Raw genomic sequence first — 48,050 nt, 5'->3', positions numbered from 1 at the left:
GCACCGGCCGCAGGCCCTCAGGCCACCTCATCGTAGGCCTCCACCGGTCCGCCGCCGAGCGCCGCCGTCTCCAGCGCGGCGCGCACCCGCCGGACGTCGGCGGCCATCACGGCCACCGCGCCGACGACCGGGCCGAGGCCGAACGCCGAGCCCCGCAGCAGCGCGCCGCCGTCCTGCTCCAGCCGCCGCCAGCAGCGCGTCTCGGCCTGCCAGAGGTCGGCCGGGTCGTCGATGCCCTCCAGGGCCCAGTGGACGCCCCGGGGCAGCCGATCGGCCATGGCGGGGATGTCGGGCGCCTCCACCGCCGCGCCGCCGAGCAGCCTGCGAGCCCGTACGAGGGCGGCTTCGGGGAGGACCCTGCCGTCGCCGAACCGCTCCCCCGCGACCAGCACGGCCGCCGCCCCCGCCGCCCAGGCGCCGGCGTGCGTACCGAGCCCGGAGACGCGCGAGGCCCACGACAGCCGGAGGAACAGCCTGATGTCGTACGGATCGGCCTCCCCGGGGTCGCCCCAGGGGGTGGCGGCGAGGCGCTCGCGCACCGCCCCCGCGTCCGGGGCGTCCGCCAGCGCCGGCCATGCCGTCGCGAGCGCGCCGAGCGCGTACGGCTCCTCGGCGGGCCGCCCCTCCAGCCGCTGGAGCAGGCCGTCGATCCCGGCGATCTCGAACCATCCGGCCAGGGCCCGCAGGGCGATCACGCCGCGGGGCGGCAGCCAGCCCGCCAGCACGCGCAGATCCCAGAGCAGCGACTCCGCGACCGCGTGCTGCGCCGCGTCCAGCGTCGGCCCGGCGGGAAGCCGCCTCCCGTAGGGGGTCGCCGCCAGGCTCGCGAGCGCCTCGGCGAGGGAGCCCGCCCGCGCGATCGCCCTGACCCGCGCGGGGCCGAGCGCGTTTCGCGCGAGCGCCCGGGCCCGGACCTGGCCCGCGACGTACCCCGCGCTCACGGGGAGGCCCTCGTCTCGTCCAGGAAGCCCGCGACGAACCCCAGGGCGCGGGCCGCCAGTCCGTCCAGCCGAGTGGCGGCGACCTCCCGGATCCGCCCGGCTTCGTCTTCCGCGGCGACGCGCATGGCCCGCACTTCGTCCTCGACGGCCCACAGAGCCTGGGCCGCGGCCGAGGCCCGTTCACCGGGCGCCGCGGTCCGCGCCTGCTCCACCAGGCCGGCCGCCTGCTCTCGCGCCGACCTCGTGAGGGTCAGCGCGAGGTCGTGCGCCACCGCCAGGGTGCGCCGCCGCTCCTGCTCCGCTTCCTCCAGCCGGGAGAAGACGGGCTCCAGCTCGTCCTCCACGGCCCGGGGCTCCGAGGGGACGGCGGCCGCGGCGCCCGGTGCTCCGGCAGGGCGGAAGCGCTGGAGAAGGTCGTGGAGTGCCGGCACCGTGCCTCCCCTGGACTCGCCCGCTCGGTCCCCTCATCCCCGGTGAAGGCGTCGCGAGCCGACACGGCCGGATGCCCCCTTCGCAGGACGAGTCCCCTCCACACCGGCGCACAAACAGCTATTTTCTGATCACAGGGAGTGACTTTCCCGTGGGCGCGCTCAGCCGGGCTTGGAGGCCGCGACGGCGTGCGGCGCGCCGGGGATCCCCCGGGTGCCCCGCAAAGAGGCGCGGTCTGCCATGAACCGGATCACCTCGGCCGGGATGTGCCGACGGCCGGGCATCTGCCCGGCACCGGGAGCGGAGCGCAAGGGAAAAGGGGTTCGGACACAGCCGGAACCCCTTCCCAGAGAATGGCGCACCGGCATCGCCGCCGGCGGGGCAGGCCAGTGCCAGTGTGGCGTGCGTTCTGGCGCGCCGCTGTTTCCGCCATCGACTGGAACGCCCGGTAATGCGCGAGCGCCTTCCGAGGGGTCAGGACCGGCCGGCCCCTCGGAAGGCGCCATCTTCCGCCTCCTCGCCGTCAGCGGAGGAGGGAATGGCGGCGGATCACCGGGAGCCGTTCCCAGAACCGGCCGAGCCCGAGCGTCCTTCCGGCGTCGGCGAGCGCGGCGGCGATCAGCAGGGCGGCGTAGATCCAGTGCATGTCCATGAAGGGATTGGTGTCCGGCCACAGGGACGCCGCCCACAGCATGACGAGCAGGACGGTGCCGCCGATCGCGGCGAGGCGGAGGCAGATCCCGAGGAGCAGCGCGACGCCGAGGCCGCCGAGCCCGAACATGAACAGGGCGTCGACCCACACCTTCCCGGCCATCGCGTGGAAGACCTCCTTGAACGGGCCCTCGGCGTGGCTGAGAAAGCCCTTGGACGGCGAGACGCCGTCCAGCCAGCCCTTCTCCGTGGGTTTGCCGAGGCCGAAGAGCTTGTCGACGAAGGCCCAGAGAAAGGTCCAGCCCAGGAAGAGCCGTCCTGTCGCGAGGGCGTAGCGGGCCGGGTGAACGTTCGCCGCGGGCGGAGAGGGCCGCAGAGATGTCTGTACGGACATGAGGAGTCCTTGGGGCGGGGGGCTATTAAAAATTAAGTTTCCTATTCAATGTCCTGCAATGCAAGAGATCTTTCAGACTTTCATTCTCTAGAACCGCGTACTACTCGGTTCACGCCCGATAACGCATTCGATTCGCTTTAACGAACCATTCCAGTGCAGTTCGATAGGCGGCCGCCACCGCGCTCCGGACGGCCGGCGGGCGACGTCGATCCGACCGGGCCGGGCGTCCGTGGTCCCGTCCGGGTCCTCGTACCAGGTCAGCTGCCGGAAGTCGGTCGTCCTGGCGCCCGCCTCCGCGATCTGGCGCCGCAGGGCGCGGGTGCGGGGGCTCCGGTCGGCGTGCACGGCCAGGACGGGGCGGCCCGGCTGCTCGGCGGCCAGGTGGTCGATCATCGCGGCGACCGGGGTGATGCCGATCCCCGCGCTGATCAGGACGAGGGGGTCGCCGTCGTCCTGCTCCACCACGTCGCCCGCGGCGACGTGGTGGAGCAGGAACGTCGAGACGGCGCCGCCGGGTCGCAGGCGGCGTCCTGGTACAGGCGGGCCTCCTCCGCGATCAGCAGCGCCGCGAAGAGCCAGTACACCTCGGACCAGGCCGCGTGCACCTCCGGCGTCACCGCGTCGCCGAGCACCTTGGCGACCGCGTCCATCAGGTGCCGGCCCACGATCGTGTACTGCTCGGGGCGGATGCCGAGCGAGGCGTGCTTGTGCGCGATCCGCGAGAGAATCTGCTGGAAGGGGATGGACGACTCCTCCGTCACCAGGTGCGCGGCGAACATCGCGGCGTAGAACTCGCCGGTGATCGCGGTGCCGTTGGCGGCGACGCCGGGCAGCGTGGCCCGCACGATGGCGGCGTGGTCGGACGAGAGCAACACTGGGTCAGGTGCACGGGTTGATCATTATTTGAATCGGAATCCGAAGTCTGATTTATCCCTGTGGGCATCGCCTCGGAGCCCGCCCGCATGGCCATGACGTGCGGCGACGCCGGGAGAGCGGCGGGCGGCCTCCACCAGGAGCCGACCTCTCCGGAGTTTTCGGCCAGGTCCAGAGTGCCGATTCGGACACCCCGACCGGGGTAGGGACCCGCGCGGGAGTCACGGCGGGAGATCGTGGACGAGGATGAGCCTTCTCGGGATGGTCGTCGCGGTGGCGGCAGCGTGCCTCATCGGCCTGGGGTTCGTGGCCCAGCAGCACGCGGCCTTCCAGGAGCCGCTCGGACGGATCCTGCATCCGAGGCTGCTGCTGGACCTGCTGCACAGCCGGCTGTGGCTGGCGGGGATCGCCCTGATGATCGCCGGTCAGCTCGTCTTCGCGTTCGCGCTGGACCTCGCCGGCGTCGCCCAGGCCACGCCGGTGCTGACCGTCAACCTCGTCTTCGCCCTCATCGCCGCGCACGTGATCTACCGGGAGCCGTTCGGCGTCCGGGCGCTGCTGGGATCGCTGATGCTCACCGGCGGGGTCGCGCTGTTCCTCGGCGTCGGGCGGCCGCACGGAGGCGCGCCGCCCGGGACGCTGTCCTTCCGGTGGATGAGCGGAGCGGTCGTGCTGGCCCTCGCCGCGCTCGTCGCGGTGGGAGGAGGCCACCGGGACCTGCGCGTCCGCGCGATGCTGCTCGCCTCGGCCGCCGGACTGCTCTTCGGGCTCCAGGACACGCTGACCCGCAGCGTCGTGCTGCTGTTCGGCGCGGGCGTGGCCGACGCCTTCACGACGTGGCAGCCCTACGGCCTGGTGTTCATCGGAGCGCTCGCACTGCTCTTCGCTCAGAGCGCCTTCGACGCGGCGCCGCTGCGCATCTCGCTGCCCGCCAGCACCGCGGCCGAGCCGCTGACCGCGATCGCGCTGGGTGTCGCGATCTTCGGCGAGAGGATCCGGCTGTCCACCCGCGACCTGGCCCTGGAGGCGCTGGGGCTGGCGGGCATGGTGGCGGGCATCGTCGTCCTCGGCCGGTCGCCGTACCTCGGCAAGCCGGGCGAACTGACGTCCAGGGACGGAGGCGGAGGTCAATGATCGCCGTCATCCTCAGCCTGCTGGGCGGCGCGGCCAACGCCCTGGCGTCGGTGCTCCAGCGCCGGGCCGCCAGGTCCGCGCCCGAGGCCGACGCCTTCAAGCCGTCCCTCATCCTCGACCTGCTGCGGCAGCCGCTCTGGCTCGGCGGGGTGGGCGCGCTCATCGCCGCGTTCGTCTTCCAGGCCGCGGCGCTGTCGATGGCGGGCCTCGCGCTGGTCCAGCCGCTGCTGGCCTCGGAGCTGCCGTTCACCATGATCCTCATCGCCTTGGTGCCGCCGCGCGGGCTGCGCCAGGTCCCGTGGACGGGGGTCGCCGTCCTCACCGCGGGCCTGGCGGCGCTGCTCATCGCCGCCTCCCCCAGCGAGGGCCTCGGCACGCCGGGGCCCGGCGAGTGGATCATCGCGACGGCCGCCACGGTGGGATGCGCCGCCGCCCTGGTGGCGGCGGCGTGGTCCATCCGCGGACCGTTCCGCGGCGTGCTCCTGGGCGTGACGACGTCCCTGGGCTTCGCGCTGACGGCCGCGTTCATGAGGACGGCCACGCGCGCGTTCTCCGACGGGGTCGTCGCCGTCCTGACCTCCTGGGAGCTGTACGCGATGGCCGTGGCGGGGGCGGCGAGCCTCTTCCTGCTCCAGAACGCTCTGCAGAGCGGCAGCCTCGTGGCCGTGCAGCCCGCCCTGACGGTCACGGACCCGGCCGCCAGCATCCTGCTGGGCGTCGGCCTCTTCGACGAGAGCATCCGGACCGGTCCGTGGATCGCCGGGGAGGTCCTCGGCATCGCGGCGATCCTGCTCGGCAGCGCCATCATCGCCCGGTCCCCCCTGCTGCACGACGAGCGCGCCGTCACCCCAACGCGGCGCGAATGACGTGATCGGCCCGAGCGGCGTCGAACAGGGCGTCCACCCGGCGTTCCCGGGCCCGGCGCGCCCGCTCGTCCCCGAGCCCGTCCAGCACGTCGAGGAGTTCGGCGGGCGACCGCGCGAGAGCGCTCAGGCCCGCCCGCGCCATCGCCTCGGCGCCGTCACGCCCGTGGCCGGGGATCGGCCGGTAGGAGACGACCGGCAGCCCGCACGCGAACGCCTCCCTGCACGTCTGCCCCGCCGCGTTGTCGACCAGCGCGTACGCGCCCGACATCAGGCCGGGCATGTCGTCCCGCCAGCCGAGGGCGTGCCCGGTCCCGCCCTCGCGGACCCGGGCGAGCAGCCTCCGGTTCCGCCCGCACAGCACGACCGGGAAGTACCGGCCGGACGCCGCGAGCCCGCGGGCCGTCTCGGCCACCCCGCCGATGCCCCAGGCGCCCGCGGAGATCAGCACGATCCGCTCCCCGGGCCGCGCGCCGACCGCGCGCCGCAGCCGTCCGCCGTCGTCCGCCCGCCGGAACCCGGGCCGCACCACGGGGGCGACGCGGGCGACCGGACATCCCGTCCGATCCGCGACCGCGCGGGCCGAGGCCTCGTCCGGGCACAGGTAGCGGTCGTTGCCCGGGTGGACCCACATCCGGTGGGCGGCGAAGTCGGTCACCAGCACGAGCGACGGGACCTCCAGCCGCCCGCGCAGGCGCATCCACCCCGCGGCCTGCGCCGCGACATGGAAGGTCGACACCACCGCATCCGGCGGCAGCTCCGCCGTCCGCCGCTCCAGCCCCCTGGCGATCAGCAGGGTGAGCGGCGAGGCGGGCGGCGGGCGCGGCGCCACGAAGAAGACCTGGTAGATCCACTCATACAGCCACGGCGCCCCGCGGAGCATCGCCCCGTACATCCGCCTGAGCCCGTGCCCGAGGCGCAGCGGCACCAGGTCCAGCACGTCGACGACGCACACCTCCACGCCCCACGGCGCGATCCGGCGCGCCAGTTCCCCGGCGACGGCGTCGTGGCCCGCTCCCATGGCGGCCGAGAGGATGAGGACTCGTTTGCCCATACGATCGATCCCCCTGTGAAACTGGTCCCATGTCGCACCTGACGCGGGCTCTCGCCGGGGTCCTCCTGGCGCACGCCCTGCCCGCCGCGACCTGGCTTCCGCCCGTCCGCCTCCTGACCCCCCGGCTCGCCGGCCGCGGCGGAGCCCGGCATGTCGCGCTCACCCTGGACGACGGGCCCGACGCGCGCTCCACGCCGCTGTTCCTTGACGAGCTGGCCCGTCTCGACTGCCACGCGACCTTCTTCGTCCTCGGCGCGATGCTCCAGCGCGACCCGTCCCTGGGCCGGCGCATCGTCGCCGAAGGCCACGAGATCGCCGTCCACGGATGGCACCACGGCAACGCCCTGAGGTCCCGCCCCGGCCGCGTCTCGGCCGAGGTGCGCCGCACCGTCCGCCTCATCGAGGACGTCTGCGGCGCCACTCCCTCCTGGTATCGCCCCCCGTACGGCGTCCTCACCGCCGAGGCCCTCTTCGCGGCCCACCGCGACGGCCTGAAACCCGTCCTGTGGACGGCTTGGGGCAAGGACTGGACGGCCTCCGCGACGCCCCGTTCCGTGCAGGCCACGCTCTCCCCCGGCCTGGAGGGGGGCGCGACGCTCCTCCTGCACGACAGCGACGCCACCTCGGCGCCGGGCGCGTGGAGAGCGTCCCTCGGCGCCCTGCCCGGCGTGGTGGCGACCTGCCGCGCCGGCGGCCTGACCGTCGGCCCGCTGCGCGACCACGAGGTGTACTCCCCGAGCACGTCACCTGGTCACTCATAACCAGACGCCGCCCGTCCATGCTGGCGCGCGGGTCGGGCCCCGCATCGCAACGGCCGGGGAGTGACTATTCCGTTGTGCGGCGGCGAGGCAGTCCTGCCATCCCGTTTCGGGGGTGACCCACCGCTTTCCTGATATCACTGACTGCGACTACAAGGGAGCGGAAGGTGACGATGGCGGAGTTTGACGGAAGAGCCGGTTCGCGAAACGAGGTGCTCTGCCTGGCGGCCGGGGTCGCCGACGTGGTGGCGGAGGGGTTGCGGGGCCTGACCCGGCGCATGCCCGGTCCGGCGGAGGTGCGGCAGGAGCTCCGCGCACGCGGTGAGCTGGCGCTGCGGCGCAACGGCGCGGCTCCGGAGGCGCACATGGAGATCCTGGCCCGTCAGGCCGCCGCACGGCTCCAGGATGGCTGACCTCCGGACCCGCGTCGACCGGGCGCTGGAGGAGTTCGTCGAGGCGGAGGTCGCCGAGCTGCTGGCCCTGGACGGCGAGCTGGCGCCCGTCGCCGACCAGTTGCGCGTCTCGGTCGGCGGGGGCAAGCGGATCCGCCCGGCGTTCTGCTACTGGGGGTGGCGCGCCGCCGGACAGCCCGACACCGACGCCGCCGTGCGCGCCGCGGCGGCGCTGGAGCTGGTGCACGCCGCGGCGATCGTCCACGACGACGTCATCGACCGCAGCCCGATGCGGCGCGGGCGGCCGAGCGCGCACGAGAGGCTCGGCGACGGCCTCGCCATCATGGTCGGCGACCTTCTGGTGGCGTGGGCCGCGCAGCTGTTCCACTCCTCGGGCCTGCCGCGGGCCTTCCTCGGCCGGGCGGTGCCGCTGTGGACGGCGATGGGCCGCGAGCTGGTGGCGGGCGAGTGCCTGGAGATCCTGCGGACCGGGGCGGCGCCCGACGTGGCCCGCTCGCTGACGATCGTGCGGTTCAAGACCGGCTCCTACACCGTCGAGGGGCCCGTGCGGATCGGCGCGGTGCTGGGCGGGGCGGCCGCGCCGACCCTGGACGCGCTGGCCGCCTACGCCCGGCCGCTCGGCGAGGCGTTCCAGCTGCGGGACGACCTGTGGGGCGTGTTCGGCGACCCGCGCCGGACCGGCAAGTCGCCGCTGGACGACCTGGCCGGCCGCAAGCCCACCGCCCTGCTCGCGCTGACCCTGACCGAGGCGTGCGAGCCCGACCGCTGGCGCCTGCGGGACCTGCTGGACGGACCGCTCACCCCGGCCGGCGCCGCCGAGATCCGGGAGATCATGCTCCGCGCCCGGGCGCCGCACCGCGTCCGGCAGATGATCGACGAACGCGCGCACGCCGCGCGCGCGGCGCTCGCCGGCTTCCGGCCCGACGCCGCCGACGCCCTGGCCCAACTGATCAGCGAGGTGACCGCCGATGACTGAGTACACCGACCGGTACATGGACGCCCTGCGGCTGAAGGGCGACCCGCTCGCCGACGCGACCGTCGAAGCGCTGTTCGGCGGCGGGCAGGTGGGCAGGTACAACACCCTCATGCGCTGGTTCACGACCTCCGGCCAAGCGCTTCCCGACGGCCTGCCCGACGCGGCGCGCGACTACCTCGAGGCGACGGCGACCCCGCCGGACTGGGTCGACTGGGGCGTCATGGAGCAGGCGCGGCAGTTCTTCGTCGACAACGACGTGCACGTCTCCACCGCCCTGTCGTTCGCGGCGATGCCGGCCTGCTACGTCGTCCCGCACGTGGCCAGGCTCCTGTCGGCCACGCACTCGCTGGCCTACCCCTCCCGCCGCATGGCCGAGACCGGGCAGTTCACCGTCTACCTCATGCGGCCCGACGCGTTCCAGGCCGGCGGGCGGTTCCTGCCGGCGGCGCAGAAGGTCCGGCTCCTGCACGCCTCCATCCGCCGCCACCTGAGGGAGGAGAACCGCTGGCCCGAGCCCGTCGCGATCTGCCAGGAGGACATGCTCGGCGGGCTGATGATGTTCAGCATCCAGGTCCTGGACGCCCTGCACCGCATGGGGGTCCACATCACCGCCGAAGGCGCGGACGCCTACTACTACGCCTGGCGCGTCGTCGGCACGATCCTCGGCATCGACCCCGCGACCATCCCCCCGGACCTGGAGGCGGCCCGGGAGTTCTCCGACCGGTACATGGTGCGCCACATGGGCCCCTCCCCCGAGGGGGCGCACCTGACCCGGCAGCTGATCGACATGTACGAGGAGGTCGTCCCCGGGACGCTGCTCGACCCGATCGTGCCCGCGCTCATCCGCTACCTCATCGGCGACACGTCCGCGGACTGGCTCCAGGTCCCCCGCTCGCGGTTCGACTCCTTCATCGGGCTCGCCCCGGCCCTGCTGGGCGCCCTGGAATGGGTCGAGGACCGCGGGCCGTGGGCCGAGCACATCTCCGACCGGCTCGGCCACCTGGTCACCATGCTGGAACTGTCCTCCCTGACGCGCGGGCGCGTCATGCACTACGCCATCCCGCAGGAACTCAAATCCGACTTCGGGGTCCCCTCGAAGAACGCCCGCTGGACACCGCCCGGCCCCGCCCTCTGACCGTGCGCGACCGGCGTCCGGCGTACCGGGGAGGATGTTTCGACGGCGCAGGAGGGGCAGGGGCCAACCATCGCCGTCGACTCTCCAGGGGGGAAGATGAGTGAGCGATCAGAAGCCGCGCCCGGCGACGTCGTCGACCTCCTGCTGAGGCAGCACTCGGAGATCCGGCGGCTGTTCGACCGGGTCGAGGCCTCCGCCGGGCACGAGCGGGCCGAGGCCTTCGACCGGCTGCGCCGGTTGCTGGCCGTGCACGAGACCGCCGAGGAGGAGGTCGTGCACCCCTTCGCCCGCCGTCACATCGATCGGGGCCAGGACGTGGTCGCCGCCCGCCTGGCCGAAGAGAACCAGGCCAAGCAACTCCTGTCGGACGTCGACTACTTCGGCCCCACGAGTTCCGACTTCCTCCAGCGGCTCGGCGACCTGCGCCTGTCCGTCATGGACCACGCCCGGCACGAGGAGGAAGAGGAGTTCCCCCAGATCCGGCGGCACGCCACCGAGAAGGATCTGCGCAGGATGGCCACCGCGGTGAAGGCCGCCGAAGCCGTGGCCCCCACCCGCCCGCACGTCGGGTTCGAGTCCGCCCCCGCCAACCTGGTGGCGGGGCCGTTCGCCGCCGTCGCCGACCGCACCCGGGACGCGATCCGCAAGGCCGTCGGCAGGCGGCAGGGCTGAGGAACGGCGGAAACCGGACGGTCCTCGCCGCGCCGTCGCGGGTCAGGGCTCGAAGCGGTAGCCCATGCCCGGCTCGGTGATCAGATAGCGGGGGCGCGCCGGGTCGGGCTCCAGCTTGCGGCGCAGGTGGGCGAGGTAGACGCGCAGGTAGTTCGTCTCCTTGTCGTAGGCGGGGCCCCACACCTCGTGGAGGAGCTGCCGCTGGCCGACCAGCGCGCCGGGGCTGCGGACCAGGACCTCCAGGATGTTCCACTCGGTGGGCGTCAGGCGGACCTCCCGGCCCGCCCTGGTGACCCGCTTGGCGCCCAGGTCGATGGTGAAGGCCCCGGTCTCCACCACGGCGGCGGCCGGCTCGGCCGGGGCGGCCCGGCGGACCGCCGCGCGGAGGCGGGCCAGGAGCTCGTCCATGCCGAACGGCTTGGTGACGTAGTCGTCGGCCCCGGTGTCCAGGGCCCGGACCTTCTCGTCGGAGGCGTGCCGCGCGGAGAGGACGAGGATGGGGACGTTCAGCCAGCCGCGCAGCGCCTGGATCACTTCGACGCCGTCCATGTCGGGCAGCCCGAGGTCGAGCACCACCACGTCCGGCCGGCGCCGGGCGGCCAAGTTCAGGGCGGTGCGGCCGTCGGGCGCGGTGTCCACCTCGTAGCCGCGCGTCCGCAGGTTGATGCGCAGCGCCCGGACGAGCTGCTGCTCGTCCTCGACGAGGAGTACGCGCGTCACCGTGGCCCCCCGTCCTCGCCGTCGGCCGCGGAGCCGTCCCCGCACGCGCCGGCGGCCGGCAGCGCGAAGACCATGGTGAGGCCGCCTCCCGGGGTGTCCTCGGCCCGCAGGGCGCCGCCCATCGCCTCGGTGAACCCCCTGGCCACGGCCAGGCCCAGCCCCACCCCGGTGCCCCGGGGCGAGTCCCCGAGGCGCTGGAACGGCGCGAAGATCTGCTCTTTGGCCGCCTCCGGCACCCCCGGGCCCCGGTCCGCGACCCTGATCTCGACCCGGTCGGGCCGCACCTCGCCGGCCCGCAGCGTGACGGCGCCCGCGCTGTGCCGGACGGCGTTCTCGACCACGTTGGCCAGCGCCCGCTCCAGCAGCCCGGCGTCGGCGAGGACCGGCGGGAGCGTCTCCGGGACGTCCACCTCGACGCGGCCGGCCGGGACGCCCTGGAGGGCGGGCGCCACCACCTGCTCCAGGGCGATCGGCTGGGTCAGCGGGGAGACGGCGCCCGTCTGCAGGCGGCTCATGTCGAGCAGGTTGCCGATGAGGCCGTCGAGTCTGTCGGCCGACTCCTCGACGGTGGCCAGCAGTTCGGCCTCGTCCTCGGGGTCCCAGTCGACGTCGGTCTGGCGCAGGCTGCTCACCCCGGCCTTGATCGAGGCCAGCGGGGTGCGCAGGTCGTGGGAGACCGCGGCGAGCAGCGCGGTACGGATCTTGTTGCCCTCGGCGAGGCGCCGCGCCTGCCCGGCCTCCTCGGCCAGCCGCCGCCACTCCAGCGCGGCGGCGGCCTGGGACGCGAACGCCGACAGCACCCGCCGGTCCGCGGCGGGCAGGACGCGCCCGCGCAGGGCCAGCACGGTCTCGCCGCTCCGGTCCGCGCCCTCGCCCGCGCCGACCCTGGCCTGCGCGTCGGCCCGTTCGGGGTCGGGGCACGGGTCGGAGCCGGTCGACCCCAGGACGGTCCAGCCGTCCCCCGCCCGCTCCAGCAGCGCGACCGAGGTCACGCCGAAGGTCTCGCGGACCCGCTCCAGCAGGGCGGGCAGCGCCTTCTCGCCGCGCAGCACGCTGGTCGCCAGCATGCTCAGGGTCTCGGCCTCCGCGCCGCTCTGCGCCGCCTGCCGGGCCCGGCGCGCGGCCAGGTCGACCACCGAGGCGACCGCCGCCGCCACCCCGACGAAGATCACCAGCGCGAGCGCGTTGTCGCGGTCGCCGATGGTGAGGGTGTGGAAGGGCGGGGTGAAGAACCAGTTGGCCAGCAGGCTGCCCAGCACCGCGGCGGCCACCGCCGGCCACAGCCCTCCGGCGAGGGCGACTCCGACGGCCAGCACCAGGTAGAGCAGGATGTCGATGACCAGGCCGAACCGCAGGCCCGTCCCGGCCAGCAGGGCGGTCAGCGCCGGGGGGCCGGCGAGGGCGAGCGCCCAGCCCGCCCCTCTGCGCCGGCGGCTCAGCGCCGGGCCGCTCGCGCGGGTGGCGCCGGCGCGCCTCCCGGCGTGCTCGTGGCCGACGATGTGGACGTCGAAGTCACCGGACTCCCTGGCCACGGCGCTCCCGATCCCGTGAGCGAGGATCCGCCGCCGGCCGGAACGGCGCCCGGCCCCCACGACGAGCTGCGTGGCGTCGACGCCGCGGGCGAACTCCAGCAGCGCCGTCGCCACGTCGTCGCCCACCACCTGGTGGAACGTCCCGTTCATGCTCTCCACCAGGGCGCGCTGGCGCGCGACCGCGGCCGCGGAGCCCTCGTCGAGACCGCCGCTGCGCACCACCCGGACGGCGAGGAGGTCCGCGCGCCCCGCCCGGGCGCCCATGCGGGCCGCGCGGCGGAGCAGCGCATCGCCCTCCGGGCCGCCGCCCAGCGCCACCACGATGCGCTCGCGCGCCTCCCAGGGCTCGGTGATGCCGTGCTGGTCGCGGTAGCGGGCCAGCCCCTCGTCGACGCGGCCGGCCACCCACAGCAGCGCCAGCTCGCGGAGGGCGCTGAGGTTGCCCGTCCTGAAGTAGCCGGGCGGCAGGGCGGCCTCGTCCGGCGCGTGGACGTTCCCATGCGCGAGCCGCCGGCGGAGCGCCTCGGCGGTCATGTCGACCAGCTCGATCTGGTCCGCCCGCCGGACGACCGCGTCCGGGACGGTCTCGCCCTGCCGGACCCCGGTGATGCCCTCCACGACGTCGCTGAGCGATTCCAGGTGCTGGACGTTGAGGGTGGAGACCACGTCGATGCCCGCCCTCAGGAGCTCCTCGATGTCCTGCCACCGGTGGGCGTTGCGGCCTCCCGGCGCGTTGGCGCGGGCCAGTTCGTCGACCAGCGCGACCTCGGGACGGCGGGCGAGCAGGGCGTCCACGTCCAGCTCGGTGAGCCGCGCCCCCCGGTGGCGCGTGCGGCGGGGCGGGACGACCTCCAGGTCGCCGATCTGCTCGGCCGTCCGGGAGCGCCCGTGGGTCTCGACGAGCCCGACGACCACGTCCGTGCCGCGCCCGGCGCGCCGCCGGCCCTCGTTCAGCATGGCGTAGGTCTTGCCCACCCCGGGCGCCGCGCCCAGATAGATGCGCCATGCGCCCCGCCTGCCCATGCCGAGCGCCGCCTCCCCCTCGCCTGAATTGTCCCTTTATGAGGCCTGGCGAAATCTAGCAAAGCCCGGTGGGCGGCCCTGCGCGGTCCGTCCCCGCGGACCGGGATTTGACGCTTTCTTAACGGCCGCCGGTCCGCAGGGTGACCACCATGGTCAGCCCGCCGCCGGGAGTCTCCTCGGGAAGGAGGGTGCCCCCCATCGCCTCGGTCATCCCCCGCGCCAGCGCCAGCCCGAGGCCGACGCCGGCACCGTCGCCGCGGTCGTCCAGCCGCTGGAAGGGCGCGAAGACCGCGTCCCTCTCGGACGCGGGGATTCCGGGACCGCGGTCGATCACCCGCAGCTCGACCCGGTCCGCGTGGGCGCTCGCGGTCACCGTGACGGGCTCCCCGGGCGGGTTGTGGCGGACGGCGTTGGCGATCAGGTTCGCCAGCACCCGCTGGAGCAGGACCGGATCGGCCGGCACCTCGGGCAGCCCGCCGGAGATCCGGATGCTCACCCCGGCCGCGCCGGGGTGGTCGAGGGAGGCCACGGCGCGGGGCACGACGTCCTCGACCGCCAGGGGCCGCGCGACGACGCCGAGCACGCCGGCCTGCAGCCGGCTCATGTCGAGGAGGTCGGTCACGAGCCGGTCGAGCCGCGCCAGGGACTCGGCGGCGGTGTCGACCAGTTCGTCCCGGTCCTCCTCGATCCAGGTGACATCGGGGCTGCGCAGGCTGTCCACGGCCGCCTTCGCCGAGGACAGCGGGGTCCGCAGGTCGTGGCCGACGGCGTTGAGCAGGGCGGTGCGGACCCGGTCGGCCTCGGCCAGCGGACGCGCCCGCTCGGCCTCGGCGGTCAGCCGCTGCTGCTGCAGCGCGGCCGCGGCGTGGGCCGCGAAGGCCTCCACCACCCGGCGGTCCTCGGCCCGCAGCGTCCGGCCGCGCAGCACCAGGACCAGGTCGTCGTCGATCGGGATCCCGGTCTCGCCCGCCTTCGGGGCGGTGCAGGGCGGGCCCCCGGCCGTCGACACGATGCGCCAGCGGTCCGGATCGCCCTGCGAGCCGAGCGTCCCGGCGGACTCCGGCTCGCGCTCCAGCAGGGTCACCGCCGTGAGCCCGAAGGTCTGCCGCAGGTCCTCCAGGATGTCGCGCGGCGTGCTCTGGCCGCGCAGCACCCCGCCCGCGAGGGCGGACAGGACCTCGGCCTCGGTCCGGGTCCGGGCCGCCTCGCGGCTGCGCCGGTAGTTCAGGTCGACCACGGCGCTGACGGCGGCGGCCACGACGACGTAGACCACCAGGGCCAGCAGGTTCTCCCGCTCGGAGATCGTGAACCGGTTGAGCGGCGGCGTGAAGTAGAAGTTCAGCAGGAGCGACCCGAACACCGCGGTGAAGAGCGCGGGATACAGGCCGCCGACCAGCGCGACCCCGATGACCAGGACGAGGAACAGCAGGATGTCGCTGGGCAGGGAGAACTCCCCCTGCAGGTGGTGGAGCACCAGGGTGAGCAGCGGAAGAAGCGCGGCGGCCATCGCGAAGCCCGCGGTGCGCCGCCGGCGGGTGAGGCCGCCGCGCGACGGCCGGGCCCGGCGTCCCTTGCTGACCTCCTCGTGCGTGACCAGGTGGACGTCGATCGGGCCGGAGTGGGCGGTCGTCGTCACGCCGACGCCCCGGGAGAAGAGCTGGGCGACCCGGCCCCGCCGGGAGGCGCCCAGCACCAGCTGGGTCGCGTTGACGCCCCGCGCGAAGTCCAGCAGCGCGGACGGGACGTCGTCGCCGACGACCTGGTGGTAGGTGCCGCCGAGGTTCTCCACGAGGGCCCTCTGCCGCACGAGGTGCGCGGGATCGGCGCCGGTGAGGCCGTCGCCGGGCAGGACGTGGACGGCCAGCAGGTCGGCGCCCTTGGTGCGGGCGGCGACGCGGGCGGCGCGGCGGATCAGGGTGTCGCCCTCCGGCCCGCCGGTGAGCGCGACCACGACGCGCTCCCGCGCCTCCCAGATGCCGTCGATCTCGTGCTCGGCGCGGTAGCGGTCGAGCTGGTCGTCGACCTTGCCCGCCAGCCACAACAGCGCCAGCTCCCGGAGCGCGGTCAGGTTGCCGACGCGGAAGTAGTTGCCGAGCGCGGCGTCGACCTTCTCGGGGGCGTACACGTTGCCGTGCGCCATCCTGCGGCGCAGCGCCTCGGGGGTCATGTCGACGAGTTCGACCTGGTCGGCGCGGCGGACGACCTCGTCCGGGACGGTCTCGCGCTGCGGCACGCCGGTGATCTGCTCGACGACGTCGTTCACCGACTCCAGGTGCTGGACGTTGACGGTGGAGACGACGTCGATCCCGGCGTCCAGGATCTCCTCGACGTCCTGCCAGCGCTTGGCGTGCCGGGAGCCGGGCACGTTGGTGTGCGCGAGCTCGTCGACGAGCACGACCCGCGGGCGCCGGGCGATCACGGCCTCCGTGTCGAGCTCGGTGAACGCCGTCCCGCGGTACTCCACCGTCCTGCGGGGCAGCGTCTCCAGCCCGGCGAGCCGCTCCGCGGTCAGGGGCCGGCCGTGGGTCTCCACGTACCCCGCGACGACGTCGGTGCCGCGGGCCCGCCGCCGGTGCGCCTCGGCGAGCATCGCGTACGTCTTGCCCACGCCCGGGGCGGCCCCGAGGTAGACGCGGAGCCGCCCGCGCGTCATGATCAGCCCCTCCCGGCGCCGACGGGGTGGTCGCGGTCCAGTTCGAGGTTGAGGCGGAGGACGTTCACCACCGGCTCCCCCATGAAGCCGAGCGCACGGCCGGTCTGGTTGTGCCGGACGGCCTCCAGGACCCGCGCCTCGGAGATGCCGCGGGCCTTGGCGACCCGCGGCGCCTGGAGCCTCGCGTAGGCGGGCGTGATGTGCGGGTCCAGGCCGCTGCCGCTCGCCGTGACGGCGTCGGGCGGCACCTGCGGCCTCGCGTGCGCGCTCCCCCTGACCGGGACGGTCAGGCCCCGGGCGAGGTCCTCACCCGGCCTGGCGCACTCGACCCGGACCCCCTTGTAGACGGCCACGAAGGGCACGGCGGGGCAGGCCTGGTTGGCGCTGACGACCCGGGAGGGCTTCGGGACGGCGCCGTCGGGCGCCCGCGTCCCGAACACCTTGAGCACCGCGCCCACCCCGTCGGGCGTGCAGTACGGCCGCCCGCCGTCCACGCCTTCGAGATCGCCGACGGCCTTGCTCCGCGAGCAGACCTGGGTGAGGAGGCTCTGCCCGCCCTCGACCCCGGCGGCCGGGTCGGCGAGGGTGTCGAGGACGTCCTCGGGCCCGAGGTTGCTCGCGCCCGTCGAGGTCGGGTCGTAGCCGTCGCCTGCGGCGGAGGGGCGGCTCTGGAAGTACTGCCTGAGCGGGTTCCCGTCCTTGTCGGTGAAGGACTGGCCGATGAGCGCGCTGCCCGCTTCCCGGCCGTCGGCGGTCTTCACGATGCTCCCGTCGGCCCGGCTCTTCAGGCCCGGGAGCTGGGCGGCCGCGAAGACGGCGAGCGGGTAGGCGACGCCGAGCACGACGGTGAGGACGAGCAACGCCCGGACCGCGGCCACGTGCCGGCGGATCCAGATTGGCATACGCATGTCAGGACATCCCCGGAAGGAACTGGACGATGAGGTCGATGAGCTTGATGCCGGCGAAGGGCGCGACGATGCCGCCGAGCCCGTAGACGCGGAGGTTGCGCGACAGCAGCCGTGAGGCGCTGCTCGGCCGGTACCTCACCCCGCGCAGCGCCAGCGGGATCAGCGCGACGATGATCAGGGCGTTGAACACCACGGCCGACAGGATCGCCGACTGCGGGCTGGCCAGCCGCATGACGTTGAGCGCGTCCAGGCCGGGGAAGAGGCTCACGAACAACGCCGGGATGATCGCGAAGTACTTGGCGATGTCGTTGGCGATGGAGAACGTGGTCAGCGCCCCGCGGGTGATCAGCAGCTGCTTGCCGATCTGGACGATCTCGATCAGCTTGGTCGGGTCGGAGTCCAGGTCGACCATGTTCCCGGCCTCCTTGGCGGCGGAGGTGCCGGTGTTCATCGCCACCCCGACGTCGGCCTGGGCCAGGGCGGGGGCGTCGTTGGTGCCGTCCCCCGTCATCGCGACGAGTCGGCCGCCCTCCTGCTCCTTCTTGATCAGAGCGAGCTTGTCCTCGGGCCGGGCCTCGGCGAGGAAGTCGTCCACGCCCGCCTCGTCCGCGATCGCCCGGGCGGTCAGCGGGTTGTCCCCGGTGATCATGACGGTGCGGATGCCCATGGCCCGCATCGCGGCGAACCGCTCGCGCATGCCCTCCTTGACCACGTCCTTGAGGTGGATCACCCCCAGGACGCGCGCTCCCCTGCCGGCGGCCTCGCCGACCACGAGCGGTGTCCCGCCGGAGGCGGAGATGCCGTCGACGATCTGGCCGAGCATCGGCGGCACGGTCCCGCCCTCCCGGCGGACCCAGTCGGTGACCGCGCCGGCCGCGCCCTTGCGCAGCGACCGCTTCGTCCCCTCGTCCAGGTCGACGCCCGACATGCGGGTCTGGGCGGTGAACGGCACCCACTCGGCGTGGGACAGTTCCCCGGGCGTGCGCTCGCGCAGTCCGTACCGCTGCTTGGCGAGGACCACCACCGAACGACCTTCGGGCGTCTCGTCGGCGAGGCTGGACAGCTGCGCCGCGTCGGCCAGCGCGTCCTCCCCCACTCCGTCGAGCGGAAGGAACTCTGCCGCCTGCCGGTTCCCGAGGGTGATGGTGCCGGTCTTGTCCAGCAGCAAAGTGTTGACGTCGCCCGCCGCCTCCACCGCGCGCCCCGACATCGCCAGCACGTTCCTCTGGACCAGCCGGTCCATGCCCGCAATGCCGATCGCCGACAGCAGCGCACCGATCGTCGTCGGAATCAGGCACACCAGCAGCGACACCAGCACGATCCCGGTCACCCCGTCCGCACCCAGGGCCGGCGAGTCCGGCACTCCGGGATTGGTGTCCTTGGAGTAGATCGCCAGGGGCTGGAGCGTCGCGGTGGCGAGCAGGAAGACGACCGCCAGCGCGGCGAGCAGGATGTTCAGCGCGATCTCGTTCGGCGTCCTCTGCCGGCTCGAACCCTCCACCAGCGCGATCATCCGGTCGATGAAGCTCTCGCCGGGCTTCTGGGTCACCCGCACCACGATGCGGTCCGACAGCACCCGGGTGCCGCCGGTCACCGCGCTGCGGTCGCCGCCCGACTCCCGGATCACCGGGGCCGACTCCCCCGTGATCGCCGACTCGTCCACGCTGGCGATGCCGTCCACGACGTCGCCGTCCGCCGGGATGGTCTGCCCGGCCTCGACGACCACGATGTCGCCCTGCGCGAGCTCGGGCGCGGGGACCGGCTCTTCGCGCACGTCCACCGCCCCGGGCCGCCAGCCGGCCAGGCGCCGGGCCGTCATGTCCCGCCGGGCCCGCCGGAGCGTGTCCGCCTGGGCCTTGCCGCGGCCCTCGGCCACCGCCTCGGCCAGGTTGGCGAAGACCACCGTGAGCCACAGCCAGGCGACGACCAGCCAGCCGAACCAGGTCGGATCGGTGGCCGCCAGGACCGTGGACCACACGGCGCCGATCTCGACGATCAGCATCACCGGGTTCCGCCACAGCGTCCGGGGATCCAGTTTCCGGAGCGCGTCCGGCAGGGACCGCAGCATCTGCCGCGGATCGAGCAGGGCGCCCCGGGCACGGCCCGAGGGTTCGGGGGCGGGCGACTGCGCGGGCGTCCGCGCGGTCTGCGTCGTGGCCATCAGTGGATTCCCTCTGCCAGCGGCCCGAGCGCGAGCGCGGGCAGGAACGTGAGCGCGACGAGGACGACGGTGACGCCAGCGACCAGCCCGACGAACTGGGGCCGGTGCGTGGGCAGGGTGCCGTCCGATTCGGGGGTGTGCCCCTGGCGGGCCAGCGAGCCGGCCAGGGCGAGCACGAAGACGATGGGCAGGAACCGGCCGAGGGCCATGCAGAGCCCCAGCGCCGTGTCGTACCAGACGGTGTTGACCGTGAGGCCCGCGAACGCGGAGCCGTTGTTGTTGGACGCGGAGGTGAACGCGTACAGGACCTCCGTCAGCCCGTGCGGGCCGGAGTTCAGCAGGCCCGCGCGGCCGCTGCCGGTCGCCATCGCCGCGGCGGTCCCGGCGAGCACGAGCGCGGGCGTGACCAGGAAGTACAGCGCGGCGAACTTGATCTCCCGCGCGCCGATCCTCTTGCCCAGGTACTCGGGCGTGCGGCCGACCATCAGCCCCGCCACGAACACCGTGATCACGGCGAGGACCAGCATCCCGTACAGGCCCGAGCCGACGCCGCCGGGCGCCACCTCGCCCAGCATCATGTTGACCAGCGTCATCATGCCGCCGAGGCCGGTGTAGGAGTCGTGGAAGGAGTCCACGGCGCCGGTCGACGTCAGCGTGGTCGCCGCGGCGAACACCGCGGAGTTCAGCACCCCGAAGCGCGCCTCGGTGCCCTCCGTGGCCGCGCCGACCGCGGTCGGGACCGTCCCGTGGTGCAGGCCCTGGAAGACCATGGTGAGCGAGACGCTCACCAGGGCGAGCAGACCCATGACCGCCGCGATCGCGTACCCCTGCCGCGGCTGGCCCACCATGCGGCCGAAGGTCCGGGTCAGCGCGAACGGGATGAGGAGGATCAGCAGGATCTCCAGCCAGTTCGTCCACGCCGCGCCGTTCTCGAAGGGGTGCGCGGAGTTGGCGTTGGTGAAGCCGCCGCCGTTCGTCCCGAGTTCCTTGATCGCTTCCTGGGAGGCCACCGGGCCGCCCGTCAGCGTCTGGACGCCCCCGGCGACCGTGTCCACCGTGTGGTGCGCGGGGTCCCAGAAGTTCTGGACCAGCCCGCCGGACACCAGGACGACGGCGCCGACGAAGGCGATGGGGAGCAGGATCCGCAGCGACCCTCGGGTCAGGTCGACCCAGAAGTTGCCGAGGTGATCGCTCTTGCGGCGCGCGAATCCGCGCACCAGCGCGACGGCCACGGCCATGCCCACGGCCGCCGAGACGAAGTTCTGCACCGCGAGCCCGGCCATCTGCACCAGGTGGCCCATCGTCGACTCGCCCGCGTACGACTGCCAGTTGGTGTTGGTCACGAAGCTGACCGCGGTGTTCCAGGCCTGGTCGGGCTTGACCGGGTCGAACCCCAGGCTGAGAAGGAGGTGGTTCTGCACCCGCTGGAAGCCGTAGAGGAACAGCACACCGACGACCGAGAAGGCCAGGACGCTGCGCGCGTAGACGCCCCACCTCTGCTCGGCTTCGGGATCGACTCCGATCAGCCGGTAGAGCAGCCTCTCCACGCGCGAATGCCGCGTCCCGGAATAGACCCTGTACATATAGTCGCCCAGCGGCCTGTACGCCAGAGCGAGGGCGAGCAGGAGAGAGCCGAGGAAAAGGACCCCGGCGACCGTCGGGCTCACTAGAAACGCTCCGGGAAAAGAAGGGCCGCGACCAGAAAGGCGACCAGCAGTACGGCCAGCGTCAGGCCGATTCCGTTCTCCGCGGTCACAGCCGCTCGACCGCCTTCACGACCAGCGCGAACAGGGCGAAGACCGCCACCGTCAGCAGGATGAACGCCAGATCTGACATTGCTCGATTCCTTGGAGGGCGGCGGAATGCCGCCACGGAGCGCCGGGTGCTCGTCACACCGCACCCGCTTTGGGGGTGCATCAGGCAGTAAACGGCACTTGCCCGGCACTTCTCCGAACCGTTGACGCGTTCTTAGCGCGCGGGAGGCCGCGCTTAACGCTTCCTTAACGCCCTGGGATTCCGGCGTGCGCCGAGAACGCTCGTTCCCTCGCCCCCGGGCGCTACCGGCCCTCGGCCCGCCGGCGGGGGTACTCGGCCCGCCAGCGGTCGACCAGGGCGGGCATCTCGCGGAACATGAAGCCGTAGAAGTCGCGCATCTCCCCGAGGCGGCCGGCGGCGAGGCTGTCACGGCCCGCGGCGGCGATGCCCTGGTCGGCGGCCTCGAACATGGCCTGGATCAGCCCGTTCTGCGTGGACATCAGCGTGGCCCAGGCGCCCTCGCGGAGCCGGTAGTGCTCCCGGCGGCTGCCCGGGGCCGGGACCCGTTCGATCAGCCCCACGGTGGACAGCATCTTGATCGCTCCGGACACCGACCCGGAGCTGATGGAGAGCCGCTCGGCCAGTTCGGGAGCGGTCACACTGTCGGTCTCGGCGAACATCAGCGCCGCCAGCACCCGCGCGGTCGCCTTCTGCAGACCCCCCTGGGACAGGGTCAGCGCCAGCCGTTCGGCGGCCTCGCCCGTGTCGGCCACGATGCTCCCCTCTCCTCGCGATCTCCAGCAGAGCTTAACAGCTCAGAGTCTTCAGAAATCTTTGAAACTTCTGATAACTTCGAGCCATGCACACGGTGATCGAGCTGACCGGGCTCACCAAGAACTACGGCTCACGGCGCGCCCTGACGGGCCTGTCCCTGCGGGTCGGCGCCGGGGAGGTGGTCGGCTACCTCGGCCCCAACGGCGCCGGGAAGTCCACCACCATCCGGCTGATGCTGGATCTGATCCGTCCCACCTCCGGCACCGCCCGGGTGCTCGGCCTGGACCCGCGCTCCGGCGCGGTCGAACTGCACCGCCGCGTCGGCTACCTGCCCGGCGACTTCGTCGCCGACGGCCGCCAGCGCGCCGGGGAGTGCCTGACCTTCCTGGGCGGCCTGCGCGGCGGCGTCCCCGTCCACAGGATCGCCGGTCTGGCCGAGCGGCTGGACCTGGACCTGGCGGCCCGCATCGGAAGCCTCTCCAAGGGCAACCGGCAGAAGGTCGGCCTGGTCCAGGCGTTCATGCACGATCCCGAACTACTGATCCTGGACGAGCCCACCTCGGGCCTGGACCCGCTGGTGCAGCAGACGTTCCTGGAGATGGTCGCCGAGGCCCGCGACGCCGGGCAGACGGTCTTCATGTCCAGCCACATCATGAGCGAGGTGGAGGCCGTCGCCGACCGGGTCGCCATCATCCGCCAGGGGCGCCTCGTCACCACCGACACCATCGCCGGCCTGCGCGCCCGTTCTTCCCTGCGCGTCCGGATCGGCTTCGCCGCCCCGGTCGCGGGCGCCGAGTTCGCGGCCCTGCCCGGCGTCACCGGCGCCGAGGTGGAGCCCGCCGGCAGCGGCTGCGTCCTCACCTGCCGCGTGGACGGAAGCCCCGACGCCCTGGTCAAGGCCGCCGCCCGGCACACCGTGACCCGCCTGCACGCCGACGAGCAGGACCTCGAAGAGCTCTTCCACGCCTACTACACCGGCGAGGACGACGCCGTCCCCGCCGCCTGACCGGCCACGACCGACCCCCTTCCAAGGACGAGACCATGACCACCACCCCCGCCGGCGCCGTTCTTCCCGGAGCCTCCGGCCCCGCCCGTGTGTTCAGCCGCACGATGTTCGCCAGGACGCTCTTCGACAACCGGCGCGTCCTCACCGCCTGGGCCCTGGCCACCGGCCTGCTGGCCGCGGCGTACGCCGGCTTCTACCCGCAGGTCACCGCGGACGCCGCCGGCAGCGTGCCCGCCGCCATGAGCGGGTTCGGGTTCGACGACCTCACCTCGGCCGCCGGCTACCTCCAGGGCGCCGTGTTCGGGCTGCTCGTGCCGCTGCTGGCCACGTTCTACGGCGCCGCCACCGGCGCCCGCATGATCTCCGCCGACGAGGAGTCCGGCTACCTGGACCTGCTGCTCGCCCATCCGATCGGCCGCACCCGCCTGCTGCTGCACCGCTTCGCCGCACTCGCCGCCGGAGCCGTCGCCATCGCCGGTGCGGTGCTGGGCGCGATGCTCGCCGTCCGCACGAGCGCGGGACTGGAGTCCGTCGCCGTCTCCGGCTTCACCGCGCAGACCCTCAACCTGGCGCTGCTGGCACTCGTCTTCGGCGCCCTGTCCACCGCTCTCGGCGCGGCCACCGGCAAGGGCCGCGCCTTCGTCTTCGGCGTCACCGCGGGAACAGGGGTACTGACCTACGCCCTGAACGGCTTCGCCGCCCAGATCGGCGCCGACCGGCTCCGCGCCCTCACGCCCTTCCACTACTACATCGGCGGCGAACCGCTGAAGAACGGCTTCCGGCTCGCCGACGCGGCCGTCCTGGCCGTCGTCGCGGCGACGCTCGTCGCCCTCGGAGCCTGGCGGTTCGGCCGCCGCGACCTCGGCCGCTGACGCCGCCCCCGGCGGGCCTCAGCGCCACCATCGCAGGCCGGTTGGGGCGGTGCGCAGCACGTTGGTCCCGCAGTGGATGGAGCCTAGGCGCACGTGGTAGTACCACGCCTCCACCCAGGTCACCCGGTAGCCGATCCGGTCGGCGACGGCCTCGGTCCAGGCCTCGAAGAGGTCGACCTTCCGCTCGGGGATCTGCAGCTTCCGCCAGGCGCTCCCTCTGAGGAAGCCGCGCGAGTCGAACGCGCCGGGGTTGGCCCGGACGATCTGCTGCCGGATCTCCCCGCGGTCGGCCTCCTTGGGCCAGCCGTCGCGGAAGGCGGAGGTCAGCTTCTGCGCGTCGTCCCCGGCGAGGTCGCCCGGTATCGAGCCGGGCCGCGCCCAGTAGACCGTGCGGTCGAGCCCGCGGGCGCGCAGCCACTGCGGCGTGAAGCGCGCCGCCTTCACGTCCCCGACCTGCTCGGCCACGGCGCGCAGCACCCGGGCGGCCGCCTCGACGTCCATCCGCGGCCCGTGCGGCCGCGGGACCAGCAGCCAGGGGGCGGCGACCTGGAGGTTCGCCAGGTTCGGGGTGAAGGCGGCGGTCTGCTCGGCGAGCGCCGACCGGTCGTCGAAGACGACCGGGAGCTTGAGGATGGGGAGCGCGCCGTACTCGGTGGTGAGCTTCTCCTCGGTCTCGGTCAGCTGCCCCTTCGCCGGGACGGACGCGCCGTCCGGCCCCGTCCGCTGAGCGGCCGGCTCGGGGTCCTCCAGGTCCTCGTTCGTCCCGTCGCGGAAGAAGTCCAGCTCGAAGATCGAGATGCCGGCCGGCAGCGGAGGGGTGGTCGGCTGCCAGGGCGAGTCGGGCAGCGGGAGCGGGGAGTTCGGGATCGGGCCGGCGAAGTCCCGGTACCGCTTCGCCATCGACAGGTAGATCTCCGGCGGCTCGATCGGCAGAAGCTGCCCCCTCTCGTGCTGGTGCAGCCACTGCATGCCGCGGAGCAGATGGGTGACCGGGTTCGCGCCCTCGTAGGTGAGCCGCCCGGTGCGGGTGGGGATCCAGTTCTTGTACCGGGTCAGCTCGCCCGGCGAGAGGCCCGCCATGAACTCCTGCCGTGCGGCCTCGACGAGCTTCAGCGCGACGAGCGGCGAGGAGCGCAGCACGGCGCCCTTCGGGCTCTGCGGGTCGCGCAGGTCGGGGACGAACGCCAGCACCTCGTCCACGTGGCCGACGTCGAGCCAGCTGGTGTCGACCTCCAGCACCCGCTGGCGGCCCTGCGCCTGCCCGCGCAGGAAGGCCAGGAGCTCGGGGTCCATGTCGGTCGCGGTGGAGCCGTCCGGCTGCGGCGTGGTCTGGTTGCCGACGACCACCACGCCCGCCGGGGCCTTGGCATGCGGCGGCCCCACCTCGATGTTGCCGCCGAAGTTGTGGCTGGAGTGCCACTGCTGGAGGCGCTTCTCCAGGCGGCCCACCTCCGCCTCGGACATCAGGAAGTCCTGCTGAGGCAGCTTCCCCACGGCCGGCAGCCGCAGCCGGAGTTGGGGCGCGCCCTGCGGGACCGGGATCTCCCGCCGGACGTCCTCGACCTGCTTCTCGGCGTTCTGGACGAGCCGGCCGAGCTTGTCGTGCTGCTTGTAGAAGGGCGAGTCCGGACGTTCGGCCGCCGCCCTGGCGACCTGCTTCAGCCGGCCGGCCAGCGCGGGCAGCTCGTTGCGGGCGCGGAAGAACTCGACGGTCGCGTCGCCGAACACCGCCACGGTCGTGTTCAGCTCGACGTCGGTGCCGATCCGCGCGATGGACTCGAACAGCTGCCGGCGCAGCATCTTGACCCGGATCATGATCACCAGGGCGCGGTCGCTGCCGATGAAGCCGAGCCGCCCGGTCGTGCCGTCCGGGGAGGCGATGGTCAGCTCCCGGTCCCAGAACGACTGGCAGATCCCGAGGTCCCGGCTCGGGAAGTGGGCGGTCACCATCGAGCTCAGGTTGGGCGCGACGACCCCCTGCGCGGCGTCCGAACGGGTGCGCGGCGTGTGGAGGAGCACGCGCGTCGGCCCGTCCGGGGTCTCGGTGAAGCCGAGCTGGTACTGGTCCTGGATCCAGCTGTCGCCGCCGTGCACCTCCATCGGGACGAGGGTCAGCGGCACGCCGAGCGGCTGGAGCGCCGCCTGCACCTCCGCGACGGCGGGACCGTTGTCGTCCAGGGGCCTGGCCGGGTCGTCCGCGGTGACCTGGCACATGTAGAGCCGTTCCAGCGCGCCCGCGTTCCCGATGAGGACGAGCGGGGACACGGTGAACAGCACCTCGTCCTCGACGACGGTGCCGGCCGGGTCGTCGCGCTCCAGCCACACCGTGACTCGGCCGTCCGGGAGCCCCGGAGCCGGTCCGCTGAGCGCCGCGGCGGCCGGCGGAGCGGCCGGAAGGTCCACCGCCTCCAGCGCCAGCCTGCGGGGAAACGGCGCGACCGGCAGCCGGAAACGGACCCGGTTCCCCGCCCCGGCGGCCCCGGCGAGCCGCCTGCCGGTGGCGTCGACCACCGCGCATCGCGCGGCGTCCGCGACCCGCAGCACGACGAACAGCGGGCCGGGGGCCGCGGTGACCTCCTCCACGAGCAGCCCGGCCGGTTCGTCGTCCCCGGCCGTCTTCACCGGCAGCTCGCGGTCCAGCCGGACGGGGTCGCCGCGGGTGACCGTTGTAGGCAGCCGCCGGGCGTCGTCGTCCAGGTTGGCGCGGACCAGGGCCCCCGGCGGCGCCTGCCGCCGCGCCCATTCGCCCGGCCGCGCGGAGAGCCTGCCGTCGCGGTCGAAGTCGGCGTGCAGCCGGTAGGCGGTCATCGACCGCTCGCGGCCTCGTGCCCGGCGCCGGACCCGGCGGGAGCGTCCGCGGCCCCCTCGCCCCGGCCGGTCTCCCCGTCCGCCAGCGCCACCGGGGCGGAGGGCTTCAGCGCGTCCCGCAGCGGGGGCACGTCCGAGACGTCCTGGACCAGCACCAGGTCGGTGGGGATGACCACCTCCCAGGGCTTGGAGTTCGCCGGGTACGGCACGCCGTTGTCGAGCTTGCCGAGGTTGGTGGTGATCTCATCGATGATCGGCACGTACAGCTCGTCGTCGATCCGCGGGACGTCGTTGCCGTCCCAGATGTTGCCGGTGTACACGAAGTAGGCGACGGCGCTCTCGAAGCCGGGCCGCACCGGCACCTGCACGCGCGCCGCGCCGGCGCGCAGGAAGGCGGCGAAGTCGGCGTCCGGGTCGGTGATGTTCAGCGCGGAGATCCACCGGGCCCGCCGGCCCCACATGTGGGGGTAGCAGACGTAGAGCATGTTCTGCCACTCGAAGGCGTTCTCCAGGAACCGGATGTACTTGCCGTTGGCGTTGGCCTTGTCGAGGTCGAGAACCGGCTCGGGCGGGGTCTTGGGCACCGGCGGCTGGAAGGAGTCGAGGTTCAGGTCGGGCTTCTTGGCCAGCATCATGATGACCCACTTCTTCAGCTCGTCGCGCTCCACCCGCCGGTTGACCAGCGGGTTGCGGCCGAACTGCTGGTTGGTGCTGCGCTGGAGCTCCCGCTGCGCGGCCCTCTCGTTGTACTCCGCGAGCTGCTGCTGGTAGGCGGCGATGACGGCGTCGTAGACCGACTGCTGCCACCGGGCCTCCGCCTCCGCGGTGACGACGCACTCCACGTCCACGCCGACCGACCAGCACAGGGCCGTCACGGCGATCGAGACGGAGAGCTCCTTCTCCCCGGAGGCCGTCCCGCTCTTGGCGCCGAAGATGTCGGTGTAGATGTACAGCTGGCCGCCGATCACGATGTGGAAGTTGTGCACGCTGCCGGCCTCGAACAGATGGGTCGCCTGCACGGTCACGCTCTTGGCGGCGTACCCCTCCGGTATGTCGATCTTCCCGGCGCGGCCGAAGTTGGTCGTGGTGGTGCCGTCCTGCTTGTCGGAGAACGTGACCGTGCGGGTCGACGGCGGCGGAGCGGGCGCGTTGACGACGCGGTAGCGGGCGACGAACTCGGTGTAGTTGCCGCGGGTCAGGTAGGACGGCCGCAGGGGCTGCCCGTCGGGCATGGCCGGCGCCTGCGGCTTCACCAGCTCGCTGTCCTGCGGCGGGTTCTCCACCAGGCCGTAGAGGTAGTACGCCGCCGGCTCGGGCACCACGAAGTCGAACATGAACCGCTGGCCGTAGTTGAAGACCTGCGCGTCGTAGACCTTGTTCAGCCACCGGTAGATGCCGCGGACGTGCTTGGCGAAGCTGTTGCTGAACGCGTGCCGGTTGGTCTCCTCGAACTCCTCCAGCGTCCGCCGCCGGACGAGGCTGCGGACGCGCTCGCGCACCTTCTCCGCCGTGCGCTGCGTGACCTCCTGCGAGAACGAGGACGCCTTGCGCTGGGACTCCTCGGTGGACGTCGAGCTTCCGGCCTTGACGCTGGAGGAGAACGACGCGGCCGGGCCGTAGCTCCCGCTCACCTGGAGCCCGGCCTCGATGTCGAGCTGGCTCTTGACGTGCTTCTCCGCCTCGTTCTGCAGCTCGTCCCGCTCGGTGGACTGCAGGTCCCGCTCCTTCTCGGTCTCGGTCTCCGTCTCGTCCTCCGTGGTCACCTCCACCTGGGTGAGCCGGCGGGTCGAACGCTCCCGCGTCTCCCCCGCCATGATGTTCTCGACGTGGGCGAACTCCCCCAGCTCGTAGGCCTTGATCTTCTGCCGCACCACCAGCAGGTCGGCCACCCCGGCGGCGGAGTGCTGCGGCGCGGGCGGCGGCGGCCCGGCGGCGAGCCCCTCGCCCCGGGCGCTCATGGCCCGGTGGAACCGGTCCAGGTCGATCTCGCCCCCGTCGAAGGCCAGGGTCCCGGTCGGCCGGACGTCCGCCGCGGCCTGCCCGGCGGCGTGGTGCAGCTCGGCCTCGACCGCGGGGATCGCCCGGAACGGCCGCAGGTCGCCGGCGAGCAGCCCCAGCCGGTCCAGCACTCCCCGCGTCTCCTCGCTGAGCCCCGCCACGGCGTCGGCGGAGAGCATCGGCTCGGCGCTCGCCGCCTCCGGGGCTTCGGCGGCGGCGCCCGGGGCCGCCGCGGCGGTCACCGACGAGAACACCAGGTGCCTGCCGTCGTGGACCAGCCTGAGCAGCTCGCGGTGCGCGCGGCCCAGGTCGTCCAGCCAGGCCCTCTCCCCGTCGTCGCGCTCAGCCGGGACGGGCGGCACCGGCGCGGACGGCGGAGCCGGCGCGAGTCGCCCCAGGAACGAGGGCAGCGTCGCCGGCGTGCTCATGACGTCGCCGAGTGATCGCTCCTGCCCGGCCGCCCCGGCCGAGGCGGCCAGCGAGAGAAGCTTGGCGTCGAGCAGATCCCGCTCGGCGGTCCCCTCGACGTCGCCGCGGAGCGCCGCCGCCAGCAGCCGGTCGCTCAGCTCGGCCCGGGCCGCGGCGAACTCCGGCGCGTCGACCAGCTCGGCCAGGGACCGCCCGTAGGCCCGCGAGACGCAGCCGTCCAGGTCGGCCTCGCCCAGCGTGCTCTTCTCGTTCGCGTAGAACCAGGCCCGCAGGGGGGCGAGGTCCAGCCCGGCGGTGCGCGCGGCCGCGTCCGGCCGGGCGGGACCGCTCGCCATCTCGCGGAGCCTCTCCCGGTCGGCGCCCTCCGCCGCGGCCTCGGCCAGCCGCCGGTAGAGGTCGGACGTCTCGACCATGACCGGCATCCCGGCCAGGGTCGCCTGCCTGCGCGCCGGGCGCACGGTCATGAACCGGAATATGCCTTCACTCGCCATCGAGGTTCCTCCACGGTCTTCCCGGCCGCCGCTCTGGTGGACGGCTGTGAGACTCGGCTCACCGCAGAGTGCGCTGAGTAGTCGCCGCACTACATCGTGGAAACCACTCTTTCCAGTGGCCGGATGGTGCCGCGCGGTCCAGGAAAACCCCGAACATCACTCCCGCCGGCGGTCACCTCGCGTCGAAAAGGCGGGTTCGGTGGGCCCATGCGGCGGCTTCGAGACGGGTCGTGACACCCAGCTTGGCCAGGATGTTCGACACATGGACGCCGGCGGTCTTGGCGGAGATGAACAGCCGCTCGCCGATCTGGCGGTTGCTCAGCCCGGCGGCCACGAGCTCCAGTACTTCGAGCTCGCGGCCGGTGAGCCCGGCCGGGGCCTCCCGCCGGGCGGGCGGGGCGGCCGCGCCGGAGGTCAGCCGGGACCGCCTGGCCAGCTTCTCGGCCTCGGCGCGCAGAGGAGCCGCCCCCAGGCCGGTCGCGATCGACGTCGCTTCGGCCAGTAGGACGGCGGCCTGCTTCCTGTCCTGGGCCGACAGGGCCGCGCGTGCGGCGCGCACCAGGGTCTCGGCCAGGGCGTACGGCTGCTCCAGGTCGCGCCACGCCGCAATCGCCCGGTGCCATGCGCCGAGGCCGGGCTCGCCCGCCTCGGCCTCGAACGTCACCTGGTACGCCCGCTGGAGCCGGCCGCCGACCGTGAGCTTCCCGGCCCAGGTGATCAGCCGCTCCATCGAGCCCCCGGCCCGCCGGTGGTCGTTCAGGCCCTGCGCGGCGGCGAGCAGCAGGGGCCAGCCGTACCGGGGGCTGGCCAGCAGGTCGTGGTCGTCGAGGACGTGGCCGACGACCGCGGTCAGCGCTCCGGCGTCCTGCCTGACGCGGGCCAGCCGGCAGTCCAGCAGATCGGGTTCCAGGCACGACTCCTCTCCGCGGCTGTTGCCGCGCATGGCGGCCCTGGCCTGCCCGGCCGCCGCCCCGGCCCGGTCCAGGTCTCCGCGCCTGAGGTCGACGGTCGCCTGGATCATCCGCAGGTACGCCTGGTAGAGCGGCGGCGGCGCCAGGCTCAGGGCGTTCCGGTTGACCTCGCTCGCCTCGGCCCAGCGACCGAGCGAGAGCAGCGACTCCGACAGGTTCGGCGCCAGGAGCGTGCCGCGGGTACGGGCCAGCCCGAGGCCGTCCGCGAGGGCCATCCCCTCGCGCGCGACCCGCGCCGCCCGGGCATGCTCGCCGGCGGCCTCCAGGGCGTCCGACTCGGTGGCCGCCACCAGGAGCCGGGTGTCGTGCGCCCCGGCGTCGGCGGCGGCCGCGCCGGCCTGGCCGAACAGATCGCTCGCGGTCGCCGGGTCCGCCCCGGCCGCGGCCAGCGCGCCGAGCGTGACGAGCGCCCTCGCCTGGACGGCGCGGTCACGGGTCCGCCGCCCGATCTCCAGCGCCTCCTCGGCCGCCGCCCGGGCCGGCGCGAACCGGCGGTGGTTGCGCTGGGCGGTGGCCAGCTCGGCCAGCAGCCGGCCGCGCACCGCCGAGAGCGGGGCCGGCGGCAGCGACCGGACGGCCCTCCCCAGGTCGGGCAGCGGATCCTCGCCGTTGCGGTCGCGCAGCGCCGCCCGGATCTCCAGCAGCGCGGCGGCGCGCTCGGGGCCGGGCGACTCGTCCAGCGCGGCGGTCGCCACGGCGATCCCGGCCTCCAGCTCGCCCGCGTTCAGGCAGGCCTCGGCGGCCATCTCCAGGACCGCGGCCCGGTCGGCGCCGATCCGGTCCGGCAGGTCCGGCAACCGGTCCCACAGCCGCAGGACGCGGTCGAGCATGCGGTGGCGCTCCGCGTACGCGTACGCCCTGCGGGCCGACTCGGCGGCCCGCCAGGCGGCCTCGGCGGCGCGGGCGTCCTCGCCGGCCGCGTACCAGTGCACGGCGATCTCGATCAGGGCGCGATCGGCGGGGACCAGCCGCGGGTCGGCGCTGATCGCCTCGGCGCAGCGCCGGTGGAGCCGCACGCGCTCGCCGGGCAGCAGCCCGTCGTAGACCGCCTCGCGGATCAGGTCGCGGCGGAAGGCGTACCCGCCCTCGACCACGTCCAGGAGCCTGCGGCGCACGAGCGGCCGGAGCGCGTCCTCGAACTCCAGGTCGCCCATCCCGGTGAGCGCGGCCAGCAGGGTGTGCTCCACGGGCCCGGCCGCCACCGCGGCCGCGTGCACGACCCGCCGGCTCGGCTCGGGCAGGCGCTCGACGTCCGTCCGCAGCAGTTCCCGCAACGACCGGACCGGGGCGTCGCCGGCGTCCACCAGCGCCTCGACGAACAGCGGGTTCCCGCCGCTGCGGCGGAAGATCCGGTCCACCCGCGGCTCGTCGGGTTCGTGGTCGAGCAGCGCGCCGACCTGCTGCGCCACCGCGTCACGGGTCAGCCCCGCCAGTGCGATCCGGTGGACGCCCTCCACGCGCGAGACCAGCGGCCGCAGCGGATGCGCGGCGGTGATCTCGTCGGGCCGGTACGTCCCGACGAGCAGCAGGCCCGGTCCGCCGACGTTCTGCGCGAGGAAGGCCAGGAGCTCGCCGGTCGAGCGGTCGGCCCAGTGCAGATCCTCCAGGACCACGACCAGCGGCCGGTCGGCCGCGCCGCCCTCCAGCAGCAGGAGGATCTCCTCGAAGAGCCGGGCACGGCCGAGGGCGCGGTCCGGGTCACCGTCGTCCTCGCCCAGCTCCGGCAGCAGCCGGGCCAGCCCCCGCCTGCCGCCGCCCGGGAGCAGCCTCGTCGCCGCGGGGACGCCCATCGCCCGCACCAGCCGGCGCAGGGCCGTCACGAAGGGGCCGAACGGCGGCCCGTCCATGCCCAGATCGGTGCAGCCGCCCACCACCGTTCGCGCGGAGGACCCCAGCCCGGACGTGAAGTCCCGCACCAGCCTGGTCTTGCCCATGCCGGCCTCGCCGCCGACGAGCACCACGGTCGCCGCGTGCCGGGCCTCGCCGTACGCGGCCAGAAGTGCCGCACGCTCCGGCCCTCTGCCCACCAGCACCGGGCTCACCAAACGGCTCGCCATCGCCACAGAATAGCCCGCGCCCGAAATCTAAAGAGGCGATGACGGTCCGTCTTGGGCATCAGCCCAATGTGCTCGCCTCCCGTGCCCGAGATTCTGGAGGGACACCAGACCGAAAGGGATCCCCCATGCGCATCCGCACACACATGGCCGTCAGCGTCGACGGTTTCATCGCCTCACCGGACGGGCTGCCCACCATCCTCACCGCACCGGACTTCGAGTCCGGCGTCTCGCACGGCCATCCGGAGTTCATCGCCGACTGCGGCGCGGTGGTCATGGGCCGCAACACCTTCGCGCCCGCGGTGGGGTCGTCGCACTGGCCGTGGCCGAACCTCCGGGTCTTCGTGCTCACCGGCGGTCCCCTCCCGGAGGGGACCCCCGACGGCGTCGTGTCCGCCTCGGACCCGGCCGAACTGCTCCGTCTCATGCGGGAGGCGGACTTCACCGGCGACGTCCACCTGGTCGGCGGCCGGCAGACCATCCAGGCGTTCCGCGACATCGACGCGCTGGACGAACTCGGCGTGGTCGTCATGCCCATCCTCCTCGGCGACGGCCTCCGGCTCACCATGGAGAAGAGCGGCGCCGCCCCCCTCCAGCTCACCGGCTCCCGCACCTTCCCCGACGGGTCCGTCGAGCACCGGTACTCGCTGGTCCGCGACCGCGCCTGACCGGAATTCGGGCGCGGTTCCAAGGGTGGTGACCGGGCGGGAATCCGGGTTATGTTGATCTCCAATTCCGCGCGGACCGTCCACCCTTCCCGAAGATGTGATGGTGGTGCAGGCATGACCCCGACCTCTGCGAGCTACCGTGACCGCGGCTGGTGGCGGGACGAGACCTTTCTCGACGACCTCCGGCGGCACGTGCGCGAAAGGCCGGAGAAGGCGGCGGTCGTCACCAGGCGCCAGTCCGACGGGCGGACGCACCGGCTCGACTACGCGCGGCTCGCCGCCGCCGCCGACCGGTGCGCCGGCGCTCTGGTCGAGCTCGGCCTGCGGCCCGGGGACGTGTTCGCGGCCCAGCTCACCGACCGGTGGGAACTCGCCGCGATCACGCTCGGCTGCATCCGGGCCGGGGTCGTGTACTGCCCCCTCATGAAGACCTACCGGCGCCGCGAGCTCGACGTCATGCTGCGCGTCACCGAGGCGCGGGTCCTCGTCACCATGGAGGAGGACAACGGCGACCGGCTGGGCGAGCTCGGCGCCGAGCTGGCCGCGGAGCTGCCGTCCCTGGAGCGCGTGTTCGTCGCGGACGGGCAGGGACCGGACGGCACCGAGGACTTCGAGTCGTTCTTCTTCGGGACCGCCTGGGAGGAGCGGCACGGCCACCTGCTCGACGAGCGGGAGCTCGGGCCCGACGACCCGTACCTGGTCCTGTTCACCTCGGGCACGACGAGCGATCCCAAAGGGGTCCTGCACAGCCAGAACACCTTGTACGCCGCCGTTCGCGGCGAGGCGGAGACCTTCGGCCTCGACGAGACGCTCGTCATGTACACCACCGCGCTCTACACGCATTACACCGGTGTCGTGCAGGGCATGCTGATGCCGCTGACGCTGGGCGGCACCATGGCGTTCCAGGACGCCAAGGACCCCGGCGACGCTCTCGACCTCATGGCCCGGCACGGGGTCACGTTCTTCTACTGCGCCCCCTTCTACCTGCTGAGCCTGATCAAGGAGCAGCGGTCCGCGCCGCGCGCGCTGCCCGCACTGGCGTGGCTGGTCAGCGGCTCGGCGCCGATCCCCCCGTACTTCATCGCCGAGACCGCGAGCGTCTTCGGGCTGCGGTTGCACTCGCTGTGGGGCATGACCGAGAACGGCCCGGTGACGATCACCCGCCCGGACGATCCGGAGGACTGGGCCGCCCACAGCGACGGGAGCCCCATCTCCGACATGGAGCTGCGGATCGACCCCGTGTCGGACCGGACCGGGGGCGAGGGCGTGCTGTGGGTGCGGGGGCCGACGCAGTGCCTCGGCTACTACCGGCGGGACGAGCTGTACGCCGCCGACCTCGACGAGGACGGATGGTTCAACACCGGAGACCTGGCCCGGCCGGACGGCCGGGGCGGCATCCGGATCACCGGCCGGGCCAAGGACATGATCCTGCGCAATGCGAACATCGCGCCGGTCACCGACCTGGAGTCGATCATCGGACGGCATCCGGGCGTGCGCGACGTCGCGGTCATCGGCATCCCCGACGAGCACGAGGACGAGACGATCTGCGCGGTGGTGACGCCGGTCTCCGCGGCCTCCCCGGTCACCCTGGAGGAGTTGCAGAGCTCCCTGGACGAGGCCGGGATGACCAAGGCGTACTGGCCGCGGCGGCTCGAACTCCTGGAGGTCCTTCCCACGACCGCGACGGGGAAGATCCGGAAGGAGGAGCTGCGCCGGCGCTACGCGCGGCCGGAGGGGACGCGGGGGTGACGGCCGCGCCGGGTCACGCCACGACGCGGACCCGGGTGAGCCACCGGTTCAGTTCGAGCAGGTAGGACAGGCCGATCGCCGAGGTCCGGGCGGTGATCGGGCCGGGCAGCGCGTCCAGTTCGGAGGTGACCGCCCGGCGGACCCTCGCCCGGTCCATGAGGTCGAACAGCGGCGCGCCCGGCTCGTCGATCATCTCGATGACCAGGTTCTTCAGCGTCTCGACGTAGCCGGGGTCCCGGCTGGCCGGGTAGGCGCTCTTGGGCCTGTTCACGATCTCCTCCGGGAGCAGGTCCGCGCACGCCCGGCGCAGCAGCGCCTTCTCCGTCCCCCCGTCGGCCTTCATGTCCGCGGGCACGTTGAACAGGTACTCGGCGAGCCGGTGGTCGGCGAAGGGGACCCGCACCTCGAGGCCGACGGCCATGCTCATCCGGTCCTTGCGGTCCAGCAGCGCGCCCAGCCAGCGGGTCAGGCCGAGGTGGAAGACCTCCCGCTGCCTGCGTCCGGTGCGGTCCTCCCCGTCCACGTGCGGGACCTCCGCCAGCGCCTCCCGGTAGCGGTCGGCCTCGTAGTCCTCCGGCCGGATCGCGCGCCTCACCTCCTCGCGGAGCAGGAACTGCGGCTGGCGCCGCGCGTACATCCAGGGGAACGAGGTGTGCCGGACGTACCGGTCGTCGACCTGCCAGGCGTAGCCGCCGAACATCTCGTCGGCCGACTCCCCCGACAGCGCGACCGTGCAGTCTTCCCGGACCCCGCTGAACAGGTGGTACATCGAGATGTCGAGATCGCCCCAGCCGGGGAGGTCGCGCGCCCGCAGCCCGCGGTCGAGCCCCTCGACGAGAGCGCCGGTGCCGACCTGGACCACGGAGTGCTTGAGGCCGAGCCGTTCGGCGACCAGGCGCGCGTACGGCTCGTCCGGGCTGGGCCGCCACAGGTCGCTGCCCGGGCGCGCCGGCGCCGGGACGCTCACCGAGTAGCTGGTCAGCTCCCCCGCGAACTCCCGCGCCGCCAGGGCCGTGATCGCGCTGGAGTCGATCCCTCCGGACAGCAGCGTGCCGACCGGCACGTCCGCCACGATCTGGCGCCTGACGATGTCGGTGAGCAGGGAGCGGACCTCGTCCGTCGTCGCGCGGAAGTCCTCGGTGTGGGGGCGGGCCTCCAGCCGCCAGTACCGGCTCTCGCGGCATCCGGAGGCGTCGGCGACGACCAGGCACCCCGGCTTGAGCTCCCGCATCCCGCGGTAGACGGCGTGGCCGGGCGTCCTCGCGCGCGGGACGGCCGTCAGCTCGGCGAGGCCCTCCAGATCCACCTCGGCCTTCATCTCGGGATGGGCCAGCAGCGCCTTGGGCTCCGACCCGAAGATGATCCCGTCGCCCAGCCGGGCGTAGTAGAGCGGTTTTATGCCGAGCCGGTCCCTCACCAGAAGCAGCCGTCGCGCGTGTTCGTCCCAGATGGCGAAGGCGTACATTCCGTTGAGGCGCGTGACGAGATCCGCGCCCCATTGGAGATAGGCCGTCAGCAGCACTTCGGTGTCCGACCGGGTGCTGAACGACCAGCCGGCGGAGCGCAGCTCCGCACGGAGCTCGTGGAAGTTGTAGATCTCGCCGCTGAACGTGATGACGACCGGCTCGCCGTCGCGCCCGTCCCGCCGCATGGGCTGCCGCCCGCCCTCGATGTCGATGACGGCGAGCCGCCGGTGGCCCAGTGCGGCGTGGCGGGACAGCCACGTCCCCTCGTCGTCGGGGCCGCGCGGCGCCTGGGTCCGCGTCATGGCGGTCACGACGGGGCCCTGCGCGGAGAGGTCCCGCGTCCAGTCGGCCCATCCGGTTATGCCGCACATGTGCGCTCCTTCCGTTGTCCTCTTGGGTGCGCGGGTCAGGCGGAAAGGAGGCGGCTCCGCGCGAACGCGAAGAGGTCGGGAAGGCCGGCGTTGACGAACTCCCAGTCGTGCCCGCCGGGCCGTTCCCGGTAGCGGTGGGGAACGGAGCCGGCCGCGAGGGCCGCGCGCATTCTCCGGTTCATGCCGATCATGCGGGGATAGTCGTCCAGGCCGACGTCGAGATGCACTTCGATCGGGTGCTTCGCGTCCCGGTCCCGGAGCGCGCGGTACGGGTCGTACTCGCGCCGGACCTCGCTGCCGACCGGCCCCCAGACGCGCTCGTGGTCCCTCGTGGTCGGCATGGCCAGCCTCTGCCCGTCCCGCAGGTGGTCGTAGGGGTCGCCTTCCCGCAGGGGGGCCTCGAAGGCGCCCGCGTTGCTGCACACCACCGAGAACACCTCACCGTGCCGCAACGCCTGGTAGAGGGCGGCGGCCCCGCCCATGGAGAACCCGCCGACGCCTCGCCCGTCCCGGGACGCCACGGTGTTGAAGGCGTCATCGACATGGCCGACGACCTCGTGCACGAGGTAGTCCTCGTAGCGCCGCCCCCGGGCGTCGTTGATGAACCACGAGCGTCCGGATTCGGGGAGGACCACGACCAGCCCGGCCGAATCCACGACGGTCGAGAGGTCGCCGCACTGGAGCCATGTGTTCCGGTTGCCGCCGAAGCCGTGCAGGAGGTACAGCACCGGAAACGCGCGGCCGGTCGACGAGTACCGGGACGGCAGGAGGACGTTCACCGACTTCTCCCGGCCGATCGACGCGCTCCGCCACGTCTCGGTCAGGACTTTCATCGCGGATCCGCCCGGGTCTCTCCCAGCCGCTTCCTGTCGATCTTCCCGGTGCCGGTGACCGGGAACGCGGTCCTGACGTGGAACCGCTCCGGGACCATGTAGCGCGGGATCTCGGCCAGGCAGTGCCGGCGCACGGCCGAGACGTCGAGCGGGTGCGTCTCGGGGACCACGTACGCCTCGACGACCCGTTCCCCGGTGCCGTCGTCGACCGCCACGCACGCGGCCTCCCGGACGTTGTCCGCGGCCGACAGGACCGCCTCGATCTCGCCGATCTCGACGCGGTGGCCCCGTATCTTCACCATGTCGTCCTCACGTCCGCAGAAGACGTAGTTCAGCTCGTCGTCGAGCCGGACCAGGTCTCCGGTCCGGTACGCGCGCACCGTCTCCAGGCCGGCCTGGGCGATCGACAGGGTCCTCTCCGCCGTGAGGTCGTCGTCGCGCCAGTAGCCGAGCATCACCGAGTCTCCGGCGACGCACAGCTCCCCGGACGCGCCCGGCTCGTGCTCCACCGGACGCCCGGCCCCGTCGACGATGAACGTCGCCGCGTACGGGCAGGCGCGGCCGATCGGCACGGGCTGCCGGCGGTGCTCCGCGACGTCCGGCTCGCGGACGCGGTGGAAGACGCAGACGTTGGTCTCCGTCGGGCCGTAGAGGTTGTAGAAACCGACCTCCGGGACGAGCGAGTGCAGGTGCCGGAGCCGGGCGATCGGGAACGTCTCACCGGCGAACAGGACGACCCGCAGCCGCGACCCGGCCAGCAGTCCGCTGTTCTTCGCGGCCAGCATGCGGGTCAGCGCTCCGGGAACCGAGTACCAGACGGTGATGCGCTGCTCGGCGACGAACTTGTTGAGGGCGCCCCCGAGCCCGACCTGGCTCTCCGGGACGAGCACCACGCAGCCGCCCGCCCTGCACGTCGCGAACAGGTCGAGCACGGACAGGTCGAAGTGAAAGGGCGCGTGGCTGGAGACCCGGTCGGCGGGGCCCAGACCGAATGCGTCGACCGCCCATTCCACGAACGCGCCGGCATTGCCGTGGGAGAGCACGACGCCCTTGGGGACGCCCTTCGATCCCGATGTATGGAGGATGAAGGCCGGACTGTGGAGGTCGAGGTCGGGTCCGGCTTCGCCCTCCGCCGGAGCGGCGGCGAGCGCCTCCTCCCAGCCGGTGACGGACGCGTCCGCGGCCGGACCGGTGGACACGATCCGGCAGGAGGAGTTCTTCCGCAGCCATTCGACCCGGTCTTCCTGGGCGATCACGCAGGCGGCCTCGCAGTGGGCGATGATGTGGCCGGCCCGTTTGAAGGGCGCGCTCGGGTCGACGGGCACGTAGGCCGCGCCGGCCTTCAGCACCCCGTAGACGGCGATGACCGCCTCGATCGACTTGTGCAGCCACAGGACGACCCTGTCACCGGGGACGACGCCGCCTTCGGCCAGCGTGCGGGCGAGGGCCGAACTGCGCCGGTCCAGTTCGCCGTAGGTCAGCGCCTCGCCTCGGAACTCGACCGCCGGGGCCTCCGGACGCGTTCCGGCCCAGTGGCGCAGGCAGTCGCTCAGACCGTTCACCTTCCCTCCCCGCCTCCCTCGGATTCCGGCCAGGCGAGGCCGAGCTTCCCGGAGATGATCACTCGCTGCATGTCCGAGGTGCCCGAGGAGATCGTCATGCCGAGGGCGTCCCGGAGATTGCGCTCGGCGCGCCCGTCGGAGGAATAGCCGAGCGCCCCGTACACCTGCATCGCGCTGGTGAAGATCTCCGCCGCCGCTTCGCTCACGTACAGCTTGCCGACCTCGGGGAAGATGCTCGCCTCCGCGCCGTCGAGTTCCGCCGCGGCGCGGTGCAGGAGCATGCGGGAGATCTCCCAGCGGATCCGCATGTCGACGATCCTGTTGGAGACCGACTGGTAGCGCCCGATGTGCCTGCCGAACTGGCGGCGCCGCCGGCAGAAGCGCGTGCACTCCTCGATCTCCCGCCCCATGACGCCGAGCCACGGCGCCAGCAGAAGCGCCCGTTCCCACGCCATCGTCTGCGCGAACACGGCGGATCCCTGCCTTTCGGCACCGAGTCGCCGGGAGGCGGGAACGCGGCACCCGTCCAGCTCGACCTCGCCCCAGCGGGCGGTGCGAAGACCCATCTTCTCGGCCTGCTCGTGCACCGAGACGCCGGGATCGCCGCGCTCGACCAGGAAGGCGGTGACTCCGGTGAATCCGAGCTCCGGGTCGACGGTCGCGTAGACGACGAACACGTCGGCGACGGGCGCGTTCGTCACATAGCGCTTGCGTCCGGTCAGGACGTAGGAGTCGCCGTCGCGCTCGGCCGTGGTGGCGAGCGACAGCGCGTCCGACCCGCTTCCCGGCTCGGTCATCGCGTTGGCCCCGACGAGCCGGCCGGCGGCGAGCCCGGGCAGGTACGCGCGCCGCTGCTCCTCGTCGCCGAACTTCCAGACCGGCACCTCGACGGCCAGGACGTGGGCGCCGATCGCCATCATGAGGCCGTTGTCGAGGCAGCCGTGCCCGAGACCCTCCATCGCGTGCGCATAGTCGACGGGACCGCACCCGGATCCCCCGTATTCGGACGGCAGGATCAGGCCGAGCACACCCTGCTCGGCGCACCGCGACCAATCGTCGCGGCTGAACAGCCCGATCCTGTCCCGCTCGGTCACGTCCTTGCTCAGCGCCTCTTCGCCGAACGCGCGGAAAACGCGGTACAGCCCGTCCTGGTCGCCGTCCCATTCGAACCGCATGGCTCTCCAATCCCCCGAGCGGGATGTCATGCCATATCGAGAATCGCCGGCGGCGGGACGGTCGCCACCACCGCGCGGAATCGCAAGCGTCGCCCCTCCGGTCCGCCAGGCGGCCACGGGAAACCCGGCCGCGCCGCACCGATCGCTGTCATTGTGCATCCGTGAAGCGATCTTGAGAAGCCCAACTTCTGCCAAATGGCCGCCGGCGGAGAGCTCCGTACGGCCTCTTGCGCCCCCCGGACGCCTGTCGTACGGTACGGACCGTCAGCCAATCGAAGCGGAAAACGTTCCGGCCGTGGACGGCCTGCCACCGGTTCGTCGGCAAGAACCGGGGCTCGGACGGCCAGGTGGCCGGTAAGCGATGCGCCGTTCCCCGAAACGGGCGCCCTCCCTCCGCGGGTATCGATTCCCGTCCTGCCGACTCACTCCTGCCGACTCACCCCCGCCATTCCCGGGCCGACGCCGCAGACGAGGTGCATGCCATGGATCGTGCCAGCAACGCGGATCTGTCGGCGCAGATCAAGAGCATCATGATCCGCGTTCTCGATCTGGACGTCGCCCCCGAACGCCTGGACGACACGGTCTCGCTCTACTCGCCGGTCGTGGGCATGGACTCCCTGAGCCTGCTGCACACCCTCGTGGAGATCGAGAAAGAGTTCGGCATCGAGATCGACGACGAGGACGTGATGCTCGCCGAACTGAGGAACGTGGGAAGCCTTGTCGACATGATCAGCGGAATCATCGGCGCGGAGGGCGGAAAAGCGTAACATGCGCGATGTTTTCGAACTGGACCGTGACCGCGTTCCCACGCACTGGTACAACATCCTCGCCGACCTTCCGATCGAGGTGCCCCCGGCACGGCCGGCGCCGCCGAGGAACGGCGGTTCGGCGCCGCTGCAGCCGCAACTGCCGTTGTCGATGTACCGCCAGAGCATCGGCCGTGAGCGCTACGTCGAGATACCCGGCCCCGTTCGATCGGAGTACCAGCGCTGGCGCCCGACACCCCTTTTCCGGGCGTCCAGGCTGGAGAAGGCCCTCGACACCCCGGCGCACATCTATTTCAAGTACGAAGGCACCAGTCCGTCCGGCAGCCACAAGATAAACACCGCGCTGGCACAGGCCTATTACTACGGCAGGTCCGGCGTCAGGGAGATGGTGACGGGGACCGGCGCCGGCCAGTGGGGCACCGCGCTCGCGATGGCCTGCCACCCGTACGGGATGGCCTGCACCGTGTTCATGGTGCGGTCCAGCTACGAGCAGAAGCCGTACCGGGGCACGCTGATGCGGTTGAACGGCGCCGAGGTCGTCCCGAGCCCCAGCACGAGGACGGAGGTGGGCAGGGCCGCCCTGCGCGCCGACCCGGATTCGCCGGGCACCCTCGGGATCGCCAACGCCGAGGCGATCGAGTACGCCAACGGCCGGAAGGAGGCGCGGTTCTCGATCGGCAGCGGAGAGAACCACGTCCTCATGCACCAGACGGTCATCGGCGAGGAGGCCCTGCTGCAGATGGAGCTGGCCGGCGAGTTCCCCGACGTCGTGATCGGCGCGATGGGGGCGGGCAGCAATTTCGCCGGGCTGACCTTCCCCTTCTACCGGGCGGCGCTGGCGGAGAACAGCGGGACGCGGTTCCTGGCGGTGGAGCCCGACGCGTGCCCCAAGATGACCAGGGGCAGCTACATGCTGGACTACACCGACTACTCCGGTGTGACCCCCGCGGTCAAGATGTACACCCTGGGGCACACGTTCACGGCCTACCACATCCACGCCGGGGGCCTGCGATACCACGGCGCCGCTCCGATCGTCAGCGCCATGTACGACAACGGCATGGTGGAGGCGACCTCCTACTCCCAGACCCGCGTCTTCGAGAGCGGCGCCGCGTTCGCGAAGGCCGAAGGGCTCGTTCCCGCCCCCGAGTCGGCCCACGCCGTCGCCGCCGCGATCGACGAGGCGGTGCGGGCGCGCGACGAGGGCGAGGAGCGGGTCGTCCTGGTCGGACTCAGCGGCCATGGACTGCTGGACCTCGGCGCCTACGAGAGCCACCTCTCCGGACAGACCGTCGACGTCGCTCCCACCGACGAGGAGATCAAGGCGTCCCTGCGCCTCATCGAATCGCTGTGACGGACGTCGGCACGCCACCGGTGGTGACGTGCCGACCTGGCTCCCCGCCTTCGTCCCGTCGGGACGTGCGGGTCAGGGAGCGGCGGGGGCGCGGACGCCCAGCTCGGCCAGGACGGCCGCGCCGCTGGACCGGGTGATCTCGACCTGGATCCTGTCGACCGGGGCGCCGGCGTCGACGCGGAACCAGGTGAGGTCGTCTCCCCAGCGCACGCGGTAGTCGAGGTCGCCGACCGCGTGCCACGCGCCGTCCGAGGCGGTCCGGACCTTGATCTGCGCCGCTTCGGCGTGGCCCGGCTTGAGCGCCATGCCGGCCTCGGCGACCCGGGCCGGCTCGTCGAACGTGATCGTGTACTGGGCCGGGGCCGCCGTGGCCTTCCAGGCGGCGTCGTAGTAGCCGACCACGCCGTCGATCGGCCCGGTGCGCCCCACCTTCGGCTGGCTCGGGGCCGTGTACACGAGGTCGGTGTCGATCCCGAGCCGGCCCGCGGCGTGCAGCGCGGCCAGGTCCACGCGGCGCGGGTCCGCCGGCTCGGACCGGATGCCCGCCACATCGACGAAGTCACCGACCAGCTGGCTCCGGTCGGAGTCGAAGCCGAGCACGAGGACCCGGCCGGGAGAGACCTCCGCGACGGCGGGGTTGGCCTGGTCACCGGTCCCGGAGTCGTACACCAGCTCGCGCGGCGCACCCGTCCACGGCCGGTCGGGGTGCCGCAGGACGGCGCCGACGGTTCCTCGGCGGTTGGTGAAGTGCCCCGACAGGTCGCCGTAGGCGAGGAAGACGTCGCCGTTCCGCAGGACCTCGGTGTGGGCCGAGGAGGTCACCAGGTCGATCTCGGCCGGGGGCGTCCAGGTGCGGCCGCCGTCGCGCGACCAGGACTCCTGGGAATGGACCGCGCCCATCGTGGAGGCTCCCGTGCCGATGCGCAGCAGGGCGTGGACGGTCCCGTCGCGCAGGACGGTGAGCACGGGCTCCTGGTAGTGCGTACCCTGCGCGGACGCGATCAGCGACTCGGTGCCCGCGTGCCAGGACGCGCCGCCGTCCAGGCTGCGCACGACGGTGGCGCGCTGCCAGCGGTCGTCGGGGACCGTGCCGTAGAGGGGGAGGATCAGCTCGCCGGAGGGCAGCTCCTTGATCTGGCCGTGGCTCGCCGCCCATCCCAGCTCGTAGGTGTCGACGATGTCGGACTCGCCGCTCATCGAGGTCCGCACCGCCGCGGGCTCGGACCAGCTGGCCCCGCCGTCGTCGCTGTGCCGGACGAACACGCCCATCGGCTCGGGGGGCGCGACCGAGTAGTCGATCTGGAACCAGCTCAGCAGGAGCCTGCCCGAGCGGAGCTGGGTGATCATCGGGTCGCGGTCGTCGTACGGGGAGTCGTGGACGGCCTCGGGCGGCGACCAGGTGCGGCCGCCGTCCCGGCTGTCGAGCATCACCAGCCGGCCGTCCTGCCCGGTGTGCCCGGCCCCCTCCCGCGCCACCGCGACGAGGGACCCGTCGCCGAGCCGCTCCATGTTCGGGAAATGCAGCTTCTTGCCCGGCGCCGCCTGGGCGACGATCACGTCGGGACGGTCCGGAGCCGAGGGGGTGGACGGGCTCGCGTGCGCCACGGCGCCCGGAAGCCCCAGCGCGAGCAGGGCGCCCATGGCGATGGAGATACCTCGATGCATTCGCATGGCTCCCGGATAGAACACGGAATATCATTCCATGTCAATGTTCGAATTCCGTTAATGGCGCGCCCGGATCGGCTGGCGTTCGGCGGCGCGGTCGCCGTCCACGAAGTACAGCGCGCTCCACATGTTGGTCGTGCCGCAGGCGTGGTTGGGGACGACGCGCAGCAGGTCGCCCACGCGCAGGCCGGCGGTTCCCGGCCCGGTGAGGTAGCCGTGCTCCTCGTTGCCGCCGGTGAACTCCACTCCGTCCAGCGGGGCGCCCGCGGCGTCGCAGACGACGCCCAGCGTTCCGGCGGTCGCGACGGAGTCGGAGCTCATCGCCTTGATCCCCGCGTCGATGATGACGGTCCCGGGGCGCTGGGCGCTGGTGACGCGGGTCAGCACGGTCTGCGCGCACTGGTCGATCCCGGCGCTGCCCAGGCCGACCTGGTTGGCGTCGTAGTAGACGTAGGTGCCGGGGCGCGCCTCGGTGACCCCCGCGGCGAACGGCGCGGACGTGGCGCCGGGGGTCGAGCCGACCGAGACCAGGGGGCACTCGTGCCCGGCGGTGCGCAACGCCTCGGCGACCTGCGCCAGCGTGCGTCCGGCGAGGTCGCCCGCCGCCTCCAGCCCCGGGCGGTCGGGACCGTGCGCGGCGAGGTGCCCCTCATGGGTGAGGACGCCCCGCATCTCCAGAGCGGGCAGCGCGGAGAGCGCGCCCGCGGTCTCGACGGCCTTGCCGGGATCGACGCCCGCCCGGTGCAGGCCCGTGTCGACCTCCAGGACGAACGGGACGGTGACCCCGCTGGAGGAGGCCGCGTCCGACAGCGGCCCGGCGGCCTCCTGCGAGTCGAGCGCGATGGTCAGCCCGCCCCGGGCCAGGGCCTGGACGGCGAAGGCCACCTTGGCGGGCCCCACCGGTTGGTGCGCCCACAGGACGTCCTCGACGCCCGCGTCCTGCAGGAGCCCGACCTCGGCGGGCGTGGCGCAGGTGAACCCTGTCGCGCCGTGGGCGAGCTGGCGGCGCGCGACCGCGAGGCATTTCGACGTCTTGAAATGGGGCCGCAGCGCGATCCCGGCGGCCCCGATCGAGCTCGCCATGGCGGCCAGGTTGGCCTCCATGCGGGCCCGGTCGACGAGCAGCGCGGGTGTCGGAAGGGCGTCCAGGGGCAGCCCGCCGGGCGGGAGGTCCGGGTTCATGCCAGTCCCATCCGGGGCCGCGGGTCCCCGTCCAGCAGCCACTCGACGGTCTCCTTCTTGATCTCGGGGAAGCCGGAGGGGCGCTGCCCGGCCATCTCGCGCAGCCCCGCGACGGCCTCGGCGGGCGTCCACAGCGGGAAGTCGGAGCCGAAGACGAGCCTGTCGACCACGTCCCACTCCTGGGCGCGGGCCAGCGCCAGATAGCCGTCCATGGGACGGGCCCAGCACGCCGACACGTCGGAGAAGACTCGGCGGTTCTTGCGCAGGGTCACGATCGTCTCGCGCTGCCAGGGGTGCCCGAGGTGCGCGATGATCTGGACGAGGCCGGGGTGGCGGCGCGCGACGTCGTCCACGACCAGGGGGTTGCTGACCGACAGGTCGCCCGCCGGGCTCGGCGTGGCGCCCATGTGCCACAGGACGACGAGCCCGGCGTCGGCCGCGGCCCGGTAGAACGGGTCGTAGGCGGTGTCGCGCGGGTCGAACAGGGCCAGCACCGGATACAGCTTGATGCCGCGCAGCCCGCGCGCGACGCCGTCGGCGAGCTGGTCGAGCACGTCGGGGTCGGTGGGGTCGAGCGCCATGAACCCGATCGTGTCCGTGGCGGTCTCCGCGCAGAACCGCTCGGTGTACTCGTTCGGGGTGAGGACCCCGGCGGCCGTGGCGCGGATGCCGAACACGCACGCCGCGGTCACGTCCGCCATGGCGCGGTCGTAGTCGGCGGCAGTGAACTCGTGGGCTCCCCGCCCGTAGACGGGTCTCCAGTGGTGCTCCCACTCGTGGCCCCAGTGCTCGGGCCGCTGGCAGTGGGTATGGAAGTCGATCAAGCATCCTCCCGGGTGCTGGGCGCGCCGGAGCGCAGGGACGAGCGCAGGTACTCCAGGGCCGCGACGACGTCGGCGTCGGCCGCGAGGTCCGCCGCCGCGGCCCGCAGGCCCTCCAGGTAGTCGGCGCGGCGGTCGCCGTCGAACTCGGCGGACGGCCCCGACACGCTGAGGGCGGCCACGCAGTCGCCGCCCACCTCGACGGGCACGGCGACGCAGCGGAGCCCGACGCTGCCCTCGTTGTCGTCGAGGGCGTGGCCGCGCTCGGCCGTGGCCCGCAGGTCCTCGGCCAGGGCGCTCGCCGTCGTGAGGGTGTGCTCGGTGCGGGCCGGGAACGGCTCGGGCGGCAGGTGCGCGGCGACCTTGGACGGGTCGAGCCGGGCGAGCAGCATCTTGCCGAGCCCGGTGCAGTGGGCGGCGTCGCGGGTGCCCGGCATGGTGTGGAACCGGATCGGCCGGTCGGGCTCGCGGACGCACACGTGCAGCACCTCCCGGCCGTCCAGCACGCCGAGGTTCGCGGTCTGGCCGGTGGCCTCGGCGACCTTCGCCAGGTGGCCTCCCGCCACCTGGGACAGGTCCAGCCCGGTCAGGTACGCGGTGGACAGCGTCAGGGTCTTGTGGCCGAGCCGGTAGGCGGGCCGCTCGTCGGCGCGGACCACGTAGCCCATCTCCTCCAGCACGCCGAGGAGCCGCACGAGCGTGCTCTTCGGCAGGCCGGTGCCGGCCGAGAAGTCGTTCAGGGTGAGGGCGCCGCCCTGCGCGGCGAGGCGTTCGAGCAGCGCCAGGCCCCGTGCCAGGGCGTTGGCGTGGTAGTTCGCCGCCGCCGGGCGGTCGTCGTCCACGTTGGCGCGGCGGGCCGCGGGCCGCGTGCCGGCGGCTCTCGTCCCTCTGGCTCTGTCCATGGTGCCTCGTCTCTGTTCTGGGGATGCGCGGTTCAGGGGACGCGCAGGATCTCGCCGGGCCGCGCGCCGCCGTGCGCGCCGTCCTCGACGACGGCGCGGCCGCCGACGACGACCGCGCGGATCCCGTCCGGATACCGCTGGGGTGCTGCGAACGTAGCCCGATCGGCGATGCGCGCGGGGTCGAAAACGACGATGTCCCCGTGCGCCCCCGGCCGCAGGACGCCGCGCCCCGCGAGCCCCGCCCGTTCGGCCGGCGCGGACGTGCACCTGCGGACGGCCTCGGCGAGCCCGAGCAGGCCCGGCCGGACGTACGCGGCGAACAGCCGCGGGTAGCAGCCGTAGGAGCGGGGATGCGGCGTGCCGCGCCCGGTCGGCCCGGCGGGGTCGAGGGCCTGGCCGTCGGAGCCGATGACCCCGGCGGGATGGGTGAGCGCGTCGGCGAGGTCGCGTTCGCTGCGGCCTCCCGCCACCATCTGGACGGCGTTGCCGTGCTCGGCGACGAGGTCGAGCACGAGGTCCGGCGGTTCCGTCCCGGCCTCGGCGGCCAGGGCGGTGACGGGGCGCCCCCCGACGGCGATGTCGTCCCAGGAGTTCGGCATGTCCCGCCACCCGTCCCGGACGCGGGCGCGGACGGCGCGGCCGTCGAGCCGGGCCCGCATCGCCCGCTCGCCGCCCTCCTGCGCCCACGCGGGCAGCAGCTGCGACAGCGGCGCGTTCCCGGCGAGGTAGGGGTAGATGTCGAAGCCGACGTCCAGCCCTGCGGCCCGCGCGGCGTCGATGAGCTCCAGCGCCCGCGCGACGGAGCCGTGGTTGCGCCGCCCGACCGCGACCAGGTGCGAGATCTGGGTGCGGCAGCCGGTGGCCGCCGCGACCCGCAGCGCCTGCCGCACGGAGTCGAGCAGCCCGTCGGCGTAGTCACGCACATGCCAGGCGAACAGCCGGCCGTGCGCGGCGGCCGTGCGGCCGAGCGCCTCAAGCTCGTCTTCGCGCGCGTAGCAGGCGGGCGCGTAGACCAGGCCGGTGGAGACGCCGGCGGCGCCCGCCGCGAGCGCGTCGCCGAGCAGCCCCCGCATCCGGTCGAGCGCGGCGG

Annotated in this window: 39 protein-coding genes; 13 read left to right on the top strand and 26 right to left on the bottom strand. The window is 73.3% G+C overall.

Annotated features, from left to right (window positions below; translation table 11 throughout):
- Positions 1-17 precede the first annotated feature (17 nt).
- The 5 genes from ABWI04_RS19025 to ABWI04_RS19005 all read right to left on the bottom strand — a co-directional run bounded on the left by ABWI04_RS19025 (position 18) and on the right by ABWI04_RS19005 (position 3,290).
- A complete protein-coding gene (locus ABWI04_RS19025; protein WP_353833250.1) occupies positions 18-941 on the bottom strand; it encodes a hypothetical protein in 924 nt (307 codons plus the stop codon).
- On the bottom strand, positions 938-1,372 hold the full coding sequence (locus tag ABWI04_RS19020) for a hypothetical protein (RefSeq protein ID WP_353833249.1): 435 nt from the start codon (positions 1,370-1,372) through the stop codon (positions 938-940). The genes ABWI04_RS19025 and ABWI04_RS19020 overlap by 4 nt, the downstream gene beginning before the upstream one ends.
- Positions 1,373-1,893: 521 nt before the next feature.
- The gene (locus ABWI04_RS19015; protein ID WP_345181354.1) at positions 1,894-2,415 is read right to left on the bottom strand and encodes a DoxX family membrane protein; all 522 of its coding nucleotides are present in this window, start codon (positions 2,413-2,415) and stop codon (positions 1,894-1,896) included.
- 87 nt (positions 2,416-2,502) lie between these two features.
- Positions 2,503-2,877, bottom strand: coding sequence for a ferredoxin reductase domain-containing protein (locus ABWI04_RS19010; protein ID WP_345181357.1), 375 nt, complete (start codon positions 2,875-2,877; stop codon positions 2,503-2,505).
- Positions 2,844-3,290, bottom strand: a complete 447-nt coding sequence (locus tag ABWI04_RS19005; RefSeq protein ID WP_345181359.1) for a globin domain-containing protein — start codon at positions 3,288-3,290, stop codon at positions 2,844-2,846. Before ABWI04_RS19005 ends, ABWI04_RS19010 begins: the two co-directional genes overlap by 34 nt.
- A gap of 244 nt (positions 3,291-3,534) precedes the next feature.
- On the opposite strand from ABWI04_RS19005, the gene ABWI04_RS19000 reads away from it, so the two are divergent.
- Together ABWI04_RS19000 and ABWI04_RS18995 are read left to right on the top strand one after the other, a co-directional pair.
- Entirely contained in the window at positions 3,535-4,422 is an 888-nt protein-coding gene (locus tag ABWI04_RS19000; protein WP_345181362.1) for a DMT family transporter, read from the top strand.
- The gene (locus ABWI04_RS18995; protein ID WP_353833247.1) at positions 4,419-5,288 is read left to right on the top strand and encodes a DMT family transporter; all 870 of its coding nucleotides are present in this window, start codon (positions 4,419-4,421) and stop codon (positions 5,286-5,288) included. Before ABWI04_RS19000 ends, ABWI04_RS18995 begins: the two co-directional genes overlap by 4 nt.
- On the opposite strand, the gene ABWI04_RS18990 is transcribed toward ABWI04_RS18995, so the two are convergent.
- Complete coding sequence (locus tag ABWI04_RS18990) at positions 5,266-6,339, bottom strand: MGDG synthase family glycosyltransferase (RefSeq protein ID WP_345181367.1); 1,074 nt, start codon at positions 6,337-6,339, stop codon at positions 5,266-5,268. The two genes, ABWI04_RS18995 and ABWI04_RS18990, sit on opposite strands and share 23 nt — an antisense overlap.
- A 29-nt stretch (positions 6,340-6,368) precedes the next feature.
- On the opposite strand from ABWI04_RS18990, the gene ABWI04_RS18985 reads away from it, so the two are divergent.
- The 5 genes from ABWI04_RS18985 to ABWI04_RS18965 all read left to right on the top strand — a co-directional run bounded on the left by ABWI04_RS18985 (position 6,369) and on the right by ABWI04_RS18965 (position 10,293).
- A complete protein-coding gene (locus ABWI04_RS18985; RefSeq protein WP_345181369.1) occupies positions 6,369-7,100 on the top strand; it encodes a polysaccharide deacetylase family protein in 732 nt (243 codons plus the stop codon).
- Positions 7,101-7,270: 170 nt separating this feature from the next.
- A complete protein-coding gene (locus ABWI04_RS18980; protein ID WP_353833246.1) occupies positions 7,271-7,510 on the top strand; it encodes a hypothetical protein in 240 nt (79 codons plus the stop codon).
- A complete protein-coding gene (locus tag ABWI04_RS18975) occupies positions 7,503-8,486 on the top strand; it encodes a polyprenyl synthetase family protein (RefSeq protein WP_353833245.1) in 984 nt (327 codons plus the stop codon). Before ABWI04_RS18980 ends, ABWI04_RS18975 begins: the two co-directional genes overlap by 8 nt.
- Entirely contained in the window at positions 8,479-9,621 is a 1,143-nt protein-coding gene (locus ABWI04_RS18970) for an oxygenase MpaB family protein (protein ID WP_345181378.1), read from the top strand. The genes ABWI04_RS18975 and ABWI04_RS18970 overlap by 8 nt, the downstream gene beginning before the upstream one ends.
- Before the next feature lie 96 nt (positions 9,622-9,717).
- Positions 9,718-10,293 carry a hemerythrin domain-containing protein gene (locus ABWI04_RS18965; RefSeq protein ID WP_345181382.1) on the top strand — a complete coding sequence of 192 codons (576 nt, stop codon included), beginning with the start codon at positions 9,718-9,720 and terminating at the stop codon, positions 10,291-10,293.
- Positions 10,294-10,335: 42 nt separating this feature from the next.
- On the opposite strand, the gene ABWI04_RS18960 is transcribed toward ABWI04_RS18965, so the two are convergent.
- The 8 genes from ABWI04_RS18960 to ABWI04_RS18925 all read right to left on the bottom strand — a co-directional run bounded on the left by ABWI04_RS18960 (position 10,336) and on the right by ABWI04_RS18925 (position 21,818).
- On the bottom strand, positions 10,336-11,013 hold the full coding sequence (locus ABWI04_RS18960; protein ID WP_353833244.1) for a response regulator: 678 nt from the start codon (positions 11,011-11,013) through the stop codon (positions 10,336-10,338).
- Positions 11,010-13,568, bottom strand: coding sequence for a DUF4118 domain-containing protein (locus ABWI04_RS18955; RefSeq protein ID WP_353833243.1), 2,559 nt, complete (start codon positions 13,566-13,568; stop codon positions 11,010-11,012). The genes ABWI04_RS18960 and ABWI04_RS18955 overlap by 4 nt, the downstream gene beginning before the upstream one ends.
- Before the next feature lie 118 nt (positions 13,569-13,686).
- On the bottom strand, positions 13,687-16,221 hold the full coding sequence (locus ABWI04_RS18950; RefSeq protein ID WP_353833242.1) for a sensor histidine kinase: 2,535 nt from the start codon (positions 16,219-16,221) through the stop codon (positions 13,687-13,689).
- Positions 16,222-16,223: 2 nt separating this feature from the next.
- Positions 16,224-17,123 (bottom strand): potassium-transporting ATPase subunit C, encoded by a 900-nt coding sequence (locus ABWI04_RS18945; protein WP_353833251.1) that lies wholly within the window; start codon positions 17,121-17,123, stop codon positions 16,224-16,226.
- Positions 17,124-17,130: 7 nt separating this feature from the next.
- Positions 17,131-19,290: a potassium-transporting ATPase subunit KdpB gene (kdpB, locus tag ABWI04_RS18940; RefSeq protein WP_353833241.1), complete on the bottom strand. Its 2,160-nt coding sequence runs from the start codon at positions 19,288-19,290 to the stop codon at positions 17,131-17,133.
- The gene (kdpA, locus tag ABWI04_RS18935) at positions 19,290-20,957 is read right to left on the bottom strand and encodes a potassium-transporting ATPase subunit KdpA (RefSeq protein WP_345181395.1); all 1,668 of its coding nucleotides are present in this window, start codon (positions 20,955-20,957) and stop codon (positions 19,290-19,292) included. Before kdpA ends, kdpB begins: the two co-directional genes overlap by 1 nt.
- Entirely contained in the window at positions 20,957-21,046 is a 90-nt protein-coding gene (gene kdpF, locus ABWI04_RS18930; RefSeq protein WP_345181398.1) for a K(+)-transporting ATPase subunit F, read from the bottom strand. The genes kdpA and kdpF overlap by 1 nt, the downstream gene beginning before the upstream one ends.
- Positions 21,047-21,347: 301 nt before the next feature.
- On the bottom strand, positions 21,348-21,818 hold the full coding sequence (locus tag ABWI04_RS18925; protein WP_345181404.1) for a GbsR/MarR family transcriptional regulator: 471 nt from the start codon (positions 21,816-21,818) through the stop codon (positions 21,348-21,350).
- An 86-nt stretch (positions 21,819-21,904) separates the two neighbouring features.
- On the opposite strand from ABWI04_RS18925, the gene ABWI04_RS18920 reads away from it, so the two are divergent.
- The gene (locus ABWI04_RS18920; protein ID WP_345181408.1) at positions 21,905-22,825 is read left to right on the top strand and encodes an ABC transporter ATP-binding protein; all 921 of its coding nucleotides are present in this window, start codon (positions 21,905-21,907) and stop codon (positions 22,823-22,825) included.
- 35 nt (positions 22,826-22,860) lie between these two features.
- A complete protein-coding gene (locus ABWI04_RS18915; RefSeq protein WP_353833240.1) occupies positions 22,861-23,697 on the top strand; it encodes an efflux permease Rv1217c-related protein in 837 nt (278 codons plus the stop codon).
- A gap of 18 nt (positions 23,698-23,715) precedes the next feature.
- On the opposite strand, the gene ABWI04_RS18910 is transcribed toward ABWI04_RS18915, so the two are convergent.
- The 3 genes from ABWI04_RS18910 to ABWI04_RS18900 form a co-directional block, all read right to left on the bottom strand.
- Complete coding sequence (locus tag ABWI04_RS18910) at positions 23,716-26,505, bottom strand: protein-arginine deiminase family protein (protein ID WP_353833239.1); 2,790 nt, start codon at positions 26,503-26,505, stop codon at positions 23,716-23,718.
- Positions 26,502-29,396 (bottom strand): hypothetical protein, encoded by a 2,895-nt coding sequence (locus tag ABWI04_RS18905; protein ID WP_353833238.1) that lies wholly within the window; start codon positions 29,394-29,396, stop codon positions 26,502-26,504. The genes ABWI04_RS18910 and ABWI04_RS18905 overlap by 4 nt, the downstream gene beginning before the upstream one ends.
- 199 nt (positions 29,397-29,595) lie before the next feature.
- Positions 29,596-32,451 (bottom strand): ATP-binding protein, encoded by a 2,856-nt coding sequence (locus ABWI04_RS18900; RefSeq protein WP_353833237.1) that lies wholly within the window; start codon positions 32,449-32,451, stop codon positions 29,596-29,598.
- A gap of 125 nt (positions 32,452-32,576) precedes the next feature.
- Here ABWI04_RS18900 and ABWI04_RS18895 point away from each other — a divergent pair, with 125 nt between their 5' ends.
- Positions 32,577-33,116 (top strand): dihydrofolate reductase family protein, encoded by a 540-nt coding sequence (locus tag ABWI04_RS18895; protein WP_345181422.1) that lies wholly within the window; start codon positions 32,577-32,579, stop codon positions 33,114-33,116.
- Positions 33,117-33,230: 114 nt separating this feature from the next.
- Complete coding sequence (locus tag ABWI04_RS18890) at positions 33,231-34,865, top strand: AMP-binding protein (protein WP_345181425.1); 1,635 nt, start codon at positions 33,231-33,233, stop codon at positions 34,863-34,865.
- 13 nt (positions 34,866-34,878) lie between these two features.
- On the opposite strand, the gene asnB is transcribed toward ABWI04_RS18890, so the two are convergent.
- Genes asnB through ABWI04_RS18870 form a run of 4 tightly spaced genes read right to left on the bottom strand, consistent with a single transcriptional unit; the run spans position 34,879 to position 40,272 of the window.
- Positions 34,879-36,702 (bottom strand): asparagine synthase (glutamine-hydrolyzing), encoded by a 1,824-nt coding sequence (gene asnB, locus ABWI04_RS18885; protein ID WP_353833236.1) that lies wholly within the window; start codon positions 36,700-36,702, stop codon positions 34,879-34,881.
- A 35-nt stretch (positions 36,703-36,737) separates the two neighbouring features.
- On the bottom strand, positions 36,738-37,535 hold the full coding sequence (locus ABWI04_RS18880; protein WP_345181430.1) for an alpha/beta hydrolase: 798 nt from the start codon (positions 37,533-37,535) through the stop codon (positions 36,738-36,740).
- The gene (locus tag ABWI04_RS18875) at positions 37,532-39,097 is read right to left on the bottom strand and encodes an amino acid adenylation domain-containing protein (RefSeq protein WP_353833235.1); all 1,566 of its coding nucleotides are present in this window, start codon (positions 39,095-39,097) and stop codon (positions 37,532-37,534) included. The genes ABWI04_RS18880 and ABWI04_RS18875 overlap by 4 nt, the downstream gene beginning before the upstream one ends.
- Positions 39,094-40,272, bottom strand: coding sequence for an acyl-CoA dehydrogenase family protein (locus ABWI04_RS18870; RefSeq protein ID WP_345181433.1), 1,179 nt, complete (start codon positions 40,270-40,272; stop codon positions 39,094-39,096). Before ABWI04_RS18870 ends, ABWI04_RS18875 begins: the two co-directional genes overlap by 4 nt.
- 482 nt (positions 40,273-40,754) lie before the next feature.
- Here ABWI04_RS18870 and ABWI04_RS18865 point away from each other — a divergent pair, with 482 nt between their 5' ends.
- Together ABWI04_RS18865 and ABWI04_RS18860 are read left to right on the top strand one after the other, a co-directional pair.
- Positions 40,755-41,039: an acyl carrier protein gene (locus ABWI04_RS18865; protein ID WP_353833234.1), complete on the top strand. Its 285-nt coding sequence runs from the start codon at positions 40,755-40,757 to the stop codon at positions 41,037-41,039.
- A 1-nt stretch (position 41,040) separates the two neighbouring features.
- Positions 41,041-42,390 carry a TrpB-like pyridoxal phosphate-dependent enzyme gene (locus tag ABWI04_RS18860; RefSeq protein WP_353833233.1) on the top strand — a complete coding sequence of 450 codons (1,350 nt, stop codon included), beginning with the start codon at positions 41,041-41,043 and terminating at the stop codon, positions 42,388-42,390.
- A 72-nt stretch (positions 42,391-42,462) separates the two neighbouring features.
- On the opposite strand, the gene ABWI04_RS18855 is transcribed toward ABWI04_RS18860, so the two are convergent.
- The 5 genes from ABWI04_RS18855 to ABWI04_RS18835 form a co-directional block, all read right to left on the bottom strand.
- On the bottom strand, positions 42,463-44,055 hold the full coding sequence (locus ABWI04_RS18855; RefSeq protein WP_353833232.1) for a sialidase family protein: 1,593 nt from the start codon (positions 44,053-44,055) through the stop codon (positions 42,463-42,465).
- Between the two features lie 57 nt (positions 44,056-44,112).
- Positions 44,113-45,237: an alanine racemase gene (locus tag ABWI04_RS18850; RefSeq protein WP_353833231.1), complete on the bottom strand. Its 1,125-nt coding sequence runs from the start codon at positions 45,235-45,237 to the stop codon at positions 44,113-44,115.
- Entirely contained in the window at positions 45,234-46,061 is an 828-nt protein-coding gene (locus tag ABWI04_RS18845; RefSeq protein WP_353833230.1) for an amidohydrolase family protein, read from the bottom strand. The genes ABWI04_RS18850 and ABWI04_RS18845 overlap by 4 nt, the downstream gene beginning before the upstream one ends.
- A complete protein-coding gene (locus tag ABWI04_RS18840) occupies positions 46,058-46,960 on the bottom strand; it encodes an IclR family transcriptional regulator (protein ID WP_345181449.1) in 903 nt (300 codons plus the stop codon). Before ABWI04_RS18840 ends, ABWI04_RS18845 begins: the two co-directional genes overlap by 4 nt.
- Before the next feature lie 32 nt (positions 46,961-46,992).
- On the bottom strand, positions 46,993-48,050 hold a 1,058-nt coding region (locus ABWI04_RS18835), incomplete at its 5' end, for an N-acyl-D-amino-acid deacylase family protein (RefSeq protein ID WP_353833229.1).

Source organism: Actinomadura sp. NPDC000929 (assembly GCF_040492065.1).
In the GTDB taxonomy this organism is placed as follows: Bacteria; Actinomycetota; Actinomycetes; order Streptosporangiales; family Streptosporangiaceae; genus Spirillospora; species Spirillospora verrucosospora.
The sequence above is the reverse complement of the archived record's forward strand: the minus strand, read 5'-3'. Positions and strand labels throughout refer to the sequence as shown.

Excerpts from the sequence above, each read along its gene's own strand:
- ABWI04_RS18900 (WP_353833237.1), bottom strand. The coding sequence starts at position 32,451 with ATGGCGAGCCGTTTGGTGAGCCCGGTGCTGGTGGGCAGAGGGCCGGAG.
- ABWI04_RS18860 (WP_353833233.1), top strand. The coding sequence starts at position 41,041 with ATGCGCGATGTTTTCGAACTGGACCGTGACCGCGTTCCCACGCACTGG.
- ABWI04_RS18915 (WP_353833240.1), top strand. The coding sequence starts at position 22,861 with ATGACCACCACCCCCGCCGGCGCCGTTCTTCCCGGAGCCTCCGGCCCC.
- ABWI04_RS18895 (WP_345181422.1), top strand. The coding sequence starts at position 32,577 with ATGCGCATCCGCACACACATGGCCGTCAGCGTCGACGGTTTCATCGCC.
- ABWI04_RS18980 (WP_353833246.1), top strand. The coding sequence starts at position 7,271 with ATGGCGGAGTTTGACGGAAGAGCCGGTTCGCGAAACGAGGTGCTCTGC.
- ABWI04_RS18890 (WP_345181425.1), top strand. The coding sequence starts at position 33,231 with ATGACCCCGACCTCTGCGAGCTACCGTGACCGCGGCTGGTGGCGGGAC.
- ABWI04_RS18990 (WP_345181367.1), bottom strand. The coding sequence starts at position 6,339 with ATGGGCAAACGAGTCCTCATCCTCTCGGCCGCCATGGGAGCGGGCCAC.
- kdpB (WP_353833241.1), bottom strand. The coding sequence starts at position 19,290 with ATGGCCACGACGCAGACCGCGCGGACGCCCGCGCAGTCGCCCGCCCCC.
- ABWI04_RS18985 (WP_345181369.1), top strand. The coding sequence starts at position 6,369 with ATGTCGCACCTGACGCGGGCTCTCGCCGGGGTCCTCCTGGCGCACGCC.
- ABWI04_RS18865 (WP_353833234.1), top strand. The coding sequence starts at position 40,755 with ATGGATCGTGCCAGCAACGCGGATCTGTCGGCGCAGATCAAGAGCATC.
- ABWI04_RS18840 (WP_345181449.1), bottom strand. The coding sequence starts at position 46,960 with ATGGACAGAGCCAGAGGGACGAGAGCCGCCGGCACGCGGCCCGCGGCC.
- ABWI04_RS18920 (WP_345181408.1), top strand. The coding sequence starts at position 21,905 with ATGCACACGGTGATCGAGCTGACCGGGCTCACCAAGAACTACGGCTCA.
- ABWI04_RS18945 (WP_353833251.1), bottom strand. The coding sequence starts at position 17,123 with ATGCCAATCTGGATCCGCCGGCACGTGGCCGCGGTCCGGGCGTTGCTC.
- ABWI04_RS18910 (WP_353833239.1), bottom strand. The coding sequence starts at position 26,505 with ATGACCGCCTACCGGCTGCACGCCGACTTCGACCGCGACGGCAGGCTC.
- ABWI04_RS18995 (WP_353833247.1), top strand. The coding sequence starts at position 4,419 with ATGATCGCCGTCATCCTCAGCCTGCTGGGCGGCGCGGCCAACGCCCTG.
- ABWI04_RS18870 (WP_345181433.1), bottom strand. The coding sequence starts at position 40,272 with ATGCGGTTCGAATGGGACGGCGACCAGGACGGGCTGTACCGCGTTTTC.
- ABWI04_RS18955 (WP_353833243.1), bottom strand. The coding sequence starts at position 13,568 with ATGGGCAGGCGGGGCGCATGGCGCATCTATCTGGGCGCGGCGCCCGGG.
- ABWI04_RS19000 (WP_345181362.1), top strand. The coding sequence starts at position 3,535 with ATGAGCCTTCTCGGGATGGTCGTCGCGGTGGCGGCAGCGTGCCTCATC.
- asnB (WP_353833236.1), bottom strand. The coding sequence starts at position 36,702 with ATGTGCGGCATAACCGGATGGGCCGACTGGACGCGGGACCTCTCCGCG.
- ABWI04_RS18965 (WP_345181382.1), top strand. The coding sequence starts at position 9,718 with ATGAGTGAGCGATCAGAAGCCGCGCCCGGCGACGTCGTCGACCTCCTG.
- ABWI04_RS18850 (WP_353833231.1), bottom strand. The coding sequence starts at position 45,237 with ATGAACCCGGACCTCCCGCCCGGCGGGCTGCCCCTGGACGCCCTTCCG.
- ABWI04_RS18975 (WP_353833245.1), top strand. The coding sequence starts at position 7,503 with ATGGCTGACCTCCGGACCCGCGTCGACCGGGCGCTGGAGGAGTTCGTC.
- ABWI04_RS18855 (WP_353833232.1), bottom strand. The coding sequence starts at position 44,055 with ATGCATCGAGGTATCTCCATCGCCATGGGCGCCCTGCTCGCGCTGGGG.
- ABWI04_RS18970 (WP_345181378.1), top strand. The coding sequence starts at position 8,479 with ATGACTGAGTACACCGACCGGTACATGGACGCCCTGCGGCTGAAGGGC.
- ABWI04_RS18880 (WP_345181430.1), bottom strand. The coding sequence starts at position 37,535 with ATGAAAGTCCTGACCGAGACGTGGCGGAGCGCGTCGATCGGCCGGGAG.
- ABWI04_RS18950 (WP_353833242.1), bottom strand. The coding sequence starts at position 16,221 with ATGACGCGCGGGCGGCTCCGCGTCTACCTCGGGGCCGCCCCGGGCGTG.
- ABWI04_RS19015 (WP_345181354.1), bottom strand. The coding sequence starts at position 2,415 with ATGTCCGTACAGACATCTCTGCGGCCCTCTCCGCCCGCGGCGAACGTT.
- ABWI04_RS18905 (WP_353833238.1), bottom strand. The coding sequence starts at position 29,396 with ATGACCGTGCGCCCGGCGCGCAGGCAGGCGACCCTGGCCGGGATGCCG.